The sequence below is a fragment of the Siccibacter turicensis LMG 23730 genome (genome assembly GCF_000463155.2).
In the GTDB taxonomy this organism is placed as follows: domain Bacteria; phylum Pseudomonadota; class Gammaproteobacteria; order Enterobacterales; family Enterobacteriaceae; genus Siccibacter; species Siccibacter turicensis.
Genome location: NZ_AWFZ01000028.1, coordinates 226,501 through 284,171, shown reverse-complemented (window position 1 = coordinate 284,171; position 57,671 = coordinate 226,501). Strand labels below are relative to the sequence as shown.

52 protein-coding genes, 1 other RNA gene and 1 pseudogene (2 of these 54 only partly in view) are annotated in these 57,671 nt (G+C 60.1%); 33 read left to right on the top strand and 21 right to left on the bottom strand.

Going from position 1 to position 57,671, the window contains the following annotated elements; all coding sequences use genetic code 11:
- From DW58_RS05755 to selO, 7 genes are all read left to right on the top strand, one after another.
- Nucleotides 1-44: the final stretch of a glutathione peroxidase gene (locus DW58_RS05755; protein ID WP_024551090.1), read on the top strand. It extends 505 nt beyond the left edge of the window; 44 of the gene's 549 nt are visible here — the last part of the coding sequence; the start codon falls outside the window, past its left edge; the stop codon is at nt 42-44.
- Nucleotides 44-787 carry a vitamin B12 ABC transporter ATP-binding protein BtuD gene (btuD, locus tag DW58_RS05750; protein ID WP_024551091.1) on the top strand — a complete coding sequence of 248 codons (744 nt, stop codon included), beginning with the start codon at nt 44-46 and terminating at the stop codon, nt 785-787. Before DW58_RS05755 ends, btuD begins: the two co-directional genes overlap by 1 nt.
- A gap of 675 nt (nt 788-1,462) precedes the next feature.
- A complete protein-coding gene (gene iutA, locus DW58_RS05745) occupies nt 1,463-3,661 on the top strand; it encodes a ferric aerobactin receptor IutA (protein ID WP_024551092.1) in 2,199 nt (732 codons plus the stop codon).
- 131 nt (nt 3,662-3,792) lie between these two features.
- Nucleotides 3,793-4,257: a C40 family peptidase gene (locus tag DW58_RS05740; RefSeq protein WP_024549349.1), complete on the top strand. Its 465-nt coding sequence runs from the start codon at nt 3,793-3,795 to the stop codon at nt 4,255-4,257.
- 155 nt (nt 4,258-4,412) lie between these two features.
- Nucleotides 4,413-5,729 (top strand): 6-phospho-beta-glucosidase, encoded by a 1,317-nt coding sequence (locus DW58_RS05735; protein ID WP_024549350.1) that lies wholly within the window; start codon nt 4,413-4,415, stop codon nt 5,727-5,729.
- Between the two features lie 335 nt (nt 5,730-6,064).
- Entirely contained in the window at nt 6,065-6,787 is a 723-nt protein-coding gene (locus tag DW58_RS05730; protein WP_024549351.1) for an EAL domain-containing protein, read from the top strand.
- 61 nt (nt 6,788-6,848) lie between these two features.
- On the top strand, nt 6,849-8,288 hold the full coding sequence (gene selO / locus DW58_RS05725; RefSeq protein ID WP_024549352.1) for a protein adenylyltransferase SelO: 1,440 nt from the start codon (nt 6,849-6,851) through the stop codon (nt 8,286-8,288).
- 91 nt (nt 8,289-8,379) lie between these two features.
- Here selO and DW58_RS05720 read toward each other — a convergent pair whose 3' ends face one another.
- Together DW58_RS05720 and ppsR are read right to left on the bottom strand one after the other, a co-directional pair.
- Entirely contained in the window at nt 8,380-9,426 is a 1,047-nt protein-coding gene (locus DW58_RS05720) for a 3-deoxy-7-phosphoheptulonate synthase (RefSeq protein WP_024549353.1), read from the bottom strand.
- A gap of 155 nt (nt 9,427-9,581) precedes the next feature.
- Nucleotides 9,582-10,415 carry a posphoenolpyruvate synthetase regulatory kinase/phosphorylase PpsR gene (ppsR, locus tag DW58_RS05715; protein WP_024549354.1) on the bottom strand — a complete coding sequence of 278 codons (834 nt, stop codon included), beginning with the start codon at nt 10,413-10,415 and terminating at the stop codon, nt 9,582-9,584.
- Nucleotides 10,416-10,807: 392 nt separating this feature from the next.
- On the opposite strand from ppsR, the gene ppsA reads away from it, so the two are divergent.
- Nucleotides 10,808-13,186, top strand: coding sequence for a phosphoenolpyruvate synthase (ppsA, locus tag DW58_RS05710; RefSeq protein WP_024549355.1), 2,379 nt, complete (start codon nt 10,808-10,810; stop codon nt 13,184-13,186).
- Nucleotides 13,187-13,307: 121 nt separating this feature from the next.
- On the opposite strand, the gene rprA is transcribed toward ppsA, so the two are convergent.
- Together rprA and ydiK are read right to left on the bottom strand one after the other, a co-directional pair.
- Nucleotides 13,308-13,415: antisense sRNA RprA (gene rprA, locus DW58_RS19960), an RNA gene on the bottom strand.
- 182 nt (nt 13,416-13,597) lie between these two features.
- Complete coding sequence (gene ydiK / locus DW58_RS05705) at nt 13,598-14,716, bottom strand: AI-2E family transporter YdiK (protein WP_024562690.1); 1,119 nt, start codon at nt 14,714-14,716, stop codon at nt 13,598-13,600.
- Nucleotides 14,717-15,003: 287 nt separating this feature from the next.
- Between ydiK and ydiJ the strand changes: the two genes are divergently transcribed.
- From ydiJ to DW58_RS05685, 5 genes are all read left to right on the top strand, one after another.
- Nucleotides 15,004-18,060 (top strand): D-2-hydroxyglutarate dehydrogenase YdiJ, encoded by a 3,057-nt coding sequence (ydiJ, locus tag DW58_RS05700; protein ID WP_029592589.1) that lies wholly within the window; start codon nt 15,004-15,006, stop codon nt 18,058-18,060.
- The gene (gene menI / locus DW58_RS05695) at nt 18,060-18,467 is read left to right on the top strand and encodes a 1,4-dihydroxy-2-naphthoyl-CoA hydrolase (protein ID WP_024548990.1); all 408 of its coding nucleotides are present in this window, start codon (nt 18,060-18,062) and stop codon (nt 18,465-18,467) included. Before ydiJ ends, menI begins: the two co-directional genes overlap by 1 nt.
- Before the next feature lie 411 nt (nt 18,468-18,878).
- A complete protein-coding gene (gene cspE, locus DW58_RS05690) occupies nt 18,879-19,091 on the top strand; it encodes a transcription antiterminator/RNA stability regulator CspE (RefSeq protein WP_024548991.1) in 213 nt (70 codons plus the stop codon).
- A gap of 10 nt (nt 19,092-19,101) precedes the next feature.
- Nucleotides 19,102-19,290: a cold shock small protein YmcF gene (gene ymcF / locus DW58_RS21340; RefSeq protein WP_071789249.1), complete on the top strand. Its 189-nt coding sequence runs from the start codon at nt 19,102-19,104 to the stop codon at nt 19,288-19,290.
- A gap of 260 nt (nt 19,291-19,550) precedes the next feature.
- Nucleotides 19,551-19,748 carry a hypothetical protein gene (locus DW58_RS05685; protein WP_024548992.1) on the top strand — a complete coding sequence of 66 codons (198 nt, stop codon included), beginning with the start codon at nt 19,551-19,553 and terminating at the stop codon, nt 19,746-19,748.
- Between the two features lie 70 nt (nt 19,749-19,818).
- Here DW58_RS05685 and DW58_RS05680 read toward each other — a convergent pair.
- The 5 genes and pseudogenes from DW58_RS05680 to DW58_RS05660 form a co-directional block, all read right to left on the bottom strand.
- Nucleotides 19,819-20,067: pseudogene (locus DW58_RS05680) on the bottom strand (biofilm/acid-resistance regulator YmgB/AriR).
- Nucleotides 20,068-20,185: 118 nt separating this feature from the next.
- The gene (locus DW58_RS05675; RefSeq protein WP_024548993.1) at nt 20,186-20,479 is read right to left on the bottom strand and encodes a hypothetical protein; all 294 of its coding nucleotides are present in this window, start codon (nt 20,477-20,479) and stop codon (nt 20,186-20,188) included.
- Nucleotides 20,480-20,658: 179 nt separating this feature from the next.
- On the bottom strand, nt 20,659-20,898 hold the full coding sequence (ycgZ, locus tag DW58_RS05670) for a regulatory protein YcgZ (protein WP_024548994.1): 240 nt from the start codon (nt 20,896-20,898) through the stop codon (nt 20,659-20,661).
- Nucleotides 20,899-21,134: 236 nt separating this feature from the next.
- Nucleotides 21,135-21,440: a hypothetical protein gene (locus tag DW58_RS05665; protein WP_024548995.1), complete on the bottom strand. Its 306-nt coding sequence runs from the start codon at nt 21,438-21,440 to the stop codon at nt 21,135-21,137.
- Nucleotides 21,441-21,764: 324 nt separating this feature from the next.
- Nucleotides 21,765-22,976 carry a diguanylate phosphodiesterase gene (locus DW58_RS05660; RefSeq protein WP_024548996.1) on the bottom strand — a complete coding sequence of 404 codons (1,212 nt, stop codon included), beginning with the start codon at nt 22,974-22,976 and terminating at the stop codon, nt 21,765-21,767.
- A 186-nt stretch (nt 22,977-23,162) separates the two neighbouring features.
- Here DW58_RS05660 and DW58_RS05655 point away from each other — a divergent pair, with 186 nt between their 5' ends.
- Complete coding sequence (locus DW58_RS05655) at nt 23,163-23,366, top strand: hypothetical protein (protein ID WP_024548997.1); 204 nt, start codon at nt 23,163-23,165, stop codon at nt 23,364-23,366.
- A gap of 96 nt (nt 23,367-23,462) precedes the next feature.
- Here the strand turns inward: DW58_RS05655 and DW58_RS05650 are convergent, their stop codons facing one another.
- The 4 genes from DW58_RS05650 to DW58_RS05635 form a co-directional block, all read right to left on the bottom strand.
- Nucleotides 23,463-23,717 carry a biofilm/acid-resistance regulator YmgB/AriR gene (locus tag DW58_RS05650; RefSeq protein WP_024548998.1) on the bottom strand — a complete coding sequence of 85 codons (255 nt, stop codon included), beginning with the start codon at nt 23,715-23,717 and terminating at the stop codon, nt 23,463-23,465.
- A 40-nt stretch (nt 23,718-23,757) separates the two neighbouring features.
- Nucleotides 23,758-24,054, bottom strand: a complete 297-nt coding sequence (locus DW58_RS05645) for a hypothetical protein (RefSeq protein ID WP_024548999.1) — start codon at nt 24,052-24,054, stop codon at nt 23,758-23,760.
- A gap of 159 nt (nt 24,055-24,213) precedes the next feature.
- Entirely contained in the window at nt 24,214-24,459 is a 246-nt protein-coding gene (ycgZ, locus tag DW58_RS05640; protein WP_024549000.1) for a regulatory protein YcgZ, read from the bottom strand.
- 226 nt (nt 24,460-24,685) lie between these two features.
- Nucleotides 24,686-24,892: a hypothetical protein gene (locus DW58_RS05635; RefSeq protein ID WP_152525661.1), complete on the bottom strand. Its 207-nt coding sequence runs from the start codon at nt 24,890-24,892 to the stop codon at nt 24,686-24,688.
- A gap of 857 nt (nt 24,893-25,749) precedes the next feature.
- Here DW58_RS05635 and sufA point away from each other — a divergent pair.
- The 7 genes from sufA (at nt 25,750) to ldtE (ending at nt 32,401) form a co-directional block, all read left to right on the top strand.
- Nucleotides 25,750-26,118, top strand: coding sequence for a Fe-S cluster assembly scaffold SufA (gene sufA, locus DW58_RS05630; protein ID WP_024549002.1), 369 nt, complete (start codon nt 25,750-25,752; stop codon nt 26,116-26,118).
- A gap of 8 nt (nt 26,119-26,126) precedes the next feature.
- Nucleotides 26,127-27,611, top strand: coding sequence for a Fe-S cluster assembly protein SufB (gene sufB, locus DW58_RS05625; protein ID WP_024549003.1), 1,485 nt, complete (start codon nt 26,127-26,129; stop codon nt 27,609-27,611).
- 19 nt (nt 27,612-27,630) lie between these two features.
- Complete coding sequence (sufC, locus tag DW58_RS05620; protein ID WP_024549004.1) at nt 27,631-28,377, top strand: Fe-S cluster assembly ATPase SufC; 747 nt, start codon at nt 27,631-27,633, stop codon at nt 28,375-28,377.
- Nucleotides 28,352-29,626, top strand: a complete 1,275-nt coding sequence (gene sufD, locus DW58_RS05615; RefSeq protein WP_024549005.1) for a Fe-S cluster assembly protein SufD — start codon at nt 28,352-28,354, stop codon at nt 29,624-29,626. Before sufC ends, sufD begins: the two co-directional genes overlap by 26 nt.
- A complete protein-coding gene (gene sufS / locus DW58_RS05610) occupies nt 29,623-30,843 on the top strand; it encodes a cysteine desulfurase SufS (RefSeq protein WP_024549006.1) in 1,221 nt (406 codons plus the stop codon). Before sufD ends, sufS begins: the two co-directional genes overlap by 4 nt.
- A 13-nt stretch (nt 30,844-30,856) precedes the next feature.
- Nucleotides 30,857-31,273: a cysteine desulfuration protein SufE gene (gene sufE / locus DW58_RS05605; protein WP_024549007.1), complete on the top strand. Its 417-nt coding sequence runs from the start codon at nt 30,857-30,859 to the stop codon at nt 31,271-31,273.
- A 96-nt stretch (nt 31,274-31,369) separates the two neighbouring features.
- Nucleotides 31,370-32,401 (top strand): L,D-transpeptidase LdtE, encoded by a 1,032-nt coding sequence (ldtE, locus tag DW58_RS05600; protein WP_024549008.1) that lies wholly within the window; start codon nt 31,370-31,372, stop codon nt 32,399-32,401.
- A gap of 58 nt (nt 32,402-32,459) precedes the next feature.
- Here the strand turns inward: ldtE and DW58_RS05595 are convergent, their stop codons facing one another.
- Both DW58_RS05595 and pykF read right to left on the bottom strand, forming a co-directional pair.
- Complete coding sequence (locus tag DW58_RS05595) at nt 32,460-32,696, bottom strand: major outer membrane lipoprotein (RefSeq protein ID WP_007374746.1); 237 nt, start codon at nt 32,694-32,696, stop codon at nt 32,460-32,462.
- 306 nt (nt 32,697-33,002) lie between these two features.
- Nucleotides 33,003-34,415, bottom strand: a complete 1,413-nt coding sequence (pykF, locus tag DW58_RS05590) for a pyruvate kinase PykF (protein ID WP_024549009.1) — start codon at nt 34,413-34,415, stop codon at nt 33,003-33,005.
- A 1,003-nt stretch (nt 34,416-35,418) separates the two neighbouring features.
- Here pykF and DW58_RS05585 point away from each other — a divergent pair.
- On the top strand, nt 35,419-36,675 hold the full coding sequence (locus tag DW58_RS05585) for an autotransporter strand-loop-strand O-heptosyltransferase (RefSeq protein WP_024549010.1): 1,257 nt from the start codon (nt 35,419-35,421) through the stop codon (nt 36,673-36,675).
- Between the two features lie 32 nt (nt 36,676-36,707).
- Nucleotides 36,708-43,511 carry an AIDA repeat-containing protein gene (locus DW58_RS05580; RefSeq protein WP_024549011.1) on the top strand — a complete coding sequence of 2,268 codons (6,804 nt, stop codon included), beginning with the start codon at nt 36,708-36,710 and terminating at the stop codon, nt 43,509-43,511.
- A gap of 49 nt (nt 43,512-43,560) precedes the next feature.
- On the opposite strand, the gene flhA is transcribed toward DW58_RS05580, so the two are convergent.
- Genes flhA through hypA form a run of 6 tightly spaced genes read right to left on the bottom strand, consistent with a single transcriptional unit; the run spans nt 43,561 to nt 49,296 of the window.
- Complete coding sequence (gene flhA, locus DW58_RS05575; RefSeq protein ID WP_029592584.1) at nt 43,561-45,639, bottom strand: formate hydrogenlyase transcriptional activator FlhA; 2,079 nt, start codon at nt 45,637-45,639, stop codon at nt 43,561-43,563.
- A gap of 45 nt (nt 45,640-45,684) precedes the next feature.
- Complete coding sequence (gene hypE / locus DW58_RS05570; RefSeq protein ID WP_024562603.1) at nt 45,685-46,695, bottom strand: hydrogenase expression/formation protein HypE; 1,011 nt, start codon at nt 46,693-46,695, stop codon at nt 45,685-45,687.
- Nucleotides 46,692-47,813 (bottom strand): hydrogenase formation protein HypD, encoded by a 1,122-nt coding sequence (hypD, locus tag DW58_RS05565; protein WP_024551155.1) that lies wholly within the window; start codon nt 47,811-47,813, stop codon nt 46,692-46,694. Before hypD ends, hypE begins: the two co-directional genes overlap by 4 nt.
- Complete coding sequence (locus DW58_RS05560; RefSeq protein ID WP_024551156.1) at nt 47,813-48,091, bottom strand: HypC/HybG/HupF family hydrogenase formation chaperone; 279 nt, start codon at nt 48,089-48,091, stop codon at nt 47,813-47,815. Before DW58_RS05560 ends, hypD begins: the two co-directional genes overlap by 1 nt.
- The gene (gene hypB / locus DW58_RS05555; protein ID WP_024562602.1) at nt 48,082-48,942 is read right to left on the bottom strand and encodes a hydrogenase nickel incorporation protein HypB; all 861 of its coding nucleotides are present in this window, start codon (nt 48,940-48,942) and stop codon (nt 48,082-48,084) included. The genes DW58_RS05560 and hypB overlap by 10 nt, the downstream gene beginning before the upstream one ends.
- Before the next feature lie 3 nt (nt 48,943-48,945).
- Complete coding sequence (gene hypA, locus DW58_RS05550) at nt 48,946-49,296, bottom strand: hydrogenase maturation nickel metallochaperone HypA (RefSeq protein ID WP_024551004.1); 351 nt, start codon at nt 49,294-49,296, stop codon at nt 48,946-48,948.
- A gap of 232 nt (nt 49,297-49,528) precedes the next feature.
- Between hypA and DW58_RS05545 the strand changes: the two genes are divergently transcribed.
- The 10 genes from DW58_RS05545 to hydN form a co-directional block, all read left to right on the top strand.
- Complete coding sequence (locus DW58_RS05545; RefSeq protein WP_029696659.1) at nt 49,529-49,969, top strand: hypothetical protein; 441 nt, start codon at nt 49,529-49,531, stop codon at nt 49,967-49,969.
- 73 nt (nt 49,970-50,042) lie between these two features.
- Entirely contained in the window at nt 50,043-50,651 is a 609-nt protein-coding gene (locus tag DW58_RS05540; protein ID WP_024551005.1) for a 4Fe-4S dicluster domain-containing protein, read from the top strand.
- Nucleotides 50,648-52,477, top strand: coding sequence for a formate hydrogenlyase subunit 3 (gene hycC, locus DW58_RS05535; protein ID WP_024551006.1), 1,830 nt, complete (start codon nt 50,648-50,650; stop codon nt 52,475-52,477). Before DW58_RS05540 ends, hycC begins: the two co-directional genes overlap by 4 nt.
- A gap of 1 nt (nt 52,478) precedes the next feature.
- Nucleotides 52,479-53,405 (top strand): respiratory chain complex I subunit 1 family protein, encoded by a 927-nt coding sequence (locus DW58_RS05530; protein ID WP_024551007.1) that lies wholly within the window; start codon nt 52,479-52,481, stop codon nt 53,403-53,405.
- A 15-nt stretch (nt 53,406-53,420) separates the two neighbouring features.
- The gene (locus DW58_RS05525; RefSeq protein WP_024551008.1) at nt 53,421-55,130 is read left to right on the top strand and encodes a hydrogenase large subunit; all 1,710 of its coding nucleotides are present in this window, start codon (nt 53,421-53,423) and stop codon (nt 55,128-55,130) included.
- 24 nt (nt 55,131-55,154) lie between these two features.
- On the top strand, nt 55,155-55,697 hold the full coding sequence (locus tag DW58_RS05520; protein ID WP_024551009.1) for a formate hydrogenlyase complex iron-sulfur subunit: 543 nt from the start codon (nt 55,155-55,157) through the stop codon (nt 55,695-55,697).
- Nucleotides 55,694-56,461, top strand: coding sequence for an NADH-quinone oxidoreductase subunit B family protein (locus DW58_RS05515; protein WP_024551010.1), 768 nt, complete (start codon nt 55,694-55,696; stop codon nt 56,459-56,461). Before DW58_RS05520 ends, DW58_RS05515 begins: the two co-directional genes overlap by 4 nt.
- Nucleotides 56,458-56,868, top strand: coding sequence for a formate hydrogenlyase maturation HycH family protein (locus tag DW58_RS05510; RefSeq protein WP_024551011.1), 411 nt, complete (start codon nt 56,458-56,460; stop codon nt 56,866-56,868). Before DW58_RS05515 ends, DW58_RS05510 begins: the two co-directional genes overlap by 4 nt.
- Nucleotides 56,861-57,316, top strand: a complete 456-nt coding sequence (hycI, locus tag DW58_RS05505) for a hydrogenase maturation peptidase HycI (protein ID WP_024551012.1) — start codon at nt 56,861-56,863, stop codon at nt 57,314-57,316. Before DW58_RS05510 ends, hycI begins: the two co-directional genes overlap by 8 nt.
- A gap of 161 nt (nt 57,317-57,477) precedes the next feature.
- A protein-coding gene (gene hydN / locus DW58_RS05500) for an electron transport protein HydN (RefSeq protein ID WP_024551013.1) crosses the window boundary here: on the top strand, nt 57,478-57,671 show its start. It continues 352 nt past the right edge of the window; 194 of the gene's 546 nt are visible here — the first part of the coding sequence; its start codon is at nt 57,478-57,480; its stop codon lies beyond the right edge, outside the window.

Here is a 57,671-nt window from a genome sequence, read left to right as displayed (position 1 = left end):
ACCCGATTGTCATGGAAGCCATCAAAGTGGCGCTGGCAAAATAATGACGACGCTGATGCAGCTTGAGGACGTCACCTTTCCGGGGCGGCTTGGCCCGCTGAGCGCCAGCGTGGAGCAGGGCGTCTGGCTGCATCTGGTGGGGCCGAACGGCGCAGGCAAAAGCACGCTGCTGGAGATGATGGCCGGACTTATCGACGGCGGTGGGCGCATTCATTTTGCCGGTCAGGCGCTTGATGACTGGCAGGGCGAGGCGCTGGCGCGACGTCGCGCCTGGCTTGCCCAGCATCAGAGTCCGCCGTTCGCGATGCCGGTGTGGCACTACCTGTCGCTGCACCAGCAGGGGAGCGCCGATCCGCGCTGGATGACGCACATCGCCGAAGCCCTGTGGCTCAACGATAAGCTGACCCGTCCGGTGAATCAGCTCTCCGGCGGCGAGTGGCAGCGCGTGCGTCTTGCGGCGGTGATACTCCAGGTGCATCCCGGCGCGAATCCCCACGGCAGGCTACTGCTGCTTGATGAGCCGATGAACAGCCTTGATGTTGCCCAGCAGGCGGCGCTGGATCGCATCCTGCTTGAGCTGTGTGAAGGCGGGGTGACGGTGGTGATGAGCAGTCACGATCTCAACCACGCGCTGCGCTATGCCCGGCAGGTATGGCTTATGCACAAAGGCAAGCTGGTGGCGCAGGGCGGGCCGGACATCCTGACGCCGCAGCAGCTTGAGCAGACCTGGACCGTGCCGTTTCGTGAAGTGAACCTCGACGGCGAACGCTTTCTCTGGCCGCGCTAACCGGCGGCCATCAATCCGGTACGACGCTGTCCGGCTACTCATGCCTGGGCGTTTCGCTCCCTCTGTCTTGTCGCCTCCCGGCCTGGCTTTGTTCCGCCCGGACTGGCGTAGAGCCGGTATTACTCCCCCTCCGATCCGTTTCATCTATAACCACCATCCGCTGCATGACGTTCATACCGGCGTAGCGACAATAAAAAACACTACGCTGCTTCAGATCGCTGACCTCGAATCAACTTCTGCGGGATGAGACCTGAGCGCAGTTGATAAGCGAGTGTGTAACAAATTCCTTGCGGTAATGTTTCTGGATGTAAGAGAAATTTTAAGAATACGCGTAATTGTTATTGATAATGAGAACTGTTATCGGCAAAATCGTGCCTCACAATGACATATCCATTCTGGTGAATATCAGCAGGTTGCACGAAAGAGAAGAGCGTTGCCGCTGCGCAGGGGCACGAAGCTCCATCAGACTGGAGAAGGGCGTTGCCCATCGGGACGCGCTGCTTCGCCCGATATCGCCATCGCGCCCGCAGGCGTGAGGCATGCTATCTCAGTCCGTCGCCCGCGCAAGGTCAGTGGCGCAGCGGCAGCCGGGAAACACCGCAGCCGGAGGCTGCTTCTTACACTCGCTACACAATATGTTGGGCAGATATTTTCCGCCCGTGTGAAGGAAAAACGATGATAAGCAAAAAGCATACGCTCTGGGCGCTCAACCCGCTTCTGCTCGCCATGATGGCACCCGCGGTCGCTCAGCAGGCCGATGATGACACGGTTGTGGTCTCCGCTAGCCGCAGCAATCGCACCGTGGCGGAAATGGCGCAGACCTCATGGGTGATTGAAAACGCCGAGTTAGAACAGCAGATCCAGGGCGGTAAAGAGCTGAAAGACGCGCTGGCGCAGCTGATCCCGGGCCTTGACGTCAGCAGCCAGAGCCGCACCAACTATGGCATGAACGTGCGCGGACGCCCGCTGGTGGTGCTGGTTGACGGTGTACGCCTCAACTCCTCACGCACCGACAGCCGTCAGCTCGATGCTATCGATCCGTTCAATATCGACCACGTTGAAGTGATCTCCGGTGCGACCGCGCTGTACGGCGGCGGCAGTACCGGGGGGCTTATCAACATCGTCACCAAAAAAGGACAGACCGAAACGCTGCGCGAGTTCGAGGCGGGCCTGAAGAGCGGCTTCAACAGCAGCAAGGATCACGATGAGCGCGTGGCCAGCGCCCTCTCCGGCGGGAACGAGCACATCTACGGGCGTGCCTCAGTGGCATACCAGAAATTTGGCGGCTGGTTTGACGGCAATGGTGACGCCACCCTGCTGGATAACACCCAGACCGGCCTGCAATATTCCGACCGCCTCGACGTGATGGGTACCGGCACGCTGAACATCGACGACACCCGGCAGCTGCAGCTGGTGACCCAGTATTATAAAAGCCAGGGCGACGACGATTACGGCCTGGATCTGGGAGAAGGTTTTTCAACCCTAAACGGCACCTCTGCGCCGTATGTCAGCAAGGGGCTGCGTTCAGACCGTATTCCGGGCACCGAACGTCACCTGATAAGCCTGCAATACTCTGACAGCGATTTCATGGGTCAGGAGCTGGTGGGCCAGGTCTACTACCGCGACGAGTCGCTGAAGTTCTATCCGTTCCCTACGGTGAATGCCAGCCAGCAGACTACCGCCTTCTCTTCATCCCAGCAGGAAACCGATCAGTATGGCGCGAAACTAACCCTCAACAGTCAGCCGCTGGACGGCTGGCAGCTGACCTGGGGGCTGGATGCCGATCGCGAACGCTTTACCGCTAACCAGATGTTCTTCGATCTCGACAAAGCAAGCGCCTCCGGCGGGATGAATAACCAGCGGATTTACACCACCGGACGCTATCCGGCGTATGACATCACTAATCTGGCGGCCTTCCTGCAGTCGAGCTATGACATCAACGACATCTTTACCCTGAGCGGCGGCGTGCGCTACCAGTACACCGAGAATAAGATTGATGACTTCATCGGCTACGCGCAGCAGCAGCAGATTGCGGCCGGTAAGGCCGTGTCCGCCGATGCGATTCCCGGCGGCTCGGTGGATTACGACAACGTCCTGTTTAACGCCGGTCTGCTGGCCCACCTGACCGAACGCCAGCAGGCGTGGTTCAACTTCTCCCAGGGCGTGGAGCTGCCGGATCCGGGGAAATATTACGGGCGCGGCACCTATGGCGCGGCGGTGAACGGCCGTCTGCCGCTGATTGACAGCGTCAACGTCGATGACAGCAGCCTGGAAGGGGTCAAAGTTAACTCATACGAGCTGGGCTGGCGCTACACCGGGGACAACCTGCGTACCCAGATTGCGGCCTACTACTCGATCTCCGATAAGAGTGTGCTGGCGAATAAAGATCTCACCATCAGCGTGGTGGATGACAAGCGTCGCATTTACGGCGTGGAAGGGGCGGTGGACTACTTTATCCCGGAGACCGTCTGGAGCACCGGCGCGAACTTCAACGTGCTTAAGACCGAGTCGAAGGTCGACGGCAGCTGGGAGAAATATGACGTCAAGGTGGCGAGCCCGTCGAAAGCGACGGCGTACATCGGCTGGGCACCCGATCCGTGGAGCCTGCGTGTGCAGAGCACCACCTCCTTCGACGTCAGCGATGAGCAGGGCAACAGCATCGACGGCTACACCACGATTGACCTGCTCGGCAGCTACGCGCTTCCGTTGGGTAAACTCAGCTTCAGCGTGGAGAACCTGTTCGACCGCGACTACACCACCGTCTGGGGTCAGCGCGCGCCGCTCTACTACAGTCCGGGCTACGGCCCCGCGTCGCTGTATGACTACAAAGGACGTGGCCGCACCTTTGGCCTGAACTACTCCCTTCAGTTCTGAGTCCGAACCCTGCCCGGCGTGCGTCGGGCAGGGGGCTTCCTGCCGCACGCGATGTCCGTCGTCACTTGCCTGTTTCAGGCGAAGCAGGCTACATTAGCCAAAAAAAGGAAGACCAGAGGAATGGCCTGAAAATGCGGTTGTGGATAATTGCAGTGTTGACGTTACTCCTGGTGGGATGCAGCAGCCATCGCGCACCGCCTCCCGACGCCCGCCTTTCTGACTCTATTACCGTGATTGCCGAGCTGAACGACCAGCTTCAGAACTGGCGCGGCACGCCCTACAGCTATGGCGGGATGAGCCGCAGCGGCGTGGACTGCTCCGGCTTCGTGCTGATGACCTTCCGGGATCGCTTTGCCATGCGTCTGCCGCGTCAGACCCGCGACCAGGCAGAGATCGGCACAGAAATCGACAAAGAGGACCTGCTGCCAGGCGATCTGGTGTTTTTCAAAACCGGCTCCGGGGACAACGGCCTGCACGTCGGCATTTACGATACCGATAACCAGTTTATCCACGCCTCCACCAGCCGCGGCGTCATGCGCTCCTCACTCGATAACGTCTACTGGCGCGCAAAGTTCTGGCAGGCGCGCCGCATCTAGCCCTGACCCGCGCGTCGTCGCGGGTTATCTCACACTTTCTTCCGTTATCCGCACCAACCCCCCGAAGTGCGAAGCGCTTCACACCCCGCTTTCCCGCTTTCATCCAGGCTTTGTCAGCGCCCACGGCGCCTTCCACGGACACTTCAGGAGAAAACATGGAACAGCAGGGGATTAAGATTGCCGTTTTCGGCGGCGGGAGCAGCTACACGCCGGAGCTCATCGAAGGTTTACTGGCCCGAAGGGCGAGCATTCCGCTGCGCGAACTGGCGCTGGTGGACATCGAGGCCGGGCGCGACAAGGTGGAAACCATCGCCGCCCTGACCCGACGCATGCTGGATCAGAACGGGCTGGAGGCGGTGAAGGTGTCGGTACACTATGCGCCGGATGAGGCGATACGCGGGGCGCAGTTTGTCCTGACCCAGCTGCGCGTCGGGCGTTTAGCGGCGCGCGCCGCCGACGAACGCCTGGGGCTGAAATACGGCCTTATCGGTCAGGAAACCACCGGCGTAGGCGGCTTCGCCAAGGCGCTGCGCACCATCCCGGTGCTGCTCGACATCGCCCGGCGCGTCGACGCGCTGGCCCCTGACGCCTGGATAATCAACTTCACCAATCCGGCGGCCATTGTCACCGAGGCGGTGCAGCGCCACACGCGCGCGAAAATCATCGGCCTGTGCAATGTGCCGGTCGCCATGCACCACATGATTGCGGGCATGATGGAAGAGCCGGAGGAGGACGTCCGGCTGCGCTTTGCCGGGCTGAACCATATGGTCTGGGTGCATGAGGTATACGTGCGCGGCGAGAACCGCACGCAGCAGGTGCTGGAGATGCTGTGCAACGGCGCGGTGATGACCATGAACAACATCAAAGAGATGCCGTGGCCTGCACCGCTGCTGCGCGCCCTGGGGGCGATCCCCTGTCCCTATCACCGTTACTTCTATCTCAGCCGCGAGATGCTGCGTGAGGAGCAGGAGGCGGCCCGTGCCCAGGGCACCCGCGCCGAGCAGGTGATGAAAGTGGAAGAGGAGCTGTTTGCGCTCTATCGCGATCCGGCGCTCAACCACAAGCCGGAACAGCTCAGCTTTCGCGGCGGGGCGTTTTACTCAAAGGTCGCGCTGGAGCTGATCGATGCGATTTACAACGATCGTGGCGCAGAGCTGGTAGTGAACACCGCGAACCGGGGGGCCATTCAGGGGCTGCCGGACGATGCGGTGATAGAGACCAACTGCCTGGTAAACGGCGCCGGGGCGCATCCGCTGACCTTCGGCGCGCTGCCAGCGTCAATGCACGCCCTGACCACCCAGATCAAAACCTATGAGCGGCTGACGATTCAGGCGGCGGTGGAGGGGGATGCAGACGCCGGGCTGCTGGCGCTGGTGACCAACCCTTTAGTGGGCGATGCGCCCACTGCCAGCGCCCTGCTGGACGAAGTGCTGACGCTGAACCGCGACTACCTGCCGCAGTTTAACCGCTAGTTAATGCGGCGCGCGGTGCAGCACAGGCACCGCGCGCGTTTATGCATTACCGGAGGATATAACGGTATTTAATCGTTTCGGCAATCAGACTATTATGAGTAAATACGCATTGGCATAAAATAATTAGCAGTCATCATTTTTTTACGATCGTTTCAAATGGTAAGAAATAAAGTAAGCGTTGTTTTTTTACGCGCCTTATCCGTTTAAAATGCGGAGAATAATCTTAAATGATCAGCGAAACGGCGAAAAAAGAAAGGCTCTTAATTCTAGGTGGTTGAACCGTAACGCATATTACGTCAGGATTATTTTCAACACGTTTTCCGTGGGGATACCCGATGATCGTTACGTTTGATGCAGACTACCGCTCTCAGCTGCTGATGTGCCCGGCCCGGACAGGCCGCGGGGCACTGGTCGGCGCGGAGGTTATTGCGCATTTTTCTAATCCGCAAAGCGGCGTTCGCATCCCAACGGAACTGGTTATCCCCCATATTAGCGATGAACAGCATGTCATCTTCTTTAAGGAAAAATTGACGCTGCTGGAAGCGCATAAATCTTTTTTCATTAATAACCAGCTGGTGGCGTGGATAAATATTGACGTGCAAAGCGCAGGGGCAATTTTGAATGACGAGGCGCTTGCCCGGCGAATTTCCGCATTACCTTTTCTTGAGCTGGCAATTAATGAGAATTTCCCTGAAATTAATCTTGGACGTGAAAATCAGACGCTGAGTAAGCTTGCTCAACGTTTTACTTTGACGCTGAGCAATTTCGGGGCCGGCATCGCCACCACCCGGTCGATTACCGACAGGCTGTTTCACCGCGTGATCCTGGATCGCGCCTTCGTGCTGCGGCTTATCAGTGGCCCTGCCTTTGAACCTTTTATGCAGGCCATCGTCTCGCAGATTTCTCCGCTGTGCGACGGGTTGATGATCTCCGGTATCGACAGTGACGAGTCCCGGCGACGGGCGTACGCCCTGGGCTTCAGCGCCATGCAGGGCACCCTCTGGCCGCCGGTTGAACCGGAGGCGCTCGCCACTCTGCTTGAGGCACCCCACCAATAACCCTGCAGTTATACCGTGTTTGCCAGCGCTAACAGGCACTACACTTACTGCAGGAGGTGTTATGACCCAAACGTTAACCTTTACCAACACCTGGCATGACGAACTGCCGGGCTTCTACAGTGCGCTTCGCCCGCAACCGCTGACCAACAGCCGTCTGCTATGGCATAACCGCGAACTGGCGGCGGAGCTGGCTATCCCCGAAACGCTGTTTGACAGCCCGGCGGTGTGGAGCGGCGAAACGCTGCTGCCCGGCATGGCGCCGCTGGCGCAGGTCTACAGCGGGCATCAGTTCGGCGTCTGGGCCGGACAGCTTGGCGACGGGCGCGGCATTCTGCTGGGCGAGCAGCGCCTGGCCGATGGCCGCAAAATGGACTGGCACCTGAAGGGGGCCGGGCTGACGCCGTACTCGCGCATGGGCGATGGCCGGGCGGTGGTGCGCTCCACAGTGCGCGAATACCTCGCCAGCGAGGCAATGCATTACCTCGGCATTCCCGGCACCCGGGCGCTCTCTATCGTCACCAGCGACACGCCGGTGCGGCGCGAAACCCCGGAGCGCGGCGCGATGCTGATGCGCATCGCCGAGAGCCACGTGCGCTTCGGCCACTTCGAGCACTGGTACTACCGCCGCGAGCCGGAAAAGGTGCAGCAGCTGGCAGACTATGTGATTGCCCATCACTGGCCACAGCTGGTGGAGGACGTTGCCCGCTACGCCCTGTGGTTTAACGATGTGGTGGATCGCACCGCGTCGCTGATTGCCCACTGGCAGGCGGTAGGCTTCGCGCACGGCGTGATGAACACCGATAATATGTCGATCCTCGGGCTGACCATCGACTACGGCCCCTACGGCTTCCTGGACGACTACCAGCCGGGCTATATCTGCAACCACTCTGACTATCAGGGGCGCTATGCCTTCGATAACCAGCCGGCGGTTGGGCTGTGGAATCTCCAGCGGCTGGCCCAGACGCTGTCACCGTTTATCGAGGTGGATGCCCTCAACGCCGCGCTTGATCGCTATCAGCCTGCGCTAATGCGTCACTACGGGCGGCTGATGCGCAGCAAGCTCGGGTTCTATACCGAGCAGCAGGACGATAACGCGCTGCTCAGCGGCCTGACCGCGCTGATGGCCCGCGAGGGCAGCGACTGGACGCGCACCTTCCGGCTGTTGAGCGAGAGCGAACAGGCCAGCAGCGCCTCACCGCTGCGCGACGAGTTTATCGATCGCGCCGGGTTTGATGCCTGGTTTACGGACTACCGCGCACGCCTGGCGCGCGACGGCATCGACGACAGCGAACGTCAGGCGCGCATGAAGCGCACCAACCCGTCGGTGGTGCTGCGCAACTGGCTGGCACAGCGGGCAATCGCCGGCGCAGAGCTGGACGACACTACCGAGCTGGCGCGGCTTATCGACGCCCTGCAAAATCCGTGGGCCGATCGCGACGATGATTTTTCGCAGCGGCCGCCGGAATGGGGCAAACGTCTGGAAGTAAGCTGTTCGAGCTGACGGGCAATAAAAACCCCTGTCCGGCGAGCCGGGCAGGGGGTGATGAGTGTCACAGGCGTGGAAAACGTGTGTCAGCCGCGAGGGCGTGTGCTCAGAAGCGGCTCTCTACCGCTTCGGCCAGCATCGATACCAGGGTTTCGGTATCCTCCCAGCCCAGGCAGGGGTCTGTGATCGACTGGCCATAGACCAGCGGCTTACCGGTTTCAATCTTCTGAGTGCCTTCCTCCAGGAAGCTCTCCGCCATAATGCCGGCCACCGCGCGGGACCCGCTGCGTATCTGCTGGCAAATATCTTCGCAGACCTCAAGCTGACGGCGATGCTGCTTCTGGCAGTTGCCGTGGCTGAAATCCACCACCAGATGTTGCGGCAGACCGAACTCGCCGAGCGCGGCGCAGGCAGCGCTGAGATCCGCGGCGTGATAGTTCGGCGTTTTACCGCCGCGCATAATGATGTGCCCGTACGGATTGCCGCTGGTCTGGTAGATGGTCATCTGGCCGTTTTTGTCCGGGGAGAGGAACATATGGCTGGCGCGCGCGGCGCGAATGGCGTCCACCGCAATGCGGGTGTTGCCGTCGGTGCCGTTCTTGAAGCCCACCGGGCAGGAGAGCGCCGAGGCCATTTCCCGATGGATCTGGCTCTCGGTGGTACGGGCGCCAATCGCCCCCCAGGTGATGAGATCGGCGGTGTACTGGCCGGTCACCATGTCGAGGAACTCGGTGGCGGTGGGCACGCCCAGCTCGTTAACCTGCAGCAGCAGGCGGCGCGCGCGCTCGATGCCGTCGTTCACCCGGTAGCTGCCGTTGAGATCGGGATCGGAGATCAGCCCCTTCCAGCCCACCACGGTACGCGGCTTTTCAAAGTAGGTGCGCATCACCAGCTCGAGGCGGTGGCTGTATTTTTCGCGCAGGCCCTGCAGACGGCGCGCATAGTCCATCGCCGCATCCAGATCGTGAATCGAGCAGGGGCCAATAATCACCAGCAGGCGCGGGTCCTCGCCTTTAAGGATGTTCTCGACGCGGCGGCGCGAGGTCAGGACGTGCTCCGCAAGGGTGGGTGATACGGGGAAGCGCTGCGCCAGCTCGCCTGGGGTGACCAGACTCCCGATGCGTGCGGTACGCAGTTCGTCAGTTTTCGTCATGGGATATCTCGAAAAGTGTGGCTCTCACGGCATCGTGCCGGAAAGTGATGGGCATCACGATAAACCAATCCATGCTGAATTCAACCCTGGAAACGGTGTCACTTAGCCCATCCATATCCCCATTCTAACGCGAAATGCGATCTTGTACTAGTCTGTTAGTACATGCGGCGGCTCAGTCCCATGATGTCGAGGATTTTGGTGGCAATCTCCTCTACCGAGTAGTTGGTACTGTTGAGGTAGGGGATCTGGTGCTTACGGTAGAGCGCTTCCACTTCGGCCACTTCCATGCGGCACTGACGCAGCGAGGCGTAGCGGCTGTTCTCCCGACGCTCTTCGCGGATAGCGGCCAGCCGCTCGGGGTTGATGGTCAGCCCGAACAGCTTGTGCTGTAACGGCTTGAGCGCCGCCGGCAGGTTGAGGTTGTCCATGTCGTCGGCAATAAAGGGGTAATTTGCCGCCCGGATACCAAACTGCATCGCCAGATAGAGGCTGGTGGGGGTTTTACCGCAGCGCGACACGCCCAGCAGGATCACCTGCGCCTGATCGAGGTTGCGCATCGAGATACCGTCGTCGTGGGCGAGGGTGTAATCAATCGCCGCGATACGCGCGTCGTACTTGATCAGGTTGCCGGGGTTAAGGCCGTGGGTGCGGTGGGCCACCGGGGTCGGGTCCAGCTTCATCTCCTGCTGTAGCGGGGCCACCAGCGCCTGCACGATATCCTGACAGAAGCCCTCGCTTTGCAGGATGATGCGGCGGATCTCCGGCAGCACGATGGAGTAGAACACCAGTGGGCGCTGCCCGGTCTGCTGGTAAAGGGCGTCGATCTGCTCCTTCACCGCTTTGGCGCGGCTTTCGTTCTCGACAAACGGCAGCGTGATGCTGTTGATCGTCACCGGAAACTGCGACATCACCGCATGGCCTAATACTTCTGCCGTAATGGCGGTGCCGTCGGAAATATAAAATACGTGGCGATCGACTGCATTTTCCATTTTCTGATCCTGTGGCCGGGGATAAATTCCTGAAAGCATAAATTAAACGCCTCTCGGTGAGTCTGGCACTAATCTTAATTTATAAAATGAAATGCTGTTTTTATTTTTAATGAAAAGCACTGTTCATTTTTCCTGAGGCAGCGTAACCCGACGCTGGCCCGATGCTTTCAGCATAATCAACAAGTTAAATAATACTCAGAATTGGTCGAAAAAATAATTTTTGTGATTGCTTGAACGATTCACCGTTTTTCGGGGCCGGTTAATTATGCCAGGCTAAATGCGTTGTCAGGTCTTTCTTATACCCGTTCATTTATATACCCGTTCTGCGTGCAGGCCCGGCGAAAGCAGAAGCGTGCGCTGCAAACAGGTATGGCAAAAAAAGGATTGTTTCGATGTCCAATAATGGCTCTGCACCACTGGTTCTCTGGTATAACCAACTCGGCATGAATGACGTGGACAGAGTGGGGGGGAAAAATGCCTCGCTCGGTGAGATGATTACCAACCTGTCCGACGCTGGCGTTTCGGTGCCGGGCGGCTTTGCGACCACCGCCGAGGCGTTTAATCTGTTCCTCGACCAGAGCGGCGTAAACCAGCGTATATACGAGCTGCTCGATAAAACCGATATCGACGACGTCAGCGCGCTGGCAAAAGCGGGCGCGCAAATCCGCCAGTGGATCGTTGAGACGCCGTTCCAGCCGGAACTCGAAGAGGCGATTCGCGAGGCGTACAATACGCTTTCCGCCGACGACAGCGACGCCTCGTTTGCGGTGCGCTCCTCCGCCACCGCCGAAGACATGCCGGACGCCTCGTTCGCCGGCCAGCAGGAAACCTTCCTTAACGTGCAGGGCATTGATGCGGTGATGGTGGCGGTTAAGCACGTCTACGCCTCGCTGTTCAACGACCGTGCCATCTCCTATCGCGTCCATCAGGGCTACGATCATCGCGGCGTGGCGCTTTCCGCCGGCGTCCAGCGTATGGTGCGCTCGGATCTCGCCGCCTCCGGGGTGCTGTTCTCCATCGATACCGAATCCGGCTTCGATCAGGTGGTGTTTATCACCGCAGCCTACGGTCTGGGCGAGATGGTGGTGCAGGGCGCGGTGAACCCGGATGAGTTCTACGTTCACAAACCTGGCCTCGCCGCGGGTAAACCGGCCATCGTGCGTCGCACTATGGGCTCGAAAAAAATCCGCATGGTCTACGCCCCGACTCAGGAGCACGGCAAACAGGTGCGCATCGAAGACGTCCCGCAGGACGAGCGCGATCGCTTCTGTATCACCCCGGAAGAGGTGCAGGAGCTGGCGAAGCAGGCGGTGATCATTGAGAAACACTACGGTCGCCCGATGGACATCGAGTGGGCGAAAGATGGCCACACCGGCAAGCTCTACATCGTGCAGGCGCGCCCGGAAACCGTGCGCTCCCGCGGTCAGGTGATGGAGCGCTACACCCTGCATGCTCAGGGCAAAATCGTAGCCGAAGGCCGCGCTATCGGGCACCGCATCGGCGCCGGCCCGGTGAAAGTGATCCACGACATCGCGGAGATGCACCGCATCGAGCCGGGCGACGTGCTGGTTACCGACATGACCGACCCGGACTGGGAACCGATCATGAAAAAGGCGTCGGCCATCGTCACCAACCGCGGCGGCCGTACCTGCCATGCGGCGATCATCGCCCGTGAGCTGGGCATCCCGGCGGTGGTCGGCTGCGGCGACGCCACCGAACGCCTGCACGAGGGGCACAAGGTGACCGTCTCCTGTGCCGAAGGCGACACCGGCTACGTCTACGACGAACTGCTGGACTTCAGCGTCAAAAGCTCCAGCGTCGATACCATGCCTGACCTGCCGCTGAAAGTGATGATGAACGTCGGTAACCCGGACCGCGCCTTTGACTTCGCCTGTCTGCCGAATGAAGGGGTGGGCCTGGCGCGACTGGAATTTATCATCAACCGCATGATCGGTGTGCACCCGCGCGCGCTGCTGGAGTTCGACCAGCAGGAGGCGGCGCTGCAAAACGAGATCCGCGAGATGATGAAAGGCTACGACAACCCGGTCGAGTTTTACGTCGGGCGTCTGACCGAAGGGATCGCGACGCTGGGGGCCGCGTTCTGGCCGAAGCGCGTCATCGTGCGTCTCTCTGACTTCAAGTCGAACGAATACGCCAACCTGGTCGGCGGGGAGCGCTACGAGCCGCACGAAGAGAACCCGATGCTCGGCTTCCGTGGCGCGGGTCGCTATGTGGCGGACAGCTTCCGCGACTGCTTCGCGCTGGAGTGCCAGGCGGTGAAGCGGGTGCGTAACGAGATGGGGCTGACCAACGTCGAGATCATGGTGCCGTTCGTGCGTACCGTGGAGCAGGCGAAAGCGGTGGTGGAGGAGCTGGCGCGCCAGGGCCTTAAGCGCGGCGAAGCGGGTCTCAAAATCATCATGATGTGCGAGATCCCGTCCAACGCCCTGCTGGCCGAGCAGTTCCTTGAGTACTTCGACGGCTTCTCTATCGGCTCTAACGACATGACCCAGCTAGCCCTTGGCCTCGACCGCGACTCCGGCGTGGTGTCTGAACTGTTTGACGAGCGTAACGACGCGGTGAAGGCCCTGCTGTCGATGGCGATCCGCGCCGCGAAAAAACAGGGCAAATATGTCGGTATCTGTGGACAGGGCCCGTCAGACCACGAGGACTTTGCCGCCTGGCTGATGGAGGAGGGAATCGACAGCCTGTCCCTCAATCCGGATACGGTGGTTCAGACCTGGCTCAGTCTGGCAGAGCTGAAAAAATAAGCACTGGCCCTTCCCGTTCGGGAAGGGCTTTTTTATTTCAGGCGTACCAATGCCGCCCCGCAGAATAACAACGTTGCGTAAGTAAAATTAACGGCTCGTGACGGGTGTAGCGGATTGGCGGATAAAAAAAAGCCCATCGTGGGAGATGGGCAAAGACTACACACAGCAATTCATTGTTTCACTCAGGGGATTTCCATGCTTATAAATCAAGATGTTGATTTATAACCTTGGGCTAATAGTAGCCATCGACCCGTTGATGCGTCGATCAGATTCCTCTCAATAGTTTAAGGAAGATAATTATTCCGGGAGGTGGGGAGAAAAAACGTGAGGCACAGCGCGGCGCTAAGTGAAATTACTTAATTAAATGATTAGCGAGGCTAAACAATAAGGCGGGTTTCCCCGCCTCCGTTATTATTTGCTCGCCGTGGCATCCTGCTCGTCGGCTATTTTTTCCATTACTGCGTCCACCGGCTCCTGCGGGGCGGGTGCCTCCTGTACCCAGGCATAAAACAGACGCCAGGAGACGGCGAGCACCACCGGACCGATAAACAGCCCAATCATGCCAAACGCGATCAGCCCGCCGATAACGCCCGAGAGAATTAACACCATCGGCAGATCGGCGCCCATACGGATCAGCACCGGACGGATAACGTTATCCAGCGTGCCGACCACGCAGCTCCAGACCAGCAGAACGGTCCCCCAGGTGGTGTCGCCGCTCCAGTAGAGCCAGATGATGCAGGGGATCAGCACCGGCAGCGGGCCAAGCTGCACCAGGCAGGAGAGCACCATCACCACCGTAAGGATGGTCGCGTACTGAATGCCGGCGATGGCAATCCCGATGCCGCCGAGAATACCCTGCACCAGCGCCGTGACCACCACCCCGAGCGCCACCGCGCGAATAGCCTGCGCGGCCAGCACCACGGCCGCGTCACCGCGGGTGGAGGCCAGACGGGTCGCAAAGTGGCGGAAGCCCTGGGCCACGCGCTCGCCACGCCAGTAGAGCAGGGCGGCAAACAGCAGCATCAGCGCACAGTGCATCATGAAGCGGCCAATGTGCGCGGCCTGGCCAATAAACCAGGTTGTAGTGGTACCGATGTAGGGACGCAGCTTGGCCATAATGGCGCTGCCGCCGCTGTCGACCAGGTTATGCCAGCCGGTATAGAGTTTGGCGCCGACCATCGGAATGCTGTTCAGCCACGCCAGATCCGGCAGCGCCATATGGCCTGACGACACCCAGTTGACCAGCGGGGCGCTGTTGTCCACCAGGCTGTTAATCAGCAGGGCGACCGGAATAACCAGCAGCAGGATCAGCAGCAGCGTCATCACCAGCACCGCCAGGGAGCGACGTCCCCACAGGATCTGCTGTAAACGCAGCAGCAGCGGCCAGGTTGCGATGACGATCGTACCCGCCCACGCGAAGCCGAGAATAAACGGCTGCACGATCCACACGCAGGCGATAATCATGGCCGAAAGAAAGAGCACGGACAGCAGGATCTGAGGCACGTCCTTGGGCTGTGTGAGTTTTACCATAAACACCGTTACCTTATTAATAAACGCCCTCGCAGGCGCAAGAAGAGTCGCGCAGTATCATTGATGATTTCTGCGTATTTTGACAGGTGGATTCTGCCTCTATTTCGGGTGGGCGTATAAGAAAAAAATGTGATACAACCATCGATGCACAACGCAAACGATAACTTCGCACCGTTCCGGCGGCGACGCGGCGTTCCGGCGCAGATCAGCGCCGAGATGGCTGCCTCTTTCGCGCTACGCCGGGGTGTTTACTCATAACACGTTCAGTCAGGCAGGGTCGCAGGCTAATGATCCCACAGATTTCTCAGGCACCGGGGCTGGTTCAACGGGTGCTCAACTTTTTACAGGCGCTCGAGCAGCAGGGATTTACCGGTGATACCGCCACCAGCTACGCAGACCGGCTCACGATGGCGACGGACAACAGCGTCTATCAGCTGCTTCCCGATGCCATCCTTTTTCCCCGTTCCACGGCCGATGTGGCGCTTATCGCCCGCATTGCCGGTGAACCGCGCTTTGCCTCCCTGGTGTTCACGCCGCGCGGCGGCGGCACCGGCACCAACGGCCAGGCGCTGAACCGCGGCATCATCGTTGACCTGTCGCGCTACATGAATCGCATTCTGGAGATTAACACCGAGCAGGGCTGGGTGCGGGTCGAAGCGGGGGTGATCAAGGATCAGCTCAACCAGTATCTTAAGCCGTTCGGCTACTTTTTCTCGCCGGAGCTGTCAACCAGCAACCGTGCGACCCTCGGTGGGATGATCAACACCGACGCCTCGGGGCAGGGGTCGCTGGTCTACGGCAAAACCTCCGATCACGTGCTGGGCCTGCGCGCCGTACTGGCGTCAGGGGATATCCTCGACACCCAGGCGATGCCGGTGGCGCTGGCGGAAGTGCTGGGCCGCGAGGAGACGGCGATCGGCCGTATCTACCGCACCGTGCTGGAGCGCTGCCGCGACAACCGTGATTTGATTCTCGAACGCTTCCCCAAGCTCAACCGCTTTCTCACCGGGTATGACCTGCGCCACGTGTTCAACGATGAGATGACGCAGTTCGACCTGACGCGCATTCTTACCGGGTCGGAGGGCACGCTGGCGTTTATCACCGAGGCGCGGCTCAACATTACACCGCTGCCGAAAGTGCGTCGCCTGGTGAACGTCAAGTACGACTCCTTTGATTCGGCGCTGCGCAACGCCCCGTTTATGGTTGAGGCAAACGCGCTCTCGGTGGAGACCGTGGATTCCAAAGTGCTCAATCTGGCGCGGGAAGATATTGTCTGGCACTCGGTGAAGGAGCTTATTACCGATGTGCCGGACAAGACGCTGCTCGGCCTGAACATCGTTGAGTTTGCCGGCGACGACGAAGCGCTGATCGACGGCCAGGTGGCGAGCCTGTGCGGCCGGCTGGACGCGCTGATGGCGGGCGGGCACGCGGGCGTTATCGGCTGGCAGCTGTGCAGCGATATTACCGGCATCGAGCGTATCTATGCGATGCGCAAAAAGGCGGTGGGGCTGCTGGGCAATGCCAAAGGGCTGGCGAAGCCGATCCCCTTTGCCGAGGATACCTGCGTGCCGCCGGAGCATCTGGCGGACTACATCGTTGAGTTTCGGGCGCTGCTGGACAGCCACGGCCTGAGCTACGGCATGTTCGGCCACGTTGACGCCGGGGTGCTGCACGTGCGTCCGGCGCTCGATATGTGCGATCCGCAGCAGGAGATGCTAATGAAGCGGCTCTCCGATGAGGTGGTGGCCCTGACGGCGAAGTACGGCGGCCTGTTGTGGGGCGAGCACGGGAAAGGCTTTCGCGCCGAGTACAGCCCGGCCTTCTTCGGCACCGAGCTTTATCACGAACTGCGCCTGATAAAGGCCGCCTTCGATCCCCACAACCGACTCAATCCGGGTAAGATTTGTGCGCCTGCCGGGGTGGATGCGCCGATGATGAAGGTGGACGATGTGAAGCGCGGCACCTTCGATCGCCAGATCCCGCTGGCGGTGCGCACCTCATGGCGCGGGGCGATGGAGTGCAACGGCAACGGCCTGTGCTTTAACTTCGATGCCAACAGCCCGATGTGCCCCTCGATGAAGATCACCCGGGAGCGCATCCACTCGCCGAAAGGCCGCGCCACCCTGGTGCGTGAATGGCTGCGTCTGCTGGCGGACCGCGGGGTCGATCCTCTGAAGCTGGAAAAAGACCTGCCGGAGAAGCGCGCCAGCCTGCGTACGCTTATCGAGCGCAGCCGCAATTCGTGGCATGCGCGCCGGGGGGAGTATGACTTCTCTCACGAGGTAAAAGAGGCGATGTCCGGGTGTCTGGCCTGTAAGGCCTGCTCCACCCAGTGCCCGATTAAGATCGACGTGCCGGAGTTTCGTTCGCGTTTCTTGCAGCTCTACCACACCCGCTATCTGCGCCCGATGCGCGACCACGTGGTCGCCACGGTGGAGAACTACGCCCCGCTGATGGCGCGCGCGCCGAAAACCTTTAACTTCTTCCTGCGTCAGCCCTGGGTGCAGCGGCTGTCAGAAAAGCATATCGGCATGGTCGATCTGCCGCTGCTCTCCACGCCGACGCTGCAACAGCAGATCGTCGGCCACGCCTGGGCCAATACCACCCTGGAGCAGCTGGAAGCGCTGAGCGCCGACGACAAAGCCAGAACCGTGCTGGTGGTGCAGGATCCCTTCACCAGCTACTACGATGCCCAGGTGGTGGTGGACTTTGTGCGTCTCGCGGAGAAGCTGGGCTATCACCCGGTGGTGCTGCCGTTCTCACCTAACGGCAAGGCGCAGCACATTAAAGGTTTCCTGCAGCGTTTCGCCCGCACCGCGCAGAAGACCGCCACCTTCCTGAACCGGGTGGCGCGCACCGGTATACCGATGGTCGGCGTCGATCCGGCGCTGGTGCTGTGCTACCGGGATGAATATAAGCAGACCCTCGGCGCGGCGCGCGGTGATTTCCACGTCCAGCTGGTGCATGAGTGGTTAACCGCGGCGGTCACCACGCCGGAGCCGCGCCCGGTAAGCGGCGAGTCCTGGTATCTGTTCGGCCACTGCACGGAAGTCACCGCCTTGCCGGCTACCGGCGCCCAGTGGGCAGGCATCTTCGCCCGTTTCGGCGCCCGGCTGGAGAACGTTAACGTCGGCTGCTGTGGCATGGCGGGCACCTACGGGCATGAGGTGAACAATCACACCCGCTCGCTGGGCATCTATGAGCTCTCCTGGCACCCGATGATTCAGCGTCTGCCCCGCAACCGCTGCCTCGCGACCGGCTACTCCTGCCGCAGCCAGGTGAAACGTATTGAGGGTAGTGGGGTGCGGCACCCCTTACAGGCTTTACTGGAGATCATCGGCTAATGTGGAAACGTACCGTCACGCTTGAGGCGTTAAACGCCATGACCGCCGGGAACATGACCGGTTTACTGGACATCCGCTTTGTCTATCTGGGGGAGGATCGGCTGGAAGCCACCATGCCGGTGGACAGCCGTACCCATCAGCCGTTCGGACTGCTGCACGGCGGTGCGTCGGTGGTGCTGGCGGAAACCCTGGGTTCGGTTGCCGGCTACCTCTGCACCGAGGGTGATCAGAATGTGGTGGGGCTGGAAGTGAACGCCAACCACATGCGTTCGGTGCGTAGCGGGCTGGTGCGCGGGATCTGCCGGGCGCTGCACACCGGGCGGCGTCACCAGGTGTGGCAAATCGAGATCGTCGACGAGCAGGGCGCGCTCTGCTGTACCGCGCGGCTTACCACCGCCGTGATTTAACGCGTTAGTCAGTGCAGGCATAAGATATATTTTTTATTTATGCCCTGCGCTGACTTTCTTTCCGTTTAAAATAAAGATTGCGTAGAGCAACATTTATTTTAGCGATTCAAAAATGCCTTAAGAAAGTTCCCGGAAAAATAAATTAAACCGCCGTATGCCGTTTACTGCGTAAAGAAAAGCAAAGCAGCAGGGAAATAGACGCTAATCGTAAATAGCCCTTGCGCGAAAAAGCTAAACATGCGTTAATGGCGTTGTCGGTTTGAAGTGCAGACAATTCTAAGCAGTTTACTAAAGCAGTCCTCATCTCTTAAGTATCCCAGATACCTCTTCTTGTGAGTCTTCTCTTAACGCTCTGATTTAACGCTGTATTCAGGCCATTACGCCGCAAGGCTCTCAGGAAAGGAAAGCAATATGTCTACGAAGATGACTGGTTCAGTAAAATGGTTTAACCCGGAAAAAGGCTTTGGTTTTATTACTCCGCAGGACGGTAGCAAAGATGTGTTCGTACACTTCTCCGCCATCCAGAGCGACGAGTTCCGTACGCTGTACGAAAACCAACAGGTTGAGTTCGCAGTTGAAAACGGTCCGAAAGGCCCGTCAGCTGTCAACGTGGTAGCGCTCTAAGGACGATCGTATTACAGCTCAAATTCATTTCAGATGCCCATGCTGCCACGGTTCGCAATATCGAACCTCGCCGTTTGACATGACTGAAAAAAATCCGTTTGGCGCAAAGTGTATTTTTTGTAAGTCAGCAATGACGACATTAGACAGTTTTGCCCCCTTTATTCAGAAAGGCTACGCGCCGGCTGAATTCAGGAAATAAACGCAGAAAAGCCTCGCAGCGATGCGGGGCTTTTTTATTTCACGCAATTCATACGTTTTACGCATTCTGCCGTAAACAATCATTGTTACACTGCGATGTCATAAGCGGTGTACAGCAGAAAAAAATATATTATTTCCGGCGACAGAGTTATCGCCCCGGAAATAACCACTCTTTCATGCGGCTACAAGCCCGACGAGCCTTCCTGCTAAATACGAGGCGGGGATAACGGTGAAAGTCGCTGTGTGTACCACGGAGGTCATGTGGTTAATGAAGCGGAAATATCAACAGAAGTGAAGGCGCTTATCGGTAATGCGGTGTCCGATCTGCTCAAGCCCGGAAGGGTGGTGCGCATCCATGAAATTATCGGTGTGCTGCATCGGCTTTGCCTGCTGGAAGACGAATCGCAGCAGTATCCCTACTTTGAGGCCATCGGCCTGCTTAAGGCCAAGCTGCATTAAGCGCAGGCAAGAAACCTTCAGCCCGCCGCGCTAAAAGAAAACCCCGCGTCCTTAAACGCGAGGGCTTTTATTATGCATCGTCTGGTGTTCTTCCTACCACAATCTCAAGCGTACTGCGCAGCACATCCAGCTGAACCACGTCCGATGTATTCTCCATTTCAGCGATAAGATAAAGAATGATCGCCTTGTTGGTCACCTAACGGTTATCGGCAAGGATGTTTCTGATCACAGCGCCGAGCACTTCCGATTCCTGCGCCAGCTGATCGCCTGCGCTCTGGAAAAACAACACGATCTCTTTTTCTGAAGAATTTTGCTGCATAGTATTTGCTCTGCGAAAAAATAAGACTTAGCCGCTTATGCGTTGAGAAGGCTGCGATTACCGCTGCAACGCAACAACCGGGCATCAAGCCCGGCAAACGGCCCAATAGGAACAGACATCAATGTTTTTTTGTACCCGCAGGCGGTGCATCGGCATCGAACCGCGCGCTCCTGCTATCGTTATCCCGACCTGTTAACGGGCGCTTACTGCGCCTCGCTGGAATGCCACGGCGGACTTCGGAGATCGCCGCTTTGATAGCCTGTTTCCTCCGCTCGTCTGTTTCACTGCCTGCCATCACATCAAGCCTGGCAATCAGCGAAGCACTGCTGATAGGCGCGTTGTCATTGAGCAAGCCAAGCACAGCCTCGCCAATAACATGGTCGGTTAGTTTTTCTTCATCACTTTCGTACATAACAACTTCTCTGATTACATTTTTGTCCCTGTGCCCGTGACAGGCATAAGGACACGCATCCGGAAGGATGCATTCGGATCTGTGCAAACAGCGACGCATCGCTGCTGATAAGCTCCATCCTGCGCTTCGCGGTAAAGCGGTTCAGGTGCAATCATGGTAGCCCGGTGTCGCGCCATACTTCAGCGCTGAAACATCATTCCGATAAGTTCACGGTAATGGGCGTCCTGTTCCGGCGTGCCGGACATTTCCAGACGATACAGAAGCTTTGCGCAAATCGCGCTGCGGCTCAGGGGCTTGCCCTCATGCAGCAGTCCGACAACCACTTCCCCAGGCGTTTCCTGCGAAGACAGATGTACCGCCTTGTTGAAATAACGCGCGATATCGCTGGCGGCGTCCGGCTTGTAGCCTTGCCGAGGCATGATTTCACCCTTAACTTGTTAAAAATGTGTACACATTAGCAGGAGAAAATTAACCAATATCAGCAAAGTTGTACAGAATTAATAATAGTGTACAGGGGAAATTGTAGTAGCAAAAGGTGCGATGTTAAGCAGAAAGCACGATGCCGACTGGCATGGAAACATACAGATGGGAGTCATGGAGCATTGACGTCATCCATGACATCGCAGGTGAGGGGTGACATACATGGGGAGGGCGGTCACTCATCATTGCTATTAGGGGTCAGTCTGACAACGTTGTCAGATGATGAGCGCTGCGGCTCATCGTGGCTCATGTTGTGCCAGTTTAGTTCTTCAATATGCTGGTTACTGAGCGCCCTGGAGTCGTTCAGCCATTCACAGGCTGCATGGATTGAGGCCAGACGTGGACCCGACGTCTCTTTGCGTGCCATCAGCGTGAGCTGATGAATCAACGTTTCAACGTTTATTTCTTGTTCGGTAAGGGCAAGATGAATGGCCGCTTCGCCAATTAACACTCTACTTTTTTCATCGCTATTAAAATACAAGTAAGCTCCTCCGGCGTTATTTAAAGATTACATCATAGTATAATTTCACTGCGGACCTGGTTGTAGTAATAAGATATATCCAGAGCCAGCTATTAACAAAAGAAATCTCATGTGGCTGATTTTAATCAGGAAAATATTTGCGTTATTTTTTATGTTTCAAAAGATTTTTTATTTTTCTGGCTCTGTCGCAACAATTGCCTGGGGTGAGTAACTTTTTGAAACGAATGGTGTTATCAGGAAATACTCAAATAAAAAACTACAACCCGAGTGGAAATGGCCTGTTATTTATGAGGGTATGGCCGGATAAATCCGGCCCTGAAATAATTAGCGCAGTTCCGGCCATGCCACCGCAGGAATGCTTCCCGGCGCCGGCCTGGCAAACAGTGACCCCTGGAACCACGAGATACCCGCAACTTCGAGCCACATCCACTCTTCGGGCTTTTCGACGCCTTCCGCCGTCACGGCGATTTCCAGCGCCGAACAGCACTTCATAATCGCCAGCACGATGGCCTGCTTCGGACCGCTTTTATGCACGTCGCGAATGATGTTGTGGTCGATCTTAATGCGATCGGGCTGCACGCGCGTCAGCAGCAGCAGGCCCGCAGAACCGGCACCAAAGTTATCAATCGCCAGGCTGATACCCGCGGCTTTAAGCTGGCGCACGGCCTGTTCAAACGCTTCGGTGCGCGGGATAACGTCATTTTCCGTCACCTCGACCACCACCTGCTCCGGCACCAGATTATTAGCCTGAATTTCACGCAGCAGATAGTCCACCGCACCCGGCACTTCCACCAGGGTCATGGGCAGCAGGTTGATTGACAGCGTACGCCCCTCAATGCCGAGGCTGGCGGCCTGCGCAAACGCCTGCGCCTTGGAATGGAGATCCAGCTCGTACGTCTCCTGCGGCGTCAGACCGGCAAAATGATCCTGGGCAGGGCCACCGTCGGGCGCACGCATTTTAGCTTCCACCGACACCATCTCGCGGGACATGGGATCGACGATCGGCTGGAAGGCAAACAGCTGTTGGCCCTCGGGGAGGGCGACGTCCGAGGCCTGGGGCTTCATGAGCTCATCCACCAGGAACTCCCAGTGCTCGGCAGGCAGTACTTCAAAGTAATTTTTCTTTTCGGTGGCTTCGACAAAGGTGCGCAGGAACTGCAGAGCGCGATCGGCGTAGGTCAGCTGGAATTTCGATGTGCCCCGGTTCAGCACCGCCTGCAATACCGAAAACTCCTCGTGCTCGCGCAGATCGAAAAGCTCCATCCCCGCATTGCCGAACCGGCGGGCAGGGGCGTAATCACGCATCAGCTCAACCAGATTATGATGCTTATTATCGGCACAAATACGATCATATACCGCGCTGACACCCGCTTCCGGGCCTTCAAGCAGCTGAAAAAAGTGTCTTCCGTTAAAAAGCAGGATGCCCGTAACGTCGTAAGAGGCGTTGCGTTCACTGGCTTTTTTGACCATCGCTTCGAGCGTTTTGATCGTGACATCGTCGGATATATGACTGCGATAGAGCAGTGTGGTCAGCATGAATAGGGTCCGGGGTTGGCGTTTGTGTGCGGTTACTGTAGCAGATAAAAGACGGGGCATGTCCAGGGAGGCGAAACGAAGCGGGGGAAAAGGGCAGTTACATATTGCGCCAGGGGGGCTGGGTGTCGCTCAGTCAGAGGAGGTGTTATGCTGTATATAGTTCCAGCTAATAACTGAGGAGAACGTTTGGCTCATGAAAAGGCAACTATCCCGGAAGAGGTTCACGCAGCCGTAGGCTTTGTTGTTACCCAACTGCTTAAAGCGGGCAAACCGGTTCATATGCAAGATATCACCGCGCTACTGCACACGTTGATGGAGCAAACCTCCGATGACGGTTTTAAGAAAGCGCTTCTGCAAGCGGTTAAGCTCATCGCCGGAAAAATGAACTGACCCACCATTATGCCGTAGCGGCACATCTCTCATCAGGCTATCTGACCCCGAACATCTGGCAACGACCACCGTAGTGGTCGCGGCCGCGTCAACCCATCAGATATGCAGATCGTCTGGCGTACGACCTACCACCAGCTCAAGCGTGTGGCGCAGGATGTCCTGCTGTACAACGTCAGAGGTGTCATCGAGCTGCTTAATCAGGTGCAGGATAATGGCTTTATTGGTGACCTGACCCTGACTCATGGCGATCTGACGAATGGTCGCTCCCAGGACTTCGGTTTCACTGGCATACAGGTCACCCGCGCTCATAAGGTGCTGGAGGATAACGTTTCCGGATGACTGCTGTTGCATGGTGAATGTCCTGTAGGGTTAAAGTAACGGCGTAAGGTAATTAATGCTTATCGTTGTCGTCTGCCGCATCGTTGTGGTGAAAAAGGTAGTGCACGTTTTCATTATCACCCGCCTCGTGGTTATCACGATCGCGGTTGACGGCCATGCTCTCTCGAACCTGAGTGATGGCCCATTCGCAGGCCTGCTTGCGAATTTCGTTTTGTTCGGAGGCTGCCAGCACATGCAGGCGGGTAATCAGCGAGCCGGTGGAGATAGGGCCGCCGTCATGGAGCAGCGTCAGCACTGCTTCACCCATCATGATGTCTGTTAATTTCTTTTTGTCGTTACTGCTGGTCATATCGGCTTCTCTGAAAGTCAGTTGCCCTGTTAGTCGCTGCGTCGAGGGCTGAATGCGGGGCCTTAGCTGCGGCATCCGGTCTGGCTTCAGATAGTGAGGCTCAGATATGATGGCGAGTACAGCACTCCCTGGCCGGGACGGGCGCTGTACCAACCGGTATCACGCATCCCGGGCAAAAAGCAGGCGGATGAGTTCCTGATAGTGTTGCTTCGCATCAGCGCTATCCGACTGCTCGAGGCGAAGCAGCAGCATGGTACAAATCGCTTTACGGTTAAGGGTCTTACCCGCCTGTAAAAGCTCTACCACGATGCGACCCAGGGTTTCCTGCTGAGACGGCAAGGACGCGCTGCTGAAATAACGGGCGATGTCGCTTGTGGGTAAAGCACTGTATCCGTCCTGACGCATAAGAATGTCCTTAGCTTTAGAATGAAAGTTAACCTGCTGAGTGGTACAAAGCTATACAAGTCTGAGGCACTTGTACAGGACTTCGTAACCTGTACAGGTAAATATTTATTCATAAAGCTTATGTATTTTGGCAACAGGATGAGTTTGCAGGGTGTAAAAAGCGGAGACAGAGAGAGGGGAGTGGAGCTTATGCCACCACCCGCAGGGCGGATGGTGGAGGTGAGCGTTACGACTTATGGCGCTCTTCAGACGTTGCGGTATAGCGGAAATCCACGGGCTGTTTGCCCTCAAGCCAGCCTGCTCGTTCAGGCGCTCGGCTGCTGAGACTGCAATACCCGGCGAGCCAGCGACGCATTTCATGCATCAGCACCAGGCGCTGCTCGTCACGCTCGTTTTCCGCCATCATCAGCATCTCTTTCTGCAGGGATTGCACAGTAACGTCCTGGCTTCTGAGAAGGAGCTGCATCGCTGCCTGACCAATTAGCAAGTTGCCCTGTTCTTCATCAGAAATAAACACGTATACCTCCGGTTTTGATGAATGAGAAAAGATATACAACCTATTCACTATATAAAATTACCGCTCATGTTTCTGTTTTATTTCACTCATTGTGCTGATTTCAGAAATTTTCGCGTGGCGGTATAATAAAAAATTAATTTATAAGATCATGAATGACAGGTGTTTTTTATAAAAGGGAACGTTCCGTTACACGGCGTGACATCAGGCTGAAATAGTTGTAAATCTTATCTTCCGCGAGTCGCTTATTTATTGTCAGGCGGTCAAGGAAATTATTTTTGAAAATTATTTGGCTTAGGGAAAGGATTTCCTTAGTAACTGAATCATAGCGATTAGGTAAAAAAGTACGGCCAGTAAAGCGTTAAAATGCGAATGGCGAGAGGGTTAATATCGTGCGTCTGTCGGAGCAGATGACAGTGTGTCGAAGGGCTGACCGATGACGCTGGCGTACGGAAAACCTGGCGTAAACGGGGAATACCCCTGCTCAGGGCAGGGAGTCGGTTTTTTTGAACCCTATCTCATAAATAGGTATTATCTATACATCTTCTTAACATGACGCCCGCAACCGAGGGGTAATGAGGAAACGTTAATCATATCAATGGATTAATAATGTTCCCGCTTTACCGATCTCCTTGTGAGCAGGGTCTATGCTTAATCAATGCGCCTGAAAAGCCATTTATTAGCGAATAACCCTTATGCACAGAGGTTGAAGTGATAATAGTTATCACTAACATAGCGTTATCGGCTCTCGGGCTTACAAAACATGAGGTGCAATAATGGAAACGTCATCAGGAACCTTTGATCCCAACGATCCGGGCTGGCAGGGACTGACCCTGACGCCGGACGCGGCGGCGCATATCCGTCATCTTGTGGAGCAGAAGCCTGGCCTGCTCGGCGTGCGTCTGGGCATTAAACAGACCGGCTGCGCCGGATTCGGCTATGTGCTGGACACGGTGACCGAGCCGCGCGAGGACGACCTGGTGTTCGAGGTCGACGGCGCGCGCCTGTGGGTGCCGCTGGATGCCATGCCGTTTATCGATGGCACCGAGGTCGATTACGTGCGTGAAGGGCTCAACCAGATCTTCAAATTCAATAACCCGAAAGCGCAGCACGAATGTGGCTGCGGCGAAAGCTTTGGGGTATAGGCGGTATTATGTCTCGTAACACAGAAACGACAGACGACGTGCAGACCTGGACCGGGCCACTCAATTACAAAGAGGGGTTCTTCACGCAGGTGCGGACCGAAGAGTTCGCAAAGGGCATTAACGAAGACGTGGTGCGTGCGATCTCTGCGCGCCGCAACGAGCCGGAGTGGATGCTTGAGTTTCGACTCAACGCCTTTAAGGCCTGGCTCGACATGGAAGAGCCGCACTGGCTGAAAGCCCACTACGACAAGCTCGACTATCAGGATTACAGCTACTACTCCGCGCCGTCGTGCGGCAGCTGCGATGACACCTGTGCCTCCCAGCCTGGTGCGGTGCAGCAGTCGGGCGAAAACGCCTGGCTTACCCAGGAAGTGGAAGAGGCCTTTAACCAGCTCGGCGTACCGGTGCGCGAAGGCCGTGAAGTTGCGGTCGATGCCATCTTTGACTCCGTTTCGGTGGCGACCACCTACCGCGAGAAGCTTGGCGAGCAGGGCATCATCTTCTGCTCCTTCGGCGAGGCGATCCACGACCATCCGGAGCTGGTGAAGCAGTACCTGGGTACCGTGGTACCGTCAAACGACAACTTCTTTGCCGCGCTGAACGCCGCGGTGGCCTCCGACGGCACCTTCATCTACATCCCGAAAGGGGTGCGCTGCCCGATGGAGCTGTCGACCTATTTCCGCATCAACGCTGAAAAAACCGGTCAGTTTGAGCGCACCATCCTGATTGCCGACGAAGGCAGCTACGTCAGCTACATTGAGGGCTGCTCCGCCCCGGTACGCGACAGCTACCAGCTGCACGCGGCGGTGGTGGAAGTGATCATCCATAAAGACGCGGAAGTGAAGTACTCCACGGTGCAGAACTGGTTCCCTGGGGACAACAACACCGGCGGCATTCTGAACTTCGTCACCAAGCGCGCCCTGTGCGAAGGCGAAAACAGCAAAATGTCCTGGACCCAGTCGGAAACGGGCTCGGCCATCACCTGGAAGTACCCAAGCTGCGTGCTGCGCGGCGACAACTCCATCGGCGAGTTTTTCTCCGTGGCGTTGACCAGCGGCCATCAGCAGGCCGACACCGGCACCAAAATGATCCACATTGGCAAAAACACCAAATCGACGATTATCTCGAAAGGGATCTCAGCGGGACACAGCCAGAACAGCTATCGCGGGCTGGTGAAGATCATGCCGAGCGCCACCAACGCGCGTAACTTCACCCAGTGTGACTCGATGCTGATTGGCCCGGACAGCGGGGCGCACACCTTCCCGTACGTGGAGTGCCGCAATAACACCGCGCAGCTGGAGCACGAAGCCACCACCTCGCGCATCGGTGAAGATCAGCTGTTCTACTGCCTGCAACGCGGCATCAGCGAAGACGACGCCATCTCCATGATCGTCAACGGGTTCTGTAAAGACGTGTTCTCCGAGCTGCCACTGGAATTTGCCGTGGAAGCACAAAAATTATTAGCCATTAGCCTTGAGCACAGCGTCGGGTAATGTCGGGAAAGGATATTTCATGTTAAGCATTAAAGATTTACACGTCAGCGTTGAAGACAAGGCGATCCTGCGCGGGTTGAACCTTGAGGTGCGTCCTGGCGAAGTTCACGCCATCATGGGGCCAAACGGCTCGGGGAAAAGCACCCTGTCGGCGACTCTTGCCGGGCGTGAAGATTATGAAGTCACCGGTGGGGAGATCCTGTTCAAGGGCAAAGACCTGCAGGCGCTCTCGCCGGAAGACCGTGCCGGAGAAGGCATTTTCATGGCGTTCCAGTATCCGGTTGAGATCCCGGGCGTCAGCAACCAGTTCTTCCTGCAGACCGCCCTCAACGCGGTACGCGAGTATCGCGGCAAAGAGCAGCTGGACCGCTTCGACTTCCAGGATCTGATGGAAGAGAAAATTCAGCTGCTGAAGATGCCGGAAGATCTGCTCAGCCGTTCGGTCAACGTGGGCTTCTCCGGCGGCGAGAAGAAGCGGAACGACATTCTGCAGATGGCGGTGCTGGAGCCGGATTTGTGCATCCTGGACGAAACGGATTCCGGGCTCGACATCGACGCCCTGAAAATCGTCTCTGACGGCGTCAACTCCCTGCGCGACGGCAAGCGTTCCTTTGTTATCGTCACGCACTATCAGCGCATCCTCGACTACATCAAGCCTGACTTTGTGCACGTGCTGTACCAGGGCCGCATTGTGAAATCCGGTGATTTCTCACTGGTGAAACAGCTGGAGGAGCAGGGCTATGGCTGGCTTACAGAACAAGAGTAACGCGCTGCAGCAGTGGCACCGCCTGTTTGAAACCCAGGGCGCAAACCATTCCGAGGAAGCCCAGCATCACCTGCAGCAGATGCTGCGTCTCGGGCTGCCGACGCGCAAGCAGGAGAACTGGAAATACACTCCGCTGGACGGCCTGCTCAACAACGAGTTTGCCATCCCGACCCCGGCGACCCTGAGTGCGGCGCAGCGCGACGCCCTGGCGCTGCCGGTTGATGCTCTGCGTCTGGTGTTCGTTGATGGCCATTACAGTGAAGCGCTCAGCGATAATCTCGCGGACAGCGGCTTTGAGGTGACGGTCGACGAACGCCGCGCGGGCCTGCCGGCTCCGGTACAGGCTGACGTGTTCCTGCACCTGACTGAAAGCCTGGCCCAGACGGTGACCCGTATTCGCGTGGCGCGTAACGCCCAACCGGCGAAAGCGCTGCTGCTGATGCACATTACCGCCGGCAGTGAAACCGACACCATGAATACGGTGCACTATCGCCATCACCTTGAGCTGGGCGAAGGGGCGCAGGCCACGGTCATGGAGCACTTTGTCAGTCTCAATGAGCGTCCGCACTTCACCGGTGCCCGTTTCACCTTTGACGCCGGGGCCAACAGCCAGCTACGCCACTACAAGCTGGCGTTTGAAAACGCGAAAAGCTACCACTTCGCGCACAACGATCTGCTGGCGCAGCAGGATGTGGATGCGTACAGCAGCAGCTTCCTGTTAGGTGGCGCGGTGCTGCGCCACAACACCAGCACCCAGCTCAACGGTGAAAACGTCACGCTGCGTCTCAACAGCCTGGCGCTGCCGGTCAACAGCGAAGTGTGCGACACCCGCACCTGGCTTGAGCACAATAAGGGCTACTGCAACAGCCGCCAGATGCACAAGGTCATCGTGCGCGACCGCGGCCGCGCCGTGTTCAACGGCATGATCAAAGTGGCGCAGCACGCCATCAAGACCGACGGCCAGATGACCAACAACAACCTGCTGCTGGGCCGGCTGTCCGAAGTGGACACCAAACCGCAGCTGGAAATCTATGCCGATGATGTGAAGTGCAGCCACGGGGCTACCATCGGGCGCATTGACGATGAGCAGCTGTTCTATCTGCGCTCGCGCGGGATCACCGCCCAGGCGGCAGAACAGATGATCATCTTTGCCTTCGCCGCCGAGCTTACCGAAAGTATCCACGACGACGCGCTCAAACAGCTGGTGCTGGCCCGTATCGGGCAGCGCCTGACGGGGGGAGAAGCATGATGTTTTCAGTCGAGCGGGTACGGGCCGATTTTCCGATTCTGGCACGTGAAGTAAACGGTCAGCCGCTGGTCTATCTGGACAGCGCCGCCAGCGCGCAAAAGCCGACGCAGGTAATTGACGCCGAGCTGGGGCTGTACCGGACCGGTTATGCCGCGGTGCACCGTGGTATTCACACCATGAGTGCCGAAGCCACCACGCAGATGGAAAACGTGCGCGGCCAGGCGGCAACCTTTCTGAACGCCCGCTCGCCGGAAGAGATCGTTTTTGTGCGCGGCACCACCGAGGGGATCAACCTGATCGCCAATACGTGGGGCGTCAGCAACGTCCAGGCTGGCGACAATATTATTGTGACCACTATGGAGCATCATGCCAATATCGTTCCCTGGCAGATGCTGTGCGCCCGCGTAGGCGCCGAGCTGCGCGTAATCCCGCTCAACGAGGACGGCACCCTGAAGCTTGAGGTGCTGCCGTCCCTCATTGATGAGCGCACCCGTCTGCTGGCGGTGGCCCACGTCTCCAACGTGCTGGGTATCGAAAACCCACTGGCGGAGATTATCGCCACCGCCCACGCCGCCGGCGTGAAAGTGCTGGTGGATGGCGCCCAGGCGGTGATGCACCACAAGGTCGACGTACAGGCGCTGGACTGCGACTTTTATCTGTTTTCTGCCCATAAGCTTTATGGCCCGACCGGCATCGGCGTGCTCTACGTGCGCGGCGATATCCTGAACGCCATGCCGCCATGGGAAGGGGGCGGGGCGATGATCGGCACCGTCAGCCTGACCGAGGGCACCACCTGGGCCGCCGCGCCCTGGCGTTTCGAAGCCGGTACGCCCAACACCGCCGGTATTTTCGGTCTGGGTGCCGCGCTGAGCTACGTTCAGACGCTGGGCCTCGACAATATTGCTGACTACGAGCAGACGCTGATGCGCTATGCGCTGAACGCCCTGCGCGAGGTGCCGGATCTGACGATTTACGGCCCGGACGAGCGGCTGGGGGTGATTTCCTTTAATCTTGGCAAACACCACGCCTATGACGTAGGCAGTTTCCTCGACAACTACGGCATTGCGGTGCGCACCGGGCATCACTGTGCCATGCCGCTGATGTCGTTCTTTAACGTGCCTGCGATGTGCCGCGCGTCGTTTGTGATGTATAACACCGAAGAAGAGGTGGACAGACTGGTCGCGGGCCTGACCCGTATCCACCGTCTGTTAGGGTAACAGGGAGAAACGCATGGCCACGCTGCCAGACAAAGACAAACTGATTAAAAACTTTAACCGCTGCGCCAGCTGGGAAGAGAAGTATCTCTATATCATTGAGCTGGGCCAGCGGCTGCCGGTCCTGAGCGGCGAGGCGCATAATCCCGACAACATCATTCAGGGCTGCCAGAGCCAGGTGTGGATTGTCATGCGTCAGAACGACGACGGCAAAATCGAACTGCTGGGCGACAGCGATGCCGCTATCGTGAAAGGCCTTATCGCCGTGGTGTTCATCCTCTATCAGGATATGACCGCGCAGGACATCCTGGCCTTCGACGTGCGCCCGTGGTTCGAACAGATGGCCCTGGCCCAGCACCTGACCCCGTCCCGCTCCCAGGGACTGGAAGCGATGATCCGCGCTATCCGCGCCAGAGCCGCCATTCTTAGCTAAACTTCAGATACAGCTTTCATCCTGTCAATGCGAGGTGGTTCACCGCCTCGCCATCTTCAGCGTTCTGGCGTTTCGCCAGTGATAAAGGAATTCAGTATGAAACGCGTATCGCTTCTCGCCGTAACGCTTCTTGCCGCCGCCGTGGCGCCCCATGCCGCCCTCGCGGTGGACTATCCTTTACCGCCTGCCGGCAGCCGCCTGGTGGGCGTCAACCAGAGCTATGTGGTGCAGGAGGGGGATCGCAACCTGCAGTCCATTGCGCGCCGCTTCAACTCCAGCGCGCTGCTGCTGCTGGAGGCCAACAACACCGTTGCCCCGGTGTGGCCGAAGCCCGGTACCCAGCTGCTTATCCCGACCCAGCTGATCCTGCCGGATACGCCGCGCGAGGGCATCGTGGTGAACCTGCCTGAGCTGCGCCTCTACTACTACCCGCCGGGTAAAGACATTGTGCAGGTCTATCCCATCGGCATCGGCCAGGTGGGGCTGGAGACGCCGGTCATGGTCACCCGCATCAGCCAAAAAATTCCGAACCCCACCTGGACGCCACCTGCGGGTATCCGGGCGCGGTCGCTGGCAAAAGGCATTGAGCTGCCGAAAGTGGTGCCGGCCGGGCCGGGGAATCCACTCGGACGCTATGCGATGCGGCTGGCGAAAGGCAACGGTGAGTATCTGATCCACGGTACCAATGCGCCGGACAGCGTTGGCCTGCGGGTCAGCTCCGGATGTATTCGCATGAACGCCGACGACATTCAGTCGCTGTTTGCTCAGGTACCCTGGGGTACGCGGGTGGAGATTGTGAACCAGCCGGTGAAATACACCCAGGAGCCGGACGGCGTACGCTATGTCGAAGTGCATCGCCCGCTGTCGCAGCAGCTTGAAGAGAATACCCAGACCGCGCCGCTGGTGCTGCCGGCAGACTTTGCGACCTTCACCGGGGATGATGCGGCTACCCGACAGCGGGTGAATGCCGCGCTGACGCGTCGTGCTGGTTATCCGGTTGCTGTCGCAGGGGGCGCTGCTGCGTCCTCACGCGCCGCTGACGCGGTGCAAAGTGCGAAGGTGACATCTGGAGCAGAGAGAGCGGAAGCGGGGAGCCTGGAGGCGGATAAAGCGGTTCAGGTGCAGTAGCCGTTTTACGGGCAAAAAAAATGGCGCACAATGTGCGCCATTTTTATTACAGGTACTCTTACTTACGGTAAGAGTGAGCCTGGTTGTCCAGACGCTGGTTAGCACGAGCTGCGTCGTCTTTAGCAGCCTGTACGTCAGAACGGATTGCGTTCACGTCGTTGCTCAGCTGGTCAACTTTAGCGTTCAGAGTCTGAACGTCAGAAGACAGCTGATCGATTTTAGCATTGCTGGAGCAACCTGCCAGCAGAGTAGAACCCAGGATTACCGCGCCCAGTACCAGTTTAGTACGATTCATTATAAATACCCTCTAGATTGAGTTAATCTCCATGTAGCGTTACAAGTATTACACAAACTTTTTTAGGTTGAGAATATTTTTTTGATGGGAATACGCTTAAATTTGATCGTTCGCTCAAAGAAGCATCGACATTAACGGGTAAGTTAAAAAAAGCGTGAGAAAACAGGCGGATTTAATCGGATTCATCTTACGTTTTATCGCATTAAATAGTGAAATCCAATTTGCATTTTTATTACTTCCGTCTATTAACGGAAATAAAAAAGGCGCCCGAGGCGCCTTTTAATCAAATATTTTTGCGTAATCGAATTACAGCACGTGCACAGAGGCAGTGTTGGTGGTGCCACTTGGTACCAGCGCGCCGGAAACCATCACCACGATATCGCCTTTATTCGCCAGGCCGCTTTCCAGCGCCGCTTCTTTACCCAGACGGTAGAAGTCGTCGGTAGAGGCAATCTCTTTCACCAGCTGCGGTACTACGCCTTTGCTCAGCACCAGCTGACGCGCGGTCACTTCGTTGGTGGTCAGCGCCAGAATGGTCGCGTTCGGGAAGTACTTACGTACCGCTTTGGCAGATTTACCGCCCTGGGTAGCAACCACGATCAGTGCGGATTCCAGCTTCTCAGCGGTTTCCACCGCGCCACGGCACACCGCTTCGGTGATGCGCAGTTTGCGGCTGTCGTTGCTGTTATCGAGGCGGCTGCTCATCACGCGGTCAGTACGCTCGCAGATGGTGGCCATGATTGTCACCGCTTCCAGCGGGTATTTCCCTTTTGCGGATTCGCCAGACAGCATAACGGCGTCGGTGCCATCGAGGATGGCGTTCGCCACGTCACCGGCTTCAGCGCGGGTCGGACGCGGGTTTTTGATCATGGAGTCGAGCATCTGGGTGGCGGTGATCACCACTTTGCGCGCGCGTACGCACTTCTCGATCATCATCTTCTGCGCGAAGATCACTTCTTCAACCGGGATTTCAACGCCCAGGTCACCACGCGCCACCATGATGCCGTCAGAGGCTTCAAGGATGTCGTCGAAGTTGTTCAGGCCTTCCTGGTTTTCGATTTTGGAGATGATCTGGATGTTTTCGCCGCCGTGGGCTTTCAGATGCTGACGAATTTCTTCGACGTCAGAACGCTTACGAATAAAGGAAGCGGCCACGAAGTCCACGCCCTGCTCACAGCCAAAGATCAGGTCCTGCTTATCTTTTTCAGCCAGCGCAGGCAGCGCGATGGAAACCCCAGGCAGGTTAACGCCTTTGTTCTCACCCAGGTCGCCGTTGTTCAGCACTTTACAGATGACCTTGTTGCCTTCGATAGCGGTCACTTCCATACCGATCAGGCCGTCATCCACTAGCACGGTGTTGCCGACGGAGAGGTCATTGGTAAAGCCTTCGTAGGTCACGGCGACGATGTCGCTGTTGCCCACCACGGATTTATCGGTGGTAAAGGTGAAGGTCTGGCCCGCTTTCAGGGAGACGTCGTTGCCGCCTTCCAGCTTGATGGTGCGGATTTCCGGACCTTTGGTATCCAGCAGAATCGCCGCTTTTTTACCGGTTTTTGCCACGACGTTGCGCAGGTTCTTGATGCGCTGACCATGCTCTTCATAGTCGCCGTGGGAGAAGTTAAGACGCATTACGTTCATGCCCGCGTCGAGCATACGGGTCAGCATCTCTTCAGATTCGGTTTTCGGGCCGATGGTGCAAACAATTTTCGTCTTTTTCATGACAGTCTTAGTCTTTTTAAGTTGAGAAGGATATGGAAATCATTTCCCCGGGAGTGTAGCGCCGCGGGGTAAAGCCTGTGTTGCGAAAGTTGTGATGCCACAGAGGTAAGGATAGGTGACATCAAAAAAGCGTGCAGAGGAATGTCAGGCGCAGTTCCAGCCCGGAGGGGTGTGCGATTGCTGTAATGAGAGCGGGTGCAGTCCAATTCGCTGAAACCATTCAGATCATGATGGCGGCATTATAACTTCCGACGCCGCAGAAAGGAATTGAAAACGCTGTTTCAAAATGCGAAAGACGGGTTGTAGGGGAGGTGTTATCTGCGCGTTATGCGTGTTTTGCGCAACGGTAGCGCTTTTTCAGCCCCGATAATGGCGAGCGTTGCGCATCTTCCGGGCGGCCTCAACCGGATAACGGCTTCGCCTGGTGCCGCGCAACCCTTCATCTTACTTCCCCCGACGCTCACCCAACGATCTGCTTTCCCTGACGCAAATTGCGCATTTGTCTTATTGCAATAAAAAAATAAAAACTAATTAAGCGAAGGGCGACGGGAAAATATCGGCATATATTTTCATTGTGACAAAAAAAGCAGGCAAATAGTTCTGTCAGTATTTTGTCTGCAGGAGGGTAAAGCGAGGGAAATATATGCTGCATGATGATTGCAAAAGCGTGTCAATGTCTCAGTTCAGTCGAAAGTTTTAGTTAAGGATAATCCTAAAAAGGTCAGGGCGATGTGGTGTTAAGTTACTGTTTTTAAACTTAATTAAAAAATGCGCAAGAAAAGACCGATTTTCTAACTCATTGAAAAATATAGATGTTAACTTTTGGTAAGAATTTGCAATAACTTCACCCCTGACTACTATTAAGCGACTCCTGAGAGAGTGCATAAAAAGCTGCTCATAAATTAGTTTACCGCTTCGGATATATATCCTCCGGAGGATGGCTGGTGTCTGAAATTTATTTCACCAGCGCACAGTAATGCTACCTGATTATTAAGGACAGGTGATGACCATAACCACTGCCGCCACGCAAGGATACGCTTTTATCTTGCCGCCCGACGTTCCGACACAACAGGGGCCGCAGGGGATCCTGTATGATTTTAACGATGGCGCACGGATATTGCTGCCGCAAGGCGACTGGCGCGTTGAAATTACCGACGACGAAACGGGAAATATCCTGTTCGCCGACGACGTTGCACAGGGATGGGTGATCAGCACCAAAAAATATTTCGTGCCGTTTCGTCTGCGGGTCTGGAACAAGGGCGATGAGGAGCCGGTGCTCGACCATGCGCTCACTCTGCGTGGTCAACAGGTTCTGCTCTCCTTTCCCAGCGGCACGCTGGGCGATCTGGTCGGCTGGGTACCCTACGCCGAGCGGTTTCGTGAGACCTGGCAGTGCCAGGTAGACTGCACCATGGCCCAGCCTATCATCGATCTCTTCGCCCCGGTCTATCCCGATCTGCATTTTTTTACCCCGGATGCCTGGCAACAAGGGCGGCAAACCGCCGCGGCTCCGTACGCCACCTGGCGCATCGGGCTCTTCTTTCAGGGCGATCTTGACCGTCAGCCGTTTGACTTTCGCGCCGTCGGCCTGCACCGCACCGCCGGGCACATTCTCGGCGTTGACCCTACGGAAATCGTCCCGGACCTGCGCCAGCACAGCAAACGGCAGATCGCCGAACCCTATGTCTGCATTGCGACCCAATCCACCAGCCAGGCAAAGTTCTGGAACAACGGCACCGGCTGGCATGAGGTCATCGACTTTCTGAAAGCCCAGGGCTACCGCGTGCTGTGTATCGACAAAGAGCGCGTGGTGGGCCGGGGCTACGTCTGGAACAAAATTCCCCACGGCGCCGAAGATTTCACCGGCAACCTGCCGCTCGCCGAGCGCGCCGCGCTGCTGGAGCACGCCGCGTTTTTTATCGGTCTGGGCAGCGGCCTCTCCTGGCTGGCCTGGGGCTGCCGCATACCGGTGGTGCTGATTAGCGGCTTCAGCCTGCCGGGCAGCGAGTTTTACACCCCGTGGCGCGTCATTAATACCCACGTCTGCAACGGCTGCTGGGACGACCCGCGGCTCGATTTTGACCATCAGGACTATTTCTGGTGTCCGCGCCATAAAGGCACGGACCGGCAGTACGAGTGCACTCGTTTTATCACTGGCAAGCAGGTGATTGGCCATCTCCGTCGGCTTATCGCCCTGCGAAGCAATCCCTTTGGCATCACAACAACAGCATTGGCAAACCCCGATCAACATGCCGCGTGACGGACTGAGAGACGGGTTTCGAGGACATTGACATGAAGAAAGGTCTTAACTGCAGTTACCGGTTGGTGTGGAGTGAAGTTCAGCGCGCCTTCGTGGTGGTTTCTGAACTGACAAAAGCCAACGGCAAACGCGCCAGCAGCGCGATTTTGCTCACCGCCGCGGTAGGCAGCACGCTGGCAAGCTCAGCGGCCATGGCATTCACCTTTGACGTGACGTCGCCCGTGCGCGACGAAGTGGTACTGGGCGGTGTGCAGCAGGTGCGCGAAGGCGGCCTGACCACCAATCACACCATCGGTAATCTGGGCACCCAGATTGTTGCCGGTGGCCAGACGCAGGGTACTAACGTGGTCGACGGCGGCGCGCAGATTGTGCGTCAGAACGGTCAGACCGTCGGCACCTCGGTGACCGACGGCGTACAGATCGTTGAATCCGACGGCACCGCAACCGGCTCGCAGCTTAACAGCGGCGGCAAACAGGCGGTATCCGGCACCGCCAACAGCACCATCATCGGCGCGGGCGGCCAGCAGACCGTCCTGCAAAGCGGCCTCGCCACCCAGTCCATCATCAACAGCGGCGGCGTGCAGTCGGTTAACGGCAGCTCCGTGTCGGGCATCGTGAATAACGGCGGCAACCAGCTGATCCAGAACGGCGGCTTCTCACAAAGCGCCACGGTCAACAGCGGCGGCCTGCAGCAGGTTTACACCGGCGGTTCGGCGGCGGACACCACCATTTTTGGCGGCGGCACCCAGATCGTCGCCGGCACCGTATCCGGCGCACACCTCAACGACGGCGGCGCGCAGCTGGTTCAGAAGACCGGTAAAGCCATCGACACCATTATCAATAACCGCGGTACCCAGACCGTCGACGGCAGCACCATCTCCTCCGTGGTAAACGACGGCGGCGTGCAGCTGGTTCACAGCGGCGGCCTGGCGGCGGGCACCACCGTACACAGCGGTGGGCTTCAGCATGTCCAGCTCGGCGGCGCGGCCTCTGACGGTGCCGTGTTCGGCGGCGGCAGCCAGGTGGTTGCCGGTACCGCGTCCGGCACCAGCGTCAGCGACGGCGGTGCGCAGCTGGTGCAGGAAACCGGCAAAGCGAGCGGCACGATTATCAACAATCGCGGCACCCAGACCGTTGACGGTCAGGCGATCTCTGCGGTGGTTAACACCGGCGGTACCCAGCAGATCAATCGCGGCGGCCTGGCCTCAGGCGCGGTGGTGAATACCGGCGGCCTGCAGCATGTCAGCGAAGGTGGCGCGGCCTCCGATGCGATCCTGCTCGGCGGCACCCAGCTGGTGGAAGGCACCACTTCCGGCACCATCGTGAACAACGGTGGCCTGCAACAGATCCACGCCAGCGGCAAGAGCAACGATGCTGTGATCAACGCCGGCGGCGAGCAGGACGTGGACGGCGTCTCCTTCTCTGCGGAAGTGAACGACGGCGGTCTGCAGAAAGTGCGCAGCGGCGGCACCGCCACCAGCGCGGTAGTGAATCAGGGCGGCATTCAGGATGTGCTCTCCGGCGGGTCGACGGCGTTCACCACGCTGCTGGGCGGCATTCAGGAGCTGGCGGGCAAAGCGGCGGACACCATCATCGGTGCCGGCGGCGTCCAGCACGTGCAGGTGGGCGGCAGCGCCACGGGCTCGTTGATCAACGACGGCGGCCTGCAGCGTGTCGACGGCAGCGCCAGCTCATCGGTTATCTATGACGGCGGCACGCAGCTGGTCAACCGCGGCGGGCTGGCGGATAACGCCACCGTGAACAGCGGCGGCCTTCAGCACGTTAACGAAGGCGGCGCGGCGTCCGATACCACGGTATTCGGCGGCGGCAAACAGGTCGTGGCCGGCACCGCTTCCGGAACCAGCATCAACGAAGGTGGCTACCAGCTGGTGCAGGAAACCGGCAAAGCCACTGATACCATCATCAACAGCGGCGGCAGCCAGGCGGTTGACGGCGCGGCAATCTCTGCCGTGGTTAACGACGGCGGCGTACAGCTGGTGCACGCGGGCGGTCTCGCCGCGGGATCGCTGGTGAACGCCGGCGGTCTGCAGCACATTAATGAAGGCGGCGCGGCCTCTGACGGCCTGCTGTTTGGCGGTACCCAGATCGTGGAAGGCACCGCCTCAGGCACGCGTATCGACGCGGGCGGGGTGCAGCAGGTGCACGTCACCGGCAAAACCACCGACAGCAAAATCTTTGACGGCGGTTTCCAGGACGTTGACGGTACGGCGAACGGCTCCATCGTCTACAGCGGCGGTAAGCAGCTTATCCGCAGCGGCGGCCACGCCAACAACACCCGCGTAGATAAAAACGGCGTGCAGATTGTCCGTGCCGACGGCGCCGCCTCCAAAACGACGCTGCTTGGCGGCGTACAGCAGGTGGCTGGCGTAGCGGGTGATACCGTGATCGGCGACGGCGGCGTGCAGCATGTGCAGGTGGGCGGCAGCGCGACCGGATCGCTTATCAACAGCGGCGGCCTGCAGCGCGTGGACGGCTCGGCGACGTCTGCCGTGGTCAATAACGGCGGCGTGCAGCTGGTGAACAGCGGCGGCCTGGCGGCGGGCTCCATCGTGAACAACGGCGGCCTGCAGCATATCAATCTCGGCGGGGCGGCCTCGGACGGCATCATCTTCGGCGGCGGCAAGCAGCTGGTAGCGGGCACCGCCTCCGGCACCAGCATCAGCGATGGCGGCCTGCAAATTGTTCAGGCCACCGGTAAAACCTCCGGCACCAAAATCAACAGCGGCGGCGTGCAGAGCGTGGATGGCGCGGCAACGTCCTCCATCGTGCGCAACGGCGGCACCCAGCTGGTGAACAAAGGCGGCCTGGCCGCAGGCACCACCGTTAACAGCGGCGGCCTGCAGCACATCAGCCTCGGCGGCGCAGCCTCCGACGGCACGGTATTCGGCGGCGGCAAACAGGTGGTCGCGGGCACGGCCTCCGGCACCAGCCTGAGCGACGGCGGTCTGCAGATCGTTACCACCACCGGTAAAGCCAGCGGTACGCTGATCAACAGCGGCGGCGTACAGAGCGTGGACGGCAACGCCACCTCCGCCGTGGTGCGCAACGGCGGCACCCAGCTGGTCAATAAAGGCGGCCTGGCCGCGGGCACCACCGTTAACAGCGGCGGCCTGCAGCACATCAACCTCGGTGGCGCAGCCTCTGACGGCACGGTATTCGGCGGCGGCAAGCAGGTGGTAGAAGGCACCGCCTCCGGCACCAGCCTGAGCGATGGCGGCACGCAACTGGTGAAAGGGACCGGTAAAACCACCGATACCCATATCAACAGCGGCGGTGTGCAGAGTGTGGACGGGGCGGCAATCTCCTCGGTGGTCAATAACGGCGGCCAGCAGATCGTTAACTTCGGCGGTCTTGCCGCAGGCTCTATCGTCAAAAACGGCGGCATACAGCACGTTTCCGCCGGTGGCGCTGCCTCTGATGGCACCGTGTTTGGCGGCGGCACCCAGCTGGTTGAGGGCTCCGCCTCCGGCACCAGCATCAGCGATGGCGGTGTACAGCTGGTGATGAAGAGCGGCCAGGCGAGCGGCACGCTGGTCAACAGCGGCGGCGTGCAGCGCGTGGACGGCCAGTCCTTCTCCGCGGTGATCAACAACGGCGGCCAGCAGATTGTCGATCCGTACGGCTGGTCGCGCGGCACTGTGATTAACGCGGGAGGCACCCAGACCCTCGGCAATTCGGCAGTCGCTGTCTCCACCGTGATGAACGGCGGCGAGCAGCACGTGAACAACGGCGCGAAAGCGATGGCGACCCGTCTGCTGGGCGGCACCCAGAACATCGGCAGCGGCGGCCAGGCCTTTGAAGCCCGCGTCGAAAAAGGCGGCGTGCAGAACGTGAACTCGGGCGGCTACACCTACGGCGGCACCATCTCCACCGGCGGCAGACAAAACGTCTTCGCGGGTGGCGTCACCGACTTCACCTTCGTGGACGGCGGCCTGCAGGTGGTAGACGGTACCTCGATTGTCAGCATCGTGAAAAACGGCGGACATCAGGTGGTGAACAAAAATGCCAACGCCGAAGTCTCTATCGTGATTGATGGCGGCCTGCAGGACGTGTACGGCACCACGACCGGCTCGGAAATCACCCGTGCCGAACAGCGTGTGTACAGCGGCGCAACGGTAACCTCTACGGTGCTGAGTGACAATGCTATCCAGACCGTCAACAACGGCGCGCTGGTTACCGAGACCCGTAACCGTCACAGTATCCAGAACCTGCTCAGCGGCGGTCGTGCCGAAAATACTACCCTGGACGACTTCGCGATTCAGAACATCGCGGCAGGCGCCACGGCGGTCAACACCTCGATGCTCAACAGCGGTCAGCAGAACGTGCGCGGTACTGCCACCAATACCGATCTGTCATCCTACGCGGTGCAGAACGTGTACCGGGGCGGTACGGCGAACCAGACCGGCGTCTACGAGCGCGGTGTGCAGAATATCTTTAACGGCGGCTCCTCGGTTCAGGCAACCATCTATGACGGCGGTATCCAGAACGTGCTGACCGGCGGGACGGCGAACAGCACCACCATCAACGGTGGCGGGACGCAGAACGTCAACAGCGGCGGGACCGTGATCTCCACCATCATCAAAGAGGGTGGCATCCAGAACGTCAACGACGGCGCGATTGTTATCGACAACACCATTGTCGGCGATCAGCTGGTGAATCAGGGCGGCACCGTTGCGTCCTCTACCGTCCGCGCCAGCGGTTCGCAGCGCATCACCGCAGGCGGCACCGCTATTGCCACCACCATCAGTAAAGGCGGCATGCAGTTGGTGCACAAAGGCGGCCTGGCGGATCTCACCGCTATCGAACGCGGCGGGATGCTGGCCGTGCAGGACGGTGCCTCGGCGACCAATATCAACCTGCGCAGCGGCGCCGGGCTGATGGCGGGTACCGACACCACCCTTAACGGCACCCATGCCAACGGCGACTTCTCCATTGCCAACAAGGTTGCGCAGAGTCTGCTGCTGGAAGGCGGCGGTATCCTCTCCGTGGCCGCAGACGGCACGGCGAACAACACGGTCGTGAACCAGGACGGTACGCTGAGCGTCGCCGAGGGCGGTAACCTCACCGGGGTCACCCGCCTGAACGATGGCGCGGCCCTTGAGGGGAACGTCACCAACAGCGGTGAACTGCGTATCTCAACGGAATCGCGCGCCAACGCCATTAACGCCGCCATCAGCGGTAACGGCTCGCTCTACAAAGAAGGCAGCAATACCCTGACCCTGAGCGGCGTGCTCAACCAGGTCGGCGGCACCTATCTGCAGAGCGGCACCCTGGTGTTCAGCGGGCTGGATGCGGTCACCGACGTTATCGCGCAGCTTGGTACCTCGCTGCAGCTGACCAATGGTTCGCGTCTGACCGGGATGATCGACCCTACCGACCTGACCGTCGATGCGGGTTCCACCTGGGAGATGACCGCGGATTCGCTGCTTAACAACCTGACGCTGGGCGGCAGCATTGATTACCAGGCACCGACCGGGGCGTTTGTACCGAAAACCCTGACCGTGACCAACCTGGTGGGCAACGGCGGGACCATCACCCTTAACACCTTGTTTGAGGGCGATACCGCGGTCAGCGATAGCCTGGTGCTGGACGGCGGTACCGCCACCGGCAACACGCGCATCGCGATCCGCAGCCAGGGCGGCCTCGGGGCGCGCACCAGCGGTGACGGCATCCAGGTGGTGAACGCCATCAACGGTGCGACCACCACCGACGACGCGTTCAGCCTTAACGGCAGCCTGCAGGCGGGGGCGTATAACTACACCCTGCGACAGGGCAGCGCCGATGAGAGCTGGTATCTGACCACCGCTGACGCCGGCAGCAACGAGAACGGCCCGCAGAACTACCGTTCCGCGATGTATCTCTACAGCTCGATCTACGCCCAGGCGATGGACTATGACAGCGCGCTGCTCGGCTCAATGGATGCCCGTCGCTATGCGTCGCGTACCGTAGCCGAAGGCGGAAGCAATATGTGGGCCCGCTTCCAGGCCGGTCAGCTGAGCCACGACCACGGCGGCGACGATCTGCGCAGCGGCAATACCCCAGAAAGTAAAGGCGGCTATACCTTCCTGCAGATCGGTAGCGACCTGTGGCAGGGCTCGGCCTCTACCATGGACTGGACGGTGGGGATCTACGGTGCGGCGGGGCTGTCAGCCATCGACGTGCAGCGTAACAACAAGTCGAAAGCCGGTACGGTACGCGACGACGCATACAGCGGCGGTCTCTACCTCAACGGCGTGCATCAGAGCGGCTGGTGGATGGACGTGGTGGCTCAGGGTACGCGCCACAACTTCGACACCAACCCGCGCGACGGCGACGGCATGAAAACCCACGGCTGGGGCTATGTTGGCTCCTTCGAAACCGGCCTGCCGTTTGATCTCGGCAACGGCCTGGTGCTCGAACCGCAGCTGCAGTACCAGTACCGCGGCGTGAACCTGAAGGATGGCAGTGATGATGTGGCGGACGTGCAGTTCGGCGACGGTCACAGCCAGCAGGTGCGTGCCGGTCTGCGTCTGGGCAACAGCGCGACCCTGAAAGAGACAGGCAACCCGGTACCGGTTAGCTGGTGGGTGCGTCCGTCCTTTATCCAGACCTTCGATTCGAAGGGCGATCTTAACGTCAGCGCACCGGGCGTGGCGGGCAGCGATGTCTCGTTCAACCCGGATCAGGACGGCACGGCTGCAGCGCTGGATGTCGGCATCGATGGGCAGATTCGCGATAACGTCACCCTCGGGGTGCGTGCGGGCTACACCAAAACCATCGATGATGCGGGCACCGGCGGTTACGGCGGCCAGGTCACCCTCAAAATCGGCTTCTGATAGCCTTCAGAAACGACAAACCGCACCGAAAGGTGCGGTTTTTTTTTGCCTACAGCGCGTCCTTATCAATGCCAAAGCGCTTCATGCGCGACAGCAATGTGGTGCGCTTCAGCCCCAGCCGCAGCGCCGCACCTTTCGGCCCGGCGATCACGCCGTTGGTCTCCCGCAGAATTCGTATGATGCGCTGACGCTCATCCTCCCCGTCACGCGGCATGTCGGCGGCCTCGTCACGCGCCGGCTGCAGCGGCGGAAACGCAATGTCGGGCATGGAGAGCTGCAGCACGTTGCCGCGCGTCAGAAGCACCGCACGCTCAATCACGTTCTCCAGCTCGCGCACGTTGCCCGGCCACGGCATTTTGCTGAGCTGATGCAGGGTCTGGGCCGGAATGCTGGTGATGCTGCGTCCCAGACGGTGAGCAATCTTAAAGGTGAAGGCCTTCACCAGCAGCGGGATATCCTCCGGGCGCTCGCGCAGCGGCGGCAGGCAGATGGGAAACACGTTGAGCCGGTAGTAGAGATCGCTTCTGAACTCGCGGTCGTTAACCATCTGGCGGAGATCGCGGTTGGTGGCGGCAATAAGCCGGACATCTGTGCGGATGATGCGGTTACTGCCAAGCCGCTCAAACTCCTGCTCCTGGAGAACGCGCAGCAGCTTGGGCTGGAGATCCAGCGGCATATCGCCCACCTCATCAAGGAACAGCGTGCTTTTATCCGCCAGCTCAAAGCGGCCGATGCGCTGGGCGCTGGCCCCGGTGAAGGCCCCACGCTCGTGGCCGAACAGATCGCTCTCCAGCAGGCCCGCGGGCATGGCGGCGCAGTTCATCTTCACCATCCGGCGCGCATTGCGATCGCTCAGGGTGTGGATTGCCCGGGCGATAAGCTCTTTGCCGGTGCCGGTTTCGCCGAGGATCAGCACCGTGCTGTTGCTCTGCGCCACCATCTCGACCTGCTTCATCACCGCCATCATGGCGCTGCTGCGGCCAATGATTTCGCCAAAATCGCCGGCGACGTTGTTGATCTGCTCCGTCAGGGCCAGGTTCTCATCAATCAGCCGCTCCTTCAGGCGGCGGATCTCCCGGTAGGCCAGCGCGTTATCCACCGCAATCGCCACCCGCTCGGCGATCTGGCGCAGCAGCTTGAGGTTGTTGGCGGTAAACACCTGGGCTTTACACTGGGCCAGCTTGAGCACGCCGAGCACGCGGTCGCTGTAGATCAGCGGAAAAATGCACAGCGTCTGGTCCTGCTCGCCCCACATATCGAACAGCATCCGCTCGTAGGGGGCGTGCTCGTCGCGCTGGTGCAGGTTGAGCAGCAGCATCTCTTTGCTGGCCATCACCCGTTCCGAAAGCGTCCCGCGTTCGTCCACCTCGCTGCGATCGTGCAGCGGGGCGTTTTTATCCACGTAGTGGGTGGAGTAGATGGCGAGCTTCCCCTTGCGGTTGCTGCGCAGCACGATGCTGATGGAGTCGATGCCAAAGTTACGCTGGATCTCGCGCGACACCTCGCTGACCAGCTCATCCAGATCGAGCCTCGAGAGCACCGCATTGGTGATCGCCACCAGCAGGCGAAAGTCGTCGCGCTCGCGGCACAGCAGGCTGTAGCTGGAGTTATTGCTGAGCCGGGACTGGATCTGCTCCACCGCCAGGCCAATCACCTGCGCCAGGGACTGCAACCGGGAAAACGCCGCCTCGCTCCAGGGCGTATCATCGCTGCGCACCACTTCGCAGCCGCCGAAGATGTCGCCGTCGGCGGCCAGCGGCAGCAGGGCATAGTGGGCAAAGGGCGGGTAGAGCCCCATGGCATCGATCTGCGGCCAGGTCTCCCGGAACGTCGGCCAGGGGCAGTGCAGCGCATCGGGACGCGACAGCGTGCGGCGCAGCGGACCGGTGGCCAGCAGCGCATCCTCTTCCCGGACGCTGGGGGTGCCCTGTTCGTCGGCGCTGTAGAACGATACCCGTTCACGCCCGGCGCGCCACAGCACAATGCTGACGCGATCGGCAAGCCGCTGCTGCCGGACGTGGAGTGTGAGGGCGTGCGCCAGGGCGCAGAGGTCGGGCTGTTGCAGGAGAGTCCGCGTGATGTCAAAGAGTCCCTGTTCTTCGCCATCATTCATCGGTGTATACGACATGCTTCACATCCAAAAGTTATTCGTCAGCGTGCGCCGGACCGCCGCTCAGCAAATGCGCGGCAGCGGTTCAGCGTGAGGTAAATCCAGGGTGCGCGTCACGCCGTACAGGCCGGTGAGGCGCACCCCTTTCTGCGCGACCACCTCGCCAATGATGGCGGCGTCGCGGCCCAGCGGGTGCTGGTGGAGCGTGGTCAGAACGCGTTCGGCAGCGGAGCGCGCGACGACGATCGCCAGCTTGCCTTCATTGGCGAAGTTGAGCGGGTCGAGCCCAAGCAGTTCACACAGGCCGCGCACCGCGGGCTTCACCGGCAGCGCGTGCTCCTGCAGCTCAATACCGCACCCGCAGCGGGCGGCAAACTCGTGCGCCACGGCGTTAACGCCGCCGCGAGTGGCATCGCGCAGTGCCCGGATGCCCGGCACGTTTACCAGCGTCTGGATCAGCGGCGTCAGCACCGCGCAGTCGCTGCGCAGCTCGCCCGTCATGCCGAGCCCTTCGCGCAGGTTAAGAATGGTGGCGCCGTGATCGCCCAGCGTGCCGCTTACCAGTAGTACATCGCCGGGCTGGATGCCGCTGGCGCCCCAGGTGAGTCCCACCGGAATCGCACCGATACCGGCGGTGTTGATAAACAGCTTGTCTGCCGCCCCGCGCGGCACCACTTTGGTGTCGCCGGTGACAATGGCGATCCCCGCCGCCCGCGCCGTGGCCGCCATGCTGGCGACGATGCGCTCCAGCAGCGCCAGCTCCAGCCCCTCTTCGAGAATAAACCCGCACGACAGCCAGCGGGGCAGCGCGCCGCTGACCGCCACGTCGTTTGCCGTTCCGCACACCGCCAGCTTGCCGATGTCGCCGCCGGGAAAGCACAGCGGATCGATAACGTAGCTGTCGGTGGAAAACGCCAGCCGATCGCCGGCGCCGGTGAGCAGCGACAGCGCAAGCCGCGCCTGATCCTCCTGCTCGTCAAGCCACGGATTGGCGAAGGCGGTGAGAAAGAGCTGCTCAATCAGCTGCTGCATGGCCTGTCCGCCGCTGCCGTGGGCAAGCGTAACCCTGTTCATACTTCACACTCCTGAGAACGGTACTGATACCAGGCGCTGCATGCGCCCTCTGACGAGACCATCAGCGCCCCGAAGGCGCTTTGCGGATTGCAGCGTGAGCCGAACAGCGGACACTGCGCGGGCTTGCAGCGCCCGGTGAGTACCTCGCCGCAGCGCGCCTCGGGATCGTCGCTGACGCGCTGCGGAGCGGGACGAAAACGGCGTTCGGCGTCGAACGCCTGATAGCCTGGGCTGAGCGCCATGCCCGAGCGGGCAATCACCCCCAGCCCGCGCCACTCGCTGTCGTCCGCCAGCGTGAACACCTCGTCCATCGCCGCCAGGGCTACGGGATTACCCGCATCCGGCACCACGCGCCGGTACTGGTTCTCCACCTTGCTGCGGCCCGCTATTGTCTGATCAATTAGCATCAGCACACCTTGCAGCAGATCAACTGGTTCGAAACCCGCTACCACCAGTGGACGCTGAAAGGTATCCGGGATGAACTCGTAGCCGCCGGTGCCGATCACCATGCTGACGTGTCCGGGGGCCAGGATGGCGTCGATGCCGCTCTGCGGATCGGCGAGCAGGCTTTTCAGCACCGGCAGCAGGGTGATGTGCTGGCAGAACAGGTAAAAATTGGTCACGCCCCGGGCGCGGGCCTGCTGTAGCGTGACGGCGGTCGCTGGCATGGTGGTTTCAAAGCCAAGGCCGAACAGCACCACCTCGCGGGTCGGGTTCTGCTCTGCCAGCCTCAGCGCATCGAGCGGAGAGTAGATCACCCGCACGTCGGCGCCGCGCGACCGGGCGTCGAGCAGCGACCCGGTTTTACCCGGCACGCGCATCGCATCCCCGAAGGTGCAGAAAATCACCTGCGGGTGGCTGGCAATCTCAATGCAGGCATCGATTCGCCCCATCGGCAGCACGCACACCGGACAGCCGGGGCCGTGAATAAACTCGACGTTCTTCGGCAGCAGCCGGTCCAGCCCGAACTTAAAGATGGCGTGGGTGTGCCCGCCGCACACCTCCATGATGCGCAGCGGCGCACGCGGGGTGTGCGGCAGCTGACCGGCGGCGTCGTGCAGCAGGGCGATAAGCTGCCTCACTTTTTGCGGGTCGCGGTACTCATCGACATAGTGCATCAGCCGTTCCCCTCGCCGTAGAGCAGCGGCCCGACGTCGGGCTCCAGCTCCAGCATGTGCTGCAACGCCGCCAGGGTGTCCAGCGCCTCGGCCTCGTCAATCACGCTCATGGCAAACCCGACGTGGACCAGCACCCACTGCCCGAGGCGGGTGTGGCCTGCCTCGTCCACCGTGCCCACCAGCGTCAAATCGACGGCGCGCTGCACGCCGCACACCGATACGGTGGCCTGCATCGCATCATGAATGGCGCAGATTTTTCCCGGAACGCCTATGCACATCGCTGCGCCTCCAGCCAGGCAAGCCAGGCGTCCATTCCGTCGCCGCGGGTAGCGGAAACCAGCAGCACGGTTATCTCCGGATTGACCTGCCGGGCGAAGGCCAGGCACTGCTCTACGTCGAAATCGAGATAGGGCAGCAGATCGATCTTGTTCAGCACCATCAGCGAGGCGGCGGCGAACATGTGCGGATACTTGAGCGGTTTGTCTTCCCCTTCGGTCACCGACAGCACCGCCACCTTGTGGCGCTCCCCGAGGTCGAACCCTGCCGGGCAGACCAGGTTGCCGACGTTTTCGATAAACATCACGCCGCCATCCTCCAGCGGCAGGCGCGCCACGGCATCGGCAATCATCTGCGCATCCAGATGGCAGCCTTTGCCGGTATTGACCTGAAGCGCGGGGGTGCCGGTGGCGCGAATGCGCGCCGCGTCGTGCACCGTCTGCTGGTCACCCTCGATCACCGCGCAGGGGTAGTGCAGCCGTTTCAGGGTTTCGGTGAGCAGGGTGGTTTTACCCGAACCGGGGCTGGACACCAGGTTGAGTGCCAGCTGACGGTGCGCCGCGAAGTGCGCCCGGTTGCGCTGGGCCAGCCGGTTGTTCTTCTCCAGCACGTCGATCTCAATCTCCACCATGCGCCGCTGGCTCAGGCCGGGAGCATGGGTACCCGCTTCGCCCTGGCCGTAATCCAGGCAGCCCGGCGTCGCGGCGTCGGGCATAAAGGCGGGGCGGTGCAGGGCGGTGATGGCGGTAAACGCCGTGGCAGGGGGCGCGAAGGGCGCAGGGAGAAAGGCGCCGTGGGGGCCGTCGCCTTCAAGGATGATATTGCCAGCGGCGCAGCCGCAGGTGGTACACATAAGCTATTCCTCTTCTATTTCCAGACGCGTGATCTGCAGGCCCTCGTCGGCCACGATGCGCAGATCGTCGCTGTTGCAGTCGGGGCAGCGGCGCACGCGATGGGTTAACAAGTTGACGTAGCGCTGGCAGCGGTGGCACCAGCACTCCGCCTGCTGCTCGTCGATATGCAGGGTGCAGCCCTCGGCGAGCGTCTCGCGACACACCAGCTCAAAGCAGAACTGGAGCGCGCTGCTCTCCACGCAGGAGAACGCCCCGACCCGCAGCCAGACCTGGGTGACCCGCGCCGCCTGGCGCAGTCTGGCCTGCTCCTCAATAACCGCCAGCGCCTGCTGGCAAAGGGTGAGTTCGTGCATCTTGTCTCCGGGGTACGCTGTGACGATGGGCAACAGGAATGCAATATGGATGCCACCCTCATACGGCGTGGGGGATTACGCGACGGCGGGGCGCGTCAAAGATGACGAAAATGACACCTCGTCACGGCGGTGGCAGCGACGAAGTTTTGACTAGTTCAATATTATCAATGGGTTAAAAGCTGGCACGGAATCTGCTTTACAGCTTCACTTTCCGCAATACGAGCGCACCACCATGATCCTGTCCGACCTGAGCAAGAAGGCTGACTTTATTGCCGCCCGGCACCGCCTCCTGCAAACCCACTGGCACCAGTACGGCAATACGCTGGTACAGGCCATCACGCTCTCACGCCCGCGGCTGCACCTGACGGTTAACTGCGATCCGGCGCAGGGGCTGAGCTTCTGGCTGTTCGACCACTTTCAGATCCACATCAACCCGGCGGAAGCCTTCAACAGCCATACCCTGTGCTACCGCCTGGAAAATCGCGACGGCAGCGAAGGCGTGTCGCTGGGGGATGCCCATCTCGGTGACGACGGCCTGCTCGACAGCGCCGTGAATATCCACGACCGCGACGCGGTGCTGGAGCACTTCCTGCTCAAAATCAGCCCGCTCTACGACAAGATCTCCCGGGCGGTTGAGCACGGGGAAGACCTGCCGCTCGGTTCACTGGCCTGACGCCTGTCGAACGCTGTCGAAAACGTCATTTCCGGCATGTTTTCGTCATAAATGACCATTCAGAGGAGTGTCCGTGAATCGTTTTGTAATTGCCGACTCCGCGCGGTGTATCGGCTGCCATACCTGTGAGGCGGCCTGCGCGGAAACCCACCGGCTGCGGGGGTTGCAGGCCGCGCCGCGCTTAACGGTAACGCGCAACCGCCAGGACTCGGCCCCGCAGCTGTGCCACCAGTGCGAGGACGCCCCCTGCGCGCAGGTGTGTCCGGCCCATGCCATTACCCGCGTCGACGACGCCATCCAGCTCAACGAGAGTCTGTGCGTGAGCTGCAAACTGTGCGGCATCGCCTGTCCGTTCGGTGCCATCCGCTTTGACGGCAGCCGCCCGCAGGGCATTCCGGCTGGCTGTCAGACTTCACTTGCCCCGGCGGCGCCCGCGGATCCGCTGCCGGTGAGCGACTATCTCGACTGGATCCCCGGCGTGCGCGCCGTGGCAGTGAAGTGCGACCTGTGCCATTTCGACGATCAGGGACCGGCGTGCGTGCGCACCTGTCCGACCCAGGCGCTGCGCCTGGTGGACAACCATGAGATCGCCGAAGCCAGCAGGCGCAAACGCGAGCGCAGCGTCATACGCGACGGAAGCGATCTGGCCGCCGTCGCCCGGAATCCAGGAGGGGTGCAATGAGCGTTATCACACTGATCACTACCGCGCTGGGGCTGCTGATGGTAAGCGGCGTGCTGGCGGCGCTGCTGCGGTTCAGCACCCCGCTAAGCGGGCTGGTGGCCGGGCTGGGCGGGGCGCTCGGCTCGCTGGCGATGCTGCTGGCGGGCGGGAGCGTGCTGCTGGGGCTGGCCGACGGCATCGATGTGCTGTCGCCGCTGGGCCGCTGGCCGCTGCATCTCTCGGCCCTGAACGCCCTGTGGCTGGTGACGCTCGGCCTGACCGGCATCGCGGTGGGGCTCTATACCATTGGCTGGCAGCGCCATGCCGATGCACGCCCCGAGGGGCTGCTGCTCAACCTGGTGCTGGCCGCTGCGCTGCTGGCGACGGTAGCCGGGCACCTCGCCATGATGGTGGCGATGTGCGAAGTGATGGCACTCGGCGCGCTGTTTCTTACCGGCAACAGCGCCTCCGCCAAACTGTGGTTCGTGCTCGGGCGGCTCGGCACGCTGCTGCTGGCGGTAATGTGCCTGCTGCTGTGGCAGCGCTACGGCACGCTGGAGATTGCCCCCCTGCAGGCGCAGATGAGGCTGCTGCCGCTCGGGGGTGGGATCTGGCTGCTGGGCCTGGTGGGCTTTGGCCTGCTGGCGGGGATCGTTCCGCTGCACGGCTGGGTAGCCCAGGCGCACGCGCAGGCGTCGGCCCCGGCGGCGGCGCTGTTCTCCGCGGTGGTGGTGAAGGTGGGGATTTACGGCCTGCTGACCGTGTCGCTGCTCGACCCGGCCCTGCCGCGCGGCTGTAGCCTGCTGGTGCTGGTGCTCGGCGTTATCACCGCATTTATCGGCGGGCTGTACGCCCTGCTGGAGCACAACGTGAACCGTCTGCTGGCGTACCACACCGTCGAGAACATCGGCATCATCCTGCTTGGCCTGGGCGCCGGGCTGCTGGGTATCTCGCTGCAGGATCCGCTGCTGGTGGCGCTTGGCATGGTGGGCGGCCTCTATCACCTGTTTAACCACAGCCTGTTCAAAACCACGCTGCTGCTCGGGGCCGGGGCGGTGTGGTATCGCACCGGCGAGCGCGATATCGAAAAGCTCGGAGGCCTTGGGAAACGCATGCCGCTGGTGTCGCTGGCGATGCTGATCGGGCTGATGTCGATGGCGGCGCTGCCACCGCTCAGCGGCTTTGCCGGGGAGTGGGTTATCTATCAGTCGCTGTTCCGGCTGGGAACCAGCGAGGCCTTTGTCGCCCGCCTGCTCGGGCCGCTGCTCGCCACCGGGCTGGCGATCACCGGGGCGCTGGCGGTGATGTGCATGGCTAAGGTCTACGGTGTGACCTTCCTCGGCACACCGCGCACGGACAGCGCCCGGACGGCCCGTCCGGCTCCCTGGCTGCTCAGCCTGCCAACTGCGGCGCTGGCGCTGTGCGCGGTGGCCGGCGGCGTGGCGGCGCCCTGGCTGCTGCCGCTGCTCGATCGCGCGGTACCGCTGCCGCTGGTCACCAACAACACCACGGTATCTCCGCCGGGCATTGCGCTGCTGCTGATCGCCGGCACGCTGCTGCCGTTCATCGTGCTGGGGCTTACCCAGCGCGGAAGGCTGGCGCCGCGCACGCGCGGTGCCGCCTGGGTATGTGGCTATCAGCACGAAGAGGCGATGGTCATCACCGCCCACGGTTTCGCCCGGCCGGTGCATGCCGCCTTCGCGCCGCTGGTGGCGCTGCGTCATCACCTTAATCCGGTGCGGCTGATCCCCGGCTGGCAGGCGGCGTCGCTGCCGACGCTGTGCCGTCGGATGGCGTTTATCGAACTGGCGGTACTGCTGGTCGTCGTGATTTCACAGGGAGCCTGATATGAATGCGTTGCTGTTTCCACTGGTCCAGGCGCTGCTGATGCTGATGCTGGCCCCGCTGTTTTCCGGGGTGAGCCGCGTGGCGCGCGCCCGGCTGCATAATCGCCGCGGGCCGGGCGTCCTGCAGGAGTATCGTGACCTGTTTAAGCTCGCGTCACGCCAGAGCGTGGCCCCGGCGGCCTCCGGCTGGGTGTTCCGCCTGATGCCGTTTGTCACGGTGGGCGTGATGCTGACTGTCTCCACCGCGCTGCCGGTGGTGTCCCTGGCCTCGCCGCTGCCGCAGACCGGAGATCTGATTACGCTGCTCTATCTGTTCGCCGTGGCGCGTTTCTTCTTTGCCATCGCCGGGCTGGATACCGGCAGCCCCTTTACCGCCCTCGGCGCCAGCCGGGAAGCGCTGCTCGGCGTGCTGGTTGAGCCGATGCTGCTGCTGGGCCTGTGGGTCACCGCCCAGCTCGCCGGTTCCACCCATATCAGCCAGCTTGCGGCGACGGTTTACCACTGGCCGCTGGACCACAGCCTGCCGCTGCTGCTGGCGCTGTGCGCCTGCGCGCTGGCGACGTACATCGAGATGGGCAAGCTGCCGTTCGATCTGGCGGAAGCCGAGCAGGAGTTGCAGGAGGGGCCGCTGTCCGAGTACAGCGGAGCGGGCTTTGCGGTCGTGAAGTGGGGCATCAGCCTCAAGCAGCTGGTGGTGTTGCAGCTGTTTCTCGGGGTGTTTTTACCCTGGGGAGAGATGACGGTGTTTTCAGCCGTCGGGCTGCCCCTGGCGCTGGCCGTCGCGCTGGTGAAGCTGCTGGTAGCGGTGCTGCTTATCGCGTTAGTGGAAAACGGAATGGCGCGCCTGCGGGCCTGCGCCGCGCCGCGAGTGACCTGGGCCGGTTTCGGCTTTGCCTTTTTAGCTTTCGTAGCCTTACTGGCTGCGTGATGTCGGGAACAAATCATGAGTGAAGAAAAAATCGGTCAGGGCTATCTCGCCGCGCTGCATCAGGCCTTTCCGGGCGTGGTGCTGGACGAGGCCTGGCAGACCAAAGACCAGCTGACCATCACGGTAAAAATTAACGGCCTGCCGGAGGTGGTGGAGTACCTCTACTATCAGCAGGGCGGCTGGCTGTCGGTGCTGTTCGGCAACGATGAGCGCCAGCTGTGCGGCAGTTATGCGGTCTACTACGTGCTGTCGATGGAGCAGGGGACAAAGTGCTGGATCACCGTACGCATCGAGGTGGACGCCGCGAACCCGGAGTACCCGTCGGTAACGCCGCGCGTCCCGGCGGCGGTATGGGGCGAGCGCGAGGTGCGCGACATGTACGGCATCACGCCGGTCGGCCTGCCGGACGAGCGCCGTCTGGTGCTGCCGGACGACTGGCCGGAGGCGCTCTATCCGCTGCGCAAGGACAGCATGGACTACCGTCAGCGCCCGGCCCCGACCTCGGACAGCGAAACCTATGAGTTCATCAACGAACTGGGGAGTAAAAAGAACAACGTGGTGCCGATAGGCCCGCTGCACGTTACCTCCGACGAGCCGGGGCACTTTCGCCTGTTTGTTGACGGCGAGAACATCATCGATGCCGACTACCGTCTGTTTTACGTCCATCGCGGCATGGAGAAGCTGGCGGAAACGCGCATGGGCTACAACGAGGTCACCTTTCTGTCGGACCGCGTCTGCGGCATCTGCGGGTTTGCCCACAGCACCGCCTATGCCACCTCGGTGGAGAACGCCATGGGCATCGTGGTGCCGGCGCGCGCGCAGATGATCCGCTCCATTCTGCTGGAGGTGGAGCGGCTGCACTCCCATCTGCTTAACCTCGGGCTGGCCTGCCACTTTGTCGGGTTCGACTCCGGCTTTATGCAGTTTTTCCGGGTGCGCGAAGCCTCCATGAAGATGGCGGAGATCCTCACCGGGGCGCGCAAAACCTACGGGATGAATCTCATCGGCGGCATCCGGCGCGATCTGCTCCGGGACGACATGGTGAAGACCCGACAGCTGGCCCAGCAGATGCGCCGTGAGGTGCAGGAGCTGGTGGAGGTGCTGCTCAGCACCCCGCATATCGAACAGCGCACCGCCGGGATTGGCCGTCTCGACCCGCAGGTCGCCCGGGACTTCAGCAACGTCGGGCCGATGGTGCGCGCCAGCGGCCATGCGCGGGATACCCGGGTCGATCATCCGTTTGCGGGCTACGGCCTGCTGCCGATGACGCTTCACGTGGAGCAGGGCTGCGATGTGATCTCCCGCCTGCGGGTGCGCATCAACGAGGTCTATACCGCGCTGAACATGATCGACTTCGGGCTGGATAACCTGCCCGGCGGCCCGCTGATGGTAGACGGCTTCACCTATATTCCGCACCGCTTTGCGCTCGGCTTCTCCGAAGCGCCGCGCGGGGACGACATCCACTGGAGCATGACCGGCGACAACCAGAAGCTGTGGCGCTGGCGCTGCCGGGCAGCCACCTACGCCAACTGGCCGACGCTGCGCTACATGCTGCGCGGCAACACGGTGTCGGACGCGCCGCTGATCATCGGCAGCCTGGACCCGTGCTACTCCTGCACCGACCGCATGACGGTGGTGGACGTGCGGAAAAAGCGCAGCCAGGTGGTGCCCTATAAAGAGCTCGAACGCTACAGCATCGAGCGCACGAATTCACCGTTGAAATAGGCGCAGCCTGACACCGGAGTCATCATGTTTACCTTTATCAAAAAAGCCCTCGGGCGTGGGGTGGTCACCGGGTCATACCCGCTGGCTCCCATCGAGGTGGAGCGCCACTTTCGCGGCAAGCCGGAGCACGATCCGCAGCAGTGCATCGGCTGCGCCGCCTGCGTCAATGCCTGTCCCTCCAATGCCCTGACGGTGGAAACCGACCTGCCGGGCGGGCAGCTCGCCTGGCAGTTTAACCTGGGGCGCTGCATCTTCTGCGGACGCTGCGAAGAGGTGTGTCCGACCGCGGCGATCCGCCTCTCGCAGGCTTACGAGCTGGCGGTGTGGCAGAAAAGCGATCTGCTCCAGCAGTCGCGCTTCGCACTCTGCCGCTGCCGGGCGTGTCACCGCCCGTGGGCGGTACAGAAAGAGATTGATTACGTTATCGCGCTGCTGATCCACAACGGCGACACCCTGGCCGAGGCGCGGCGCGCCAGCTTTGAAACCTGTCCGGCCTGCAAACGCCAGCAGGGGTTAACCCCCGCCGGCGAAATCGATCTCACCCGCGACCTGAAGGAGGCCCTATGATCGCCTTTCCTGACTCCCGCGACGCCCAGGGGATGCCCCAGCCGCTGCCGGTGGAGGAGTCCATCGCGCGCATGAAAACCGCGCTGCTGAAGAACATCCGGCGTTCGGCGTATGTCTACCGCGTGGACTGCGGCGGCTGCAACGGCTGCGAAATCGAAATTTTCGCCACCCTGTCGCCGCTGTTCGATGCCGAACGCTTCGGCATTAAGGTGGTGCCGTCACCACGCCATGCCGACATTCTGCTGTTCACCGGGGCGGTCACCCGCGCCATGCGCGCCCCGGCGCTGCGGGCCTGGGAAGCCGCGCCGGACCCGAAAATCTGTATCTCTTACGGGGCCTGCGGCAACTCCGGGGGCATCTTCCACGATCTCTACTGCGTCTGGGGCGGCACCGACAAAATCGTGCCGGTAGACGTCTATATTCCGGGCTGCCCGCCGACCCCGGCGGCCACCCTCTACGGCTTTGCCCTGGCGCTCGGCCTGCTGGAGCAGAAGATCCACGCGCGCGCCCCCGGTGAGGCGGACAACCTGCCGACCGCGGTTCTGCATCCGGAGATGGTGCAGCCGCTGCGGGTACGCATTGACCGCGAAGCGCGCTGCCTCGCCGGGTACCGCTACGGGCGCGAGATCGCCGACGGGTTTATCGCCCGGCTGAGCGAGGGCGAAGAACGTGTTGCCGCCTGGCTGGCCGCCGAGAACGACCCACGGCTAAGCGAGATTGTCGCCCGTCTGAGCGCGCTGGTGGCCGGGGAGCGTAGCCGATGAGCGAATGCGTGGTGTTCAGCCAGCTGAGTCGTAAGTTTGTCGATGAAGCCGAAGGCACGCCGCCTGCCGCTCAGCAGGTGATCTACTACGGCCTCGCCATCGGCCATCACCTGGGGGTGATCGACTGCCTGGAAGCGGTGCTGACCTGCGAGTGGCAGGCCTATCTTGCCTGGATAGGCACTCTTGAGGCGGGCAGCGAGGCGCGGCGAAAAATGGAAGGCGTGCCGCGCTACGGGGAGATCGTCATCGACAGTAGCCACGTCATGTTGCTGGCAAACGCCTTCAGCGCGGCGCAGGCGGTGCAGACCGCACAGCAGCAGGCGTGGAGCCGTGACCTGCTCAGCATGCTGCACGATATTCACCAGGAGAACGCCATCTATCTGATGGTAAGGCGGCAGCATGAGTGACGTATTGTTATGCGTGGGTAACAGCATGATGGGCGATGACGGCGCCGGGCCGCTGCTGGCAGAGATGTGCCAGCGCGCCCCGCAGGGCGCGTGGATCGTCATCGACGGCGGCAGCGCCCCGGAAAATGACATCGTTGCGATTCGCGAGCAGCGTCCGGCGCGGTTGTTGATCGTTGATGCCACCGACATGGGGCTGGAACCGGGGGCGATCCGACGCATTGACCCGGCCGACATCGCCGACATGTTTTTGATGACCACCCACTCGATGCCGCTCAGCTATCTGGTGGATCAGCTCAAGGAGGACGTGGGGGAGGTGATTTTCATTGGCATTCAGCCGGACATCGTTGGCTTTTACTACCCCATGACCCCGGCGGTCAACGCGGCGGTGGAGACGGTTTATCAGCGGCTGGCTGACCGCGATGGGCTTGCGCAGTTCGACGCCCTGTAAGACGCCGACGTGCCGACACGGTGGCACTGTCATCGACATTCGTGACGATGACAGTGCCATTTTTATTTCTGATCTTCGTAACCCTCTGTTTTTCAGCAAATTAAATACTGGCACGCTTTGTGTATAGCTAACGCCACTGCTTATCACTGCTGGAAAAAAGGATGAACCGATTCATTATTGCCGATGCCTCTCGCTGCATCGGGTGTCGTACCTGCGAAGTGGCCTGCGTGGTCGCCCATCAGGCGGATCAGGACTGTGCCACCCTGACGCCGCAAACCTTTCTGCCGCGTATTCACGTCATCAAGGGCGTCGATATCTCCACCGCGACCCTGTGCCGCCAGTGCGAAGACGCCCC

Excerpts from the sequence above, each read along its gene's own strand:
- btuD (WP_024551091.1), top strand. The coding sequence starts at position 44 with ATGACGACGCTGATGCAGCTTGAGGACGTCACCTTTCCGGGGCGGCTT.
- iutA (WP_024551092.1), top strand. The coding sequence starts at position 1,463 with ATGATAAGCAAAAAGCATACGCTCTGGGCGCTCAACCCGCTTCTGCTC.
- DW58_RS05740 (WP_024549349.1), top strand. The coding sequence starts at position 3,793 with ATGCGGTTGTGGATAATTGCAGTGTTGACGTTACTCCTGGTGGGATGC.
- DW58_RS05735 (WP_024549350.1), top strand. The coding sequence starts at position 4,413 with ATGGAACAGCAGGGGATTAAGATTGCCGTTTTCGGCGGCGGGAGCAGC.
- DW58_RS05730 (WP_024549351.1), top strand. The coding sequence starts at position 6,065 with ATGATCGTTACGTTTGATGCAGACTACCGCTCTCAGCTGCTGATGTGC.
- selO (WP_024549352.1), top strand. The coding sequence starts at position 6,849 with ATGACCCAAACGTTAACCTTTACCAACACCTGGCATGACGAACTGCCG.
- DW58_RS05720 (WP_024549353.1), bottom strand. The coding sequence starts at position 9,426 with ATGACGAAAACTGACGAACTGCGTACCGCACGCATCGGGAGTCTGGTC.
- ppsR (WP_024549354.1), bottom strand. The coding sequence starts at position 10,415 with ATGGAAAATGCAGTCGATCGCCACGTATTTTATATTTCCGACGGCACC.
- ppsA (WP_024549355.1), top strand. The coding sequence starts at position 10,808 with ATGTCCAATAATGGCTCTGCACCACTGGTTCTCTGGTATAACCAACTC.
- ydiK (WP_024562690.1), bottom strand. The coding sequence starts at position 14,716 with ATGGTAAAACTCACACAGCCCAAGGACGTGCCTCAGATCCTGCTGTCC.
- ydiJ (WP_029592589.1), top strand. The coding sequence starts at position 15,004 with ATGATCCCACAGATTTCTCAGGCACCGGGGCTGGTTCAACGGGTGCTC.
- menI (WP_024548990.1), top strand. The coding sequence starts at position 18,060 with ATGTGGAAACGTACCGTCACGCTTGAGGCGTTAAACGCCATGACCGCC.
- cspE (WP_024548991.1), top strand. The coding sequence starts at position 18,879 with ATGTCTACGAAGATGACTGGTTCAGTAAAATGGTTTAACCCGGAAAAA.
- DW58_RS05675 (WP_024548993.1), bottom strand. The coding sequence starts at position 20,479 with ATGTACGAAAGTGATGAAGAAAAACTAACCGACCATGTTATTGGCGAG.
- ycgZ (WP_024548994.1), bottom strand. The coding sequence starts at position 20,898 with ATGCCTCGGCAAGGCTACAAGCCGGACGCCGCCAGCGATATCGCGCGT.
- DW58_RS05660 (WP_024548996.1), bottom strand. The coding sequence starts at position 22,976 with ATGCTGACCACACTGCTCTATCGCAGTCATATATCCGACGATGTCACG.
- DW58_RS05650 (WP_024548998.1), bottom strand. The coding sequence starts at position 23,717 with ATGCAACAGCAGTCATCCGGAAACGTTATCCTCCAGCACCTTATGAGC.
- DW58_RS05645 (WP_024548999.1), bottom strand. The coding sequence starts at position 24,054 with ATGACCAGCAGTAACGACAAAAAGAAATTAACAGACATCATGATGGGT.
- ycgZ (WP_024549000.1), bottom strand. The coding sequence starts at position 24,459 with ATGCGTCAGGACGGATACAGTGCTTTACCCACAAGCGACATCGCCCGT.
- sufA (WP_024549002.1), top strand. The coding sequence starts at position 25,750 with ATGGAAACGTCATCAGGAACCTTTGATCCCAACGATCCGGGCTGGCAG.
- sufB (WP_024549003.1), top strand. The coding sequence starts at position 26,127 with ATGTCTCGTAACACAGAAACGACAGACGACGTGCAGACCTGGACCGGG.
- sufC (WP_024549004.1), top strand. The coding sequence starts at position 27,631 with ATGTTAAGCATTAAAGATTTACACGTCAGCGTTGAAGACAAGGCGATC.
- sufD (WP_024549005.1), top strand. The coding sequence starts at position 28,352 with ATGGCTGGCTTACAGAACAAGAGTAACGCGCTGCAGCAGTGGCACCGC.
- sufS (WP_024549006.1), top strand. The coding sequence starts at position 29,623 with ATGATGTTTTCAGTCGAGCGGGTACGGGCCGATTTTCCGATTCTGGCA.
- sufE (WP_024549007.1), top strand. The coding sequence starts at position 30,857 with ATGGCCACGCTGCCAGACAAAGACAAACTGATTAAAAACTTTAACCGC.
- ldtE (WP_024549008.1), top strand. The coding sequence starts at position 31,370 with ATGAAACGCGTATCGCTTCTCGCCGTAACGCTTCTTGCCGCCGCCGTG.
- DW58_RS05595 (WP_007374746.1), bottom strand. The coding sequence starts at position 32,696 with ATGAATCGTACTAAACTGGTACTGGGCGCGGTAATCCTGGGTTCTACT.
- pykF (WP_024549009.1), bottom strand. The coding sequence starts at position 34,415 with ATGAAAAAGACGAAAATTGTTTGCACCATCGGCCCGAAAACCGAATCT.
- DW58_RS05585 (WP_024549010.1), top strand. The coding sequence starts at position 35,419 with ATGACCATAACCACTGCCGCCACGCAAGGATACGCTTTTATCTTGCCG.
- DW58_RS05580 (WP_024549011.1), top strand. The coding sequence starts at position 36,708 with ATGAAGAAAGGTCTTAACTGCAGTTACCGGTTGGTGTGGAGTGAAGTT.
- flhA (WP_029592584.1), bottom strand. The coding sequence starts at position 45,639 with ATGTCGTATACACCGATGAATGATGGCGAAGAACAGGGACTCTTTGAC.
- hypE (WP_024562603.1), bottom strand. The coding sequence starts at position 46,695 with ATGAACAGGGTTACGCTTGCCCACGGCAGCGGCGGACAGGCCATGCAG.
- hypD (WP_024551155.1), bottom strand. The coding sequence starts at position 47,813 with ATGCACTATGTCGATGAGTACCGCGACCCGCAAAAAGTGAGGCAGCTT.
- DW58_RS05560 (WP_024551156.1), bottom strand. The coding sequence starts at position 48,091 with ATGTGCATAGGCGTTCCGGGAAAAATCTGCGCCATTCATGATGCGATG.
- hypB (WP_024562602.1), bottom strand. The coding sequence starts at position 48,942 with ATGTGTACCACCTGCGGCTGCGCCGCTGGCAATATCATCCTTGAAGGC.
- hypA (WP_024551004.1), bottom strand. The coding sequence starts at position 49,296 with ATGCACGAACTCACCCTTTGCCAGCAGGCGCTGGCGGTTATTGAGGAG.
- DW58_RS05545 (WP_029696659.1), top strand. The coding sequence starts at position 49,529 with ATGATCCTGTCCGACCTGAGCAAGAAGGCTGACTTTATTGCCGCCCGG.
- hycC (WP_024551006.1), top strand. The coding sequence starts at position 50,648 with ATGAGCGTTATCACACTGATCACTACCGCGCTGGGGCTGCTGATGGTA.
- DW58_RS05530 (WP_024551007.1), top strand. The coding sequence starts at position 52,479 with ATGAATGCGTTGCTGTTTCCACTGGTCCAGGCGCTGCTGATGCTGATG.
- DW58_RS05525 (WP_024551008.1), top strand. The coding sequence starts at position 53,421 with ATGAGTGAAGAAAAAATCGGTCAGGGCTATCTCGCCGCGCTGCATCAG.
- DW58_RS05520 (WP_024551009.1), top strand. The coding sequence starts at position 55,155 with ATGTTTACCTTTATCAAAAAAGCCCTCGGGCGTGGGGTGGTCACCGGG.
- DW58_RS05515 (WP_024551010.1), top strand. The coding sequence starts at position 55,694 with ATGATCGCCTTTCCTGACTCCCGCGACGCCCAGGGGATGCCCCAGCCG.
- DW58_RS05510 (WP_024551011.1), top strand. The coding sequence starts at position 56,458 with ATGAGCGAATGCGTGGTGTTCAGCCAGCTGAGTCGTAAGTTTGTCGAT.
- hycI (WP_024551012.1), top strand. The coding sequence starts at position 56,861 with ATGAGTGACGTATTGTTATGCGTGGGTAACAGCATGATGGGCGATGAC.